Raw genomic sequence first — 54,656 nt, forward strand, 5'->3', positions numbered from 1 at the left:
TGACCGCGCTGCTCGTCGTCCAGGTCACCCTGTACTCCACGCTCACCACCGGTGTGCGCCGGGTGAACTCGGTGGTGGCCGGCGTCGTCGTCGCCATCGCCTTCAGTCTGCTGGTCGGCCTGACCTGGTGGAGCCTGGGGCTGCTGATCCTGGCGTCACTGGTGGTCGGGCATGTCGTCCGGGTGCACGAGTTCGTGCCGGAGGTGGCGATCAGCGCCATGCTGGTGCTCGGGGTGACCACCGTCGGGGACACGGCCTGGGCGCGGATCCTGGAGACGCTGATCGGCGCGGTCGTCGGGCTCGGCTTCAACCTGCTGCTGGCACCGCCTGTGTGGGTGGAGGAGGCCGGGGAGTCGATCGAGGGAATGGCACGCCGGGTCCGGCAGTTGATGCTGCGCGTCGGTGAACAGGCCGCGGTCCGGACGCCCGTGCACCACGCGGCGGCCCGGCTGCACGAGGCCCGCCGCCTGGACCACGACATCGTCGAGGTGGACGCGGCCCTGCGGCAGGCGGAGGACAGCCTGCGGCTCAACCCGAGGGTGCGGGAGGGCCTGCTGCACCGGGTGGTGCTGCGCACGGGCCTGGACACCCTGGAGATCTGCACGGTCGTCCTGCGGGTGCTGGCGCGCACGCTGACCGACCTCGCCAAGGAGCGCAAGTCGGAGCCGCTGTTCGAGCCGGAGACGGGCGCCACGCTGGAACAGCTGCTGTCCGAGATCGCCGACGCGGTGGTGAGCTTCGCGGTACTGGTCACCACGAGTGTCAGTACGAGCGCCGAGTCGGCGGAGGAACGTCTCTCCTCCCAGCTGCGGCAGGCCGCCACCACCCGCGACAAGCTGGCGCAGCTGCTGCTGGAGGGCGTGCAGCGGGACGCCCGCGAGTGGCAGTTGCAGGGCGCGGTGCTGACCGAGGTCAACCGCATCCTGGACGAGATGGACACCGAGCACCGCTCGCGGCGGCTGCTGGAGGAACTGGACCTGCACACCCGGGAGCAGCGCGAACGGATGCCGCGGATCGGCCGGCTGTGGGAGCGGCTGCGCCGGAAGCGTCGTGCCGCCGCCGGACGTTCCCGGTGAGACGGCCCGCCGGAGGGGCGGACGAGCGGCACCGGCGTACGCGGCGCCGGGCACCCGGTGCGGCTGCCGGGCGGCGCGGCGACGCGGTACCGCTTGCACGCCGTGGGTGAGCGACGCCGAGGTGGCTGCGGCGACGGGGACGAGCGACGACCTGGGGTGCGTGGATGAGCAGGGCCGACCGGAGCGGGCGCCGTTTCGTCGGGGCCGTCACGGGGCCGGCCGCCGGGGCCGCGCTCCCGGCGTGCGACGGCACTCCGTCACCGGGCGGCCCGCCGTCCCCGATGGCCGCCGGGACGAGCACGGGCCCGCACCGCGAGAGCGGCCGGGCCTCCGGTCCGCGCCCGCTCTTCCTGGAGGCGTACACCTCGGTCGACGGCGGCGGCAAGGGCATGGGACCGGCCGAGTACGACCCCGTGACGGGGCGGATCACCGGGACCGGCACGCTCACCGGCGTCGGCGATCCGTCGTATCCGGCGGTGCATCCGGAAGTGAACTGCGGCAGGCGGGCGAGCCGTTCGCCTCACCGGTCGCCGTCCGCGCGCTGCCGCTGCAGTGCCCGCGGGCAGGACGCGGCGGCCGCCTGGGAGAGCAGCACGTGCACGCGTTCGGTGAGCTGGCCGACGCTGTCGGCGGGCGCGTGGAACGGCAGCCGTACGTCGCCGCCGGCGCGGACGCGTTCGATGCGCAGGGTCAGCCCGTGGCGGTCGACGGCGAGCGGCTGGACGCGGACCGCGCCGTGCAGGCTGCCGGTGTCGACCAGGCGGGTCAGCCGTTCGATCGCGTCGGCGTGGCAGTCGGCGAGGTGGGTCAGCAGCCGGGCCTCGGCTCCCGCGAGCGGGTCGGGCTCGGCGGCGGCGAAGTCGTCGACGTCGACGACCACGGCGCCGGACGGCTGCCGCAGCACCACGCGCGTCGGCTGGAAAAGAAGGTGTCCGTCCTGGACGGAGAACCAGCCGGCGAGCCACAGCCGGGCACGGATCCGGTTGCGCACCGGCACGGGGGCGACGTCGGCGAACTCCAGCACGGCGGACGGCTCACCTCGGGGCGCGCAGATCGCGGCGGCGAGCAGGGCGCTGTCCTCGGGCACGTGCAGCAGCACCCGTCCGTCGTCGGTCACCGCGTGCGCGCCGACGAGCTCCTCGCGGGTGCCCTCCGCGGTCACCGCGCAGGACCACGCGGTGGCGAGCACCGAGCGGGCCCGCTCGGCCGCGCCGGGCGTGGCCGTCCAGCCGTGCGTGTCGTCACCCATCCCGAACCTCCTCTTAGGTAAGCCTTGCCTAACCTATCGAAGATCGGGGTGTGCGCCAACCTGATGACGTGATCTTTACGAGACCTTTCAGGGCGTGAGCACGCCCAGCAGGGCGCGGGCGCACAGGTCGCGCACCTGCTCGCGCGTCAGCTCCGCGCCGCGCAGCCACTCCAGACAGACCGCGGTGGTGAACGCCAGCCAGCCGCGCACGGCGAGGCGGGTGTCCGGCCGGGTCCCGGAGACCGGACCGAACTCGGGATCCGCGGCGAGCGCCGCCAAAATCTGCCGTTCCTGCGCGGCCAGGGCCCGCCGGTAGACCCGGCGCACCGCCTGGTCCCCCGCCGCGTCGGCCCGGTGGAAGGCCCGGTACCCGTGCGCGTGGGCCTCCACGTACTCCAGGTACGCGTCGAGACCCGCCGTGAGCTGTTCGCGCGCCGGGACCCCGGGGACCGCCGCCGTCATGCGCAGCATCCGCCCGCTCTCGCGCTCCACGACGGCCGCGAAGAAGTCCCGCTTGGTCGGGAAGTAGTGGTACAGCAGCCCGCGCGACACCCCGGCGATCTCCGCGACCTGCTCGATCCACACCTCGTCGTAGGGGCTCTCCGAGAACAGCCGCGCGCCCACCGACAGAAGCTGCTCCCGGCGCTCCTCGGTGCTGAGCCGGCGGCGCGTGCGCCCGCCCTGGTTCACGGCCATCCCCGCACTGTACTTGACGTCGGTTCAACAGCCGGACCAGACTGAGCCGCGTTATTGAACTCGCGTACAACACGTCGCACTCGCTCGCCGGGTCGAAGGAGATCGCGTCATGGCGGAGACGACGGCAAGGGCCGCACTGCCGAAGGGATTTCGCAGCGCGGAGCTGGGCTGGCCCGCGCTGCACCGCATCCCGCACCCGCCGTACCGCCTGCCGCTGCTCGGCGACGTGCTCGGGGCGAGCAGGCGCACGCCGCTGCAGGACTCGCTGAAGTACGCCCGCACGCTGGGGCCGATCTTCCGGCGCAACGCGTTCGGCAAGGAGTTCGTGTTCACCTGGGGCTCCCGGCTGGTCGCGGACCTGGCCGACGAGTCGCGGTTCGCCAAGCACGTGGGGCTGGGCGTGGCCAATCTGCGGCCGGTCGCCGGGGACGGGCTGTTCACCGCCTACAACCACGAGCCGAACTGGCAGCTGGCGCACGACGTGCTGGCGCCCGGGTTCAGCCGGGAGGCGATGGCCGGCTACCACGCGATGATGCTGGCCGTGGCGGAGCGGCTGACGGAGCACTGGGACCGCGCGGCGGCCGGGGGCCGCCCGGTGGACGTGCCCGGGGACATGACCAAGCTGACGCTGGAGACGATCGCGCGCACCGGGTTCGGGCACGACTTCGGGTCCTTCGAACGGCCGCGTCCGCACCCGTTCGTCACGGCGATGGTCGGCACCCTCACCTACGCCCAGCGGCTGAACAGCGTGCCCGCGCCCCTGACCCCGCTGCTGCTGCGCCGTGCGAGCCGCCGCAACGCGGCCGACATCGCCCGCCTCGACCACATCGTCGACGAGGTGGTGCGGATCCGGCGCGCCGACGGCGGCGGGGACGGGGACCTGCTGGACCGGATGCTGGAGACCGCCCACCCGGAGACCGGCGAGCGGCTGTCGCCCGAGAACGTGCGGCGCCAGGTCATCACCTTCCTGGTGGCGGGACACGAGACCACCTCGGGCGCGCTCTCCTTCGCGCTGCACTACCTCGCCCGGTACCCCGAGGTCGCCGCCCGGGCCCGCGCCGAGGTGGACCGCGTGTGGGGCGACGCGGCGGCGCCCGGTTACGAGCAGGTCGCCCGGCTCCGTTACGTCCGCCGGGTCCTCGACGAGTCGCTGCGGCTGTGGCCGACCGCGCCCGCCTTCGCCCGGGAGGCCCGCGAGGACACGGTGCTGGCCGGGGAGCATCCCATGCGGCGCGGTGCCTGGACGCTGGTACTGACGCCGATGCTGCACCGGGACCCCGAGGTGTGGGGCCCGGACGCCGAGCGGTTCGACCCGGACCGCTTCGACGCGCGGGCGGTCCGGTCCCGTCCGGCGCACACCTTCAAGCCCTTCGGGACGGGGGCCCGGGCCTGCATCGGGCGGCAGTTCGCGCTGCACGAGGCGACCCTGGTGCTCGGGCTGCTGCTGCGCCGCTACGAGCTGCGGCCCGACGCCGACTACCGGCTGCGGGTGACCGAGCGGCTGACGCTGATGCCACAGGCCCTGCGGCTGTGGCCGGAGCGCCGGACCGCCGCGCGGGTCCGGGCGGAACCGGGTCCCGTCTGAACCCGCGCGGCGGCGCCGGGTGCGATCAGTTCTCCGGTGCCTCCAGACGGGCGAGGCGCTCGGGGTCGGCCAGGATGTACATGCCGGTGATGCGGCCGTCGGTGACGGTGACGGACATGACCGACCGGATGGTGCCGTCCACCACGCTGAGCAGGCCCGGCTCGCCGTTGACCAGGACCACCCGGGCCACCGCGGTGTAGTGGGCGAACATGAGCGCCGACTCGGCCACCGCCCGCGCACCCCGCAGCGTCTTGGACACCGCCGCGCCGCGGACCAGGGCGCCCGCGTCGGCCCGCAGCACCACGTCGGGATGGAGCACGGCGACCAGCGCCTCGAAGTCACCGCCGCGCGCGGCGGCCATGAAGGCGTCGAGGGCCTGCCTCTGCCGTCCGGGGTCGGGCTCGGTCGGCGGGGTCGCGTCCCGCACCCGGCGACGGGCCCGGCTGGCGAGCTGCCGGGTCGCGGCCGCGCTGCGCTCCACGACCGGGGCTATGTCGTCGAACGGCACGGCGAACATGTCGTGCAGGACGAACGCCAGCCGCTCGTCCGGTTCCAGCCGCTCCATGACCACCAGCAGGGCCACGCCCACCGAGTCGGTGCGCAGCGCCTCCTGCTCGGGGTCGGCCTGGGTCAGGGGGCGGATCACCGGGTCCGGTACGAAGGTCTCGTCCATCGGCTGCTCCCGGCGCGCGGTGCGCGAGCGCAGCAGGTCGAGACAGATCCGGCCGGTCACCGTGGTCAGCCAGCCGCCGAGGTTGTCGACGGCGCCGGTGTCGGTGCGGCCCAGTCTCAGCCAGGTCTCCTGGACGGCGTCCTCCGCCTCGGCCAGTGAGCCGAGCATGCGGTAGGCGACCGCCCTGAGGTGGCCGCGGTGCTCCTCGAAGCGTCGCGCCAGCAGTTCCCCGCTGTCGTCCGCGGGCATCACCGGGGGAACACCTCGAAGGCGACCGCGGGCCGGCCGCCGAACCGTCGTCCCGTCTCCTCGGCGGTCCGGGTCAGGAAGCCGCGGGCGTAGGTCTCCGGGTCCTCGTCGGTCAACGCCTCGATGTACGCGCGGTGTTCGAGCAGGGAACGCACCGCGCGCTCCAGCCCGTCCGTCGCGTCCACGGCGTGGGTGGGGGTGCTGGAGCCGGCGACGGCCACCCAGCGGACCCCGTCCCACGGTTCGAGGCCCTGCTCGGCCAGTTCCGGGAAGATCCACCGGTTGCCGGCGTCACCGGCCGCGTCGAGCGTGGCCCGCCCCACCGCCACGTGGTCCGGGGTGTTCCAGTAGGTGCCGCCCCAGCTGTCCCGGTGGTTGAGGGTGATCACCAGTTCTGGCCGGTACCGGCGGACGGCGGCGGCGATGTCCCGGCGCAGCGCGGGGCCGTACTCGACGACTCCGTCCCGGTGGTCGAGGAAGTCGACCCGCGACACGCCGACCACGGCCGCGCTCGCCCGCTGCTCCCGCTCCCGCAGCGGGCCGCACCGCGCCGGCTCCAGGGTGTCGATGCCCGCCTCGCCACGGGTGGCGAGGACGTAGACGACCTCGCGTCCGGCGTCGGTCCAGGACGCGACGGCCGCGGAGCATCCGTACTCGAGGTCGTCCGGATGGGCGACCACGGCCAGGGCGCGCTGCCAGTCGCCGGGCATGGGGTCGAGTTGACGGGTCGTCGGCTCGGTCATGCCCGCAGACTAACCCCCGGCACCGACATCCCACCGGGCGGTGCGCGCGCCCGCGCTCACGCCTCGTCGCGGGCCAGGGCGAGCAGCCGGTCCAGGACACGGGGGCCGCCGGCCCGCACCCCGTCGTGCTCGAACTCGTCGGTGACCCAGGTGCGCAGGCCGCGGATCGCGCGGGCCGTCTCCAGGGAGTGGGCCGTGTCGACGTACATGTCGTCGTGGTAGACGGCGGCCGCGACCGGGACCTCGTTGGCGGCGAGGCGTGCCGGGTCGTACAGGGGCGTCCAGTCGGTGCGGGCGGCGAGCAGTGCGGCCGTCTCGCGCAGCGGGCGCAGCGCGGGGTCGCAGTCGAACATCCACGGGTGGACGCTCTCGCCGGTGAACAGCAGCGGCTCGTCGCCGGCGAGCGTCTTGGCCGCGTCGAACCGCGGGAACTCGGCGCGCACGCGTTCGGCGGACCAGTCGGTGGGCCGGGCGTCCTGGCCGTAGATCGCCTCGTGGACGAGCGCGTACAGGGGGTGGCCGGCGTACGACAGCAGGCCCTGCGCCTCCTCCTGGAAGGCGTCGGAGAGCGCTGGGCCCGCCGGGGTGCGGACGAAGGCGTCCTCCAGGAGGTAGTGCAGCCGGTGGCTGCCCTCGCTGCCGCCGAGCAGGATGCCGAGGGACTGGAACGCCTCGACGGTGAACCGGTAGCCGTTGGGGAGGACGACGTCGTGGGTGAGGAGGTGGTCGGCGATGCGGCGGGCGCGTTCGACGTCCTGCGGGTAGCGGGCGTAGTGCGCGGCGACCTTGCGTTCGATGCGCGGGTAGGCGGCGCGGTAGACGTCGTCGGCGTGGGCGTGCAGGGAGGGCAGTCCGCCGGTGACGAGCGCGGTGTCCAGGCCCTCGGGGGCGAGGGACAGGTAGGCGACGGTGCAGAAGCCGCCGAAGCTCTGGCCGAGCACGGTCCAGGGGGCGCCGCCGGTCACCTCGGGGCGGATGGCCTCGCAGTCCCGCACGATCGCGTCGGCGCGGAAGCGGGTCAGGTAGTCGGCCTGTTCGGCCGGGCCGCCGCGCAGCGGGAGGGTCTGCCGGTTCGCCGGGGTGGAGGCGCCGGTGCCGCGCTGGTCGAGCAGGAGGACCCGGTACTCCTCGACCGCCCGGCCGAGCCAGGCCTGCTTGCCGAGGAAACGGTTCGCCCCGAAGCCGGGGCCGCCCTGGAGGTAGAGCAGCCAGGGCAGGTCCTGGCCGGCCTTGTCACGGGCGACGACCTCGCGCGCGTACAGCTCGATCGTCTCCCCCGAGGGGTCGTCGTGGTCGAGGGGCACGGTGAACCGGCGGTCGGTGAGGACCAGTCCGGGCTGACGGTAGCTGACGGTCAACGGGGCTCCTGGGACGAACGGATTGTCGGACCGTGACCCAGTTCAGCACATGTTCGTCCGGCCAACGAGGCCGGGATCATGAAAATCTTGCTGAACGCCGGTCAGCGGGCCGCGAGGCTGGACCGCCGTACCACCAGTTCCGGGCGCAGGACGACCCGCCGGTGCTCGTGCGGCTTGGCGGCGCTCTCGCTCTCGGTCTCCTCCAGCAGCAGTTCCGCCGCCAGGGCTCCCATGGTGACGGCGGGCTGCCGCACCGAGGTGAGGGGGACCGCCGCGGCGGCGGCGAACTCGATGTCGTCGTAGCCGACGATCGCCAGGTCGTCGGGGACGCCGACGCCGGCCGCGTACATCGCCTGGAGCACGCCGAGGGCGAGCAGGTCGTTGGCGCAGAACACGGCGGTGGGGCGGTCGGCGAGGCCGAGCAGGCGGGCCCCCGCGTCGCGGCCGGCGGCCACGTCGAGCCGTTCGGTGGGCAGCTCGCGCAGGCGGTCCGGTCCCAGCCCGGCCTCGGCGAGGGCGTTGAGGGCGCCGGTGCGGCGGTCCCGGACCTGGTTCAGTCCGGGCGGGCCGCAGACGTAGGCGATGGAGCGGTGCCCGGCATCGACGAGGTGGCGCACCGCCAGCGCGCCGCCGGCCACGTCGTCCACGGAGACCGAGCACTCGGTGGTGCCCTCGGCGACCCGGTCGACCAGGACGAAGGGGATGCCGTGCCGGCGGAACGCCTCGATGTTGCGGCCGGTGGCGTCCGCCGGGGTGAGCAGCACGCCCCGCACCCGCTGTTCGGCGAAGAGGGACAGGTACTCGGCCTCCTCGCCCGGGTTCTGGGCGCTGTTGCAGACCATCACGCCGAGCCCGGCCTCGCGGGCGGCGCGCTCGGCGCCGCGCGCGACGTCGACGAAGAAGGGGTTGCCCATGTCCAGCACGAGCAGCCCCATGATGCGGCTGCGGCCCGCGCGCAGTTGCCGCGCCGACTCGCTGCGGACGTAGCCGAGCCGGTCTATGGCGGACAGCACCCGTGCCCGGGTCTCGGCGGCGACCGTGTCCGGGCGGTTGATCACGTTGGAGACCGTGCCGACGGAGACTCCGGCGACGCGGGCGACGTCCTTGATACCCACCGACTGGGCCATCGGGCAGGGACCTCCTGATAGACGGGTGGGGCGGCGCGGCGGGCCATCACATTACCGGTACGGCCGCCCCCGGAGCGGTCACGGTCGGGCAGGCGGACGGAAGTCGACCACGTGCAGGGGTGAGGGTGTCGTACCGGTGGGCGATCGCCCGGCTGTCGAGGGTGGTGCGGCCGGTGCGGGTGACCGACGGGCCGGGGGCGGCGGCCCGCGCGGTGCCGGTGGCGAGGGCGGGTGCCGCGAGGGTGCCGAGGAGTGCTCCGGTCAGCAGAGTGCGTCGTCTCATCTCGGGCTCCGGGTCAGGCGAGGTGGAAGACCTCGGTCAGCGGTTTCATCGCCTCGTCGGGCCGGGAGCCGTCGAGGGCCTCGAAGAAGGGCGCCATCTCGGCCTGCCAGCGGGCGTTGACGTCGGTGGCCTCCATGCCGGCCTTGGCGGCCTCGAAGTCCTCGGTCTCCAGGTAGCCGACGAGCAGGCCGTCGTCGCGCAGGAAGAGGGAGTAGTTGTGCCAGCCGGTGGCCGAGAGCGCCTCGCGCATCTCGGGCCACACGGCGGCATGGCGTGCGCGGTACTCGGCGATCCGGTCCTGTCGGACCTTGAGCAGGAAACAGACGCGTTGCATGAGGTACCGCTCCTCGTGGGGGGAGGTGGGATCAGAAGTCGAACTGGTCGATGTTCTCGGCGTTGAAGACGGTGGGCTTGCCGAGGTTGATCACGCCGTCCTTGCCGATGGTGTACTCGCCCATCGGGCCGGCCGTGAAGGTCTCGCCCTCCTTGCCGGTGATCTGGCCGGAGGACAGGGCGATCGCGGTGCGGGCGGCCAGCTCGCCGAGCTTGGCCGGGTCCCACAGCTCGAACGCCTCGACGGTGCCGTTCTTGACGTACTTGCGCATGTCGTTGGGGGTGCCGAGGCCGGTCAGCTTGACCTTGCCCTTGTACTTGGAGCCGGACAGGTACTGGGCGGCGGCCTTGATGCCGACGGTGGTCGGGGAGATGATCCCCTTCAGGTTCGGGTACTCCTGGAGCAGGCCCTGGGTCTGCTGGAAGGACTGCTGGGCGTCGTCGTTGCCGTAGGCGACCTTGACCAGCTTCATGTCCTTGTACTCGGGCTTCTCGAGTTCGTCCTTCATGAACTCGATCCAGGCGTTCTGGTTGGTCGCGGTCTGCGCGGCGGACAGGATCGCGATCTCGCCCTTGTAGTCGATCTGCTCGGCGAGCAGCTGCACCTCGGTGCGGCCCAGGTCCTCACCGCTGGCCTGCGAGACGAAGGCGTTGCGGCAGTCGGGGGTGGTGTCGGAGTCGTAGGTGACGACCTTGATGTCGTTCTTCATGGCCTGCTTGAGCGCCGTGCACAGGGCGCCGGGGTCCTGCGCGGACACGGCCATGGCGTCGACCTGCTGCTGGGTCAGGGTGTTGACGTAGGAGACCTGTCCGGCGGTGTCGGTGGCGCTGGACGGGCCGACCTCCTTGTAGGTGGAGCCCAGTTCCTTCACGGCCTTCTCGCCGCCCTTGTCGGCGCTGGTGAAGTAGGGGTTGTTGACCTGCTTCGGCAGGAAGCCGACGGTCAGGCCCTTCTTGGTGGCCGCGTTCGGGTCGGCCTTGCCGGCCGAGGCCGCCGCGCCGCCGCCCTCGTTCTTCACGTCCTCCTTGGTGGTGCCACCGCAGGCGGTGGCGGCCAGGGCGAGCGAGGTGACGGTGGCGAGGGCCGCGCAGGTGCGGCGGATGGATGCCTTGCGCATGGTGGGTTCCTTAGGGACGAGAGGGGGTTCAGGGGGTGGGAGTGGGGGCCTTGGTGCCCGGTGGGGCCGCGGCTGCCCGCCGTCCGGCCCGGGCGACGGCGATCTGCCGGACGACGCGGGGCCCCAGCACGGACAGCACCAGCAGCACACCGGTGACGACGATCTGCGACTGCGCGGAGACGTCCTGGAGGCTCATCACGTTCTGCAGCGCGCCGAGCAGGAAGACACCGGCGACGGCGCCGCCGAGGGTGCCCTTGCCGCCGTCGAAGTCGATGCCGCCGAGCAGGACGGCCGCGACGACGGACAGTTCCAGGCCGGTGGCGTTGTCGTAGCGGGCGCTGGCGTAGTGCAGGGCCCAGAAGACACCGGTGAGGGAGGCCATCAGGCCGGTCACGGTGAACAGGATCAGCTTCTGCCGCTTGACGCGGATGCCGGCGAACCGGGCGGCCTCCTCGCTGGCGCCGATCGCGAACAGCGACCGCCCGAACGGGGTGGCGTGCAGGGCGACGACGGCGATGGCGAGCAGCACCAGGAAGGGCAGGAGCGCGTACGGGACGAACGTGTCGCCGATGCGTCCGGCCGCGAAGTCCAGGTACTGGACGGGGAAGTCGGTCACCGCGTCGGAGCCGAGCACGATCTGCGCGATGCCCCGGTAGGCGGCGAGGGTGCCGATGGTGACGGCGAGGGACGGCAGTCCGAGCCGGGTCACCAGCAGGCCGTTGATCAGGCCGCAGACCACGCCGAGCAGCAGGCAGATCGGGATGATCGCCTCGATGGTCATGCCCTGGTTCCACAGGGCGCCCATCACCGCGCCGGACAGGCCGGCCGTGGAGGCCACGGACAGGTCGATCTCGCCGGAGACCACCAGCAGCGTCATGGGCAGCGCGATCAGCGCGATCGGCAGGGTGTTGCCGATGAGGAACGACAGGTTGAGCGCGTTGCCGAAGCCGTCGACGGTGGTGAAGGACAGCAGCAGGACCACGACGAGCAGGGCGCCGACGGCTGTGTCCCACCTCAACGAGGCGGACCAGCGGCTCGCGCGCGTGAGGGACTCAGGCATGGCGGGCGTTCCTCTTCTTCAGGGCGGAGGCCACCCGCAGCGCGACGATCCGGTCGACCGCGATGGCGAGGATGAGCAGGATGCCGTTGATCGCGAGCACCCACACGGAGCTGACGCCGAGGGCGGGCAGCACGCTGTTGATGGAGGTCAGCAGCAGCGCGCCGAGGGCCGCGCCGTAGACGCTGCCGGAGCCGCCGGTGAAGACCACGCCGCCGACCACGACCGCGCTGACGACGGTGAGTTCGTAGCCGTTGCCGGTGCCGGAGTCGACGTTGCCGAACCGGGCCAGGTACAGGGCGCCGGCGAGACCGGCGAGGGCGCCGCAGAAGGTGTACGCGGCGAGGATCCGCTTGCGCACGGGGATGCCGGCGAGGCGGGCCGCCTCCGGGTTGGAGCCGAGCGCGTACAGCTCGCGGCCGCTGCCGAAGTGCTTGAGGTAGTACGCCGTGGCCACGAGCACCGCGAGGGCGATGAGCGCCAGGTACGGCACCGCGGAGATGCCGCCGGAGCCGAAGTCTACGAATCCGCCGGGCAGGTCGGCCGCGGTGATCTGGCGGGAGCCGACCCAGATGGAGTCGATGCCGCGGATGATGTAGAGCGTGCCGAGGGTGACCACGAGGGCGGGCACCTGGCCGGGGCTGACGAGCAGGCCGTTGAGCAGTCCGAAGGCGATGCCGAGCAGGACGGCCAGGGCGATGGCGACGACCGCGTTGCCGCCGCCCTGGAGGTAGGTGCCGGCGGCGAAGGCGCTGATGCCGAGGGTCGAGCCGACGGACAGGTCGACGTTGCGGGTGATGACGACAAGGGACTGGCCGGTGGCGACCAGGACCAGGATGGTCGCGTTCAGCAGCAGGTCCTTGATGCCCTGCTCGGACAGGAACTCGCTGTTGCCCGCCTGGGTGACGGCGATCATCACCAGGAAGACGACCAGGATGGCGAGTTCGCGCATCTTGAAGACGCGGTCGACCAGCCGGGTGGCGCCGGCCTTCGGCGCCTCGGCGACGGGAGCTTCTTCGGGAGCGGCGACCGTCATGCGGCGGCCCTCCCCGTTGCTGCGGCCATCACGGTTTCCTCGGTGGCGTCGGTACGGGAGATCTCGGCGGTGAGCCGGCCCTCGTGCATCACCAGCACGCGGTCGGCCATGCCGAGGATCTCGGGCAGGTCGGAGGAGATCATCAGGACGGCCACGCCGTCGGCGGCCAGCTGGGACAGCAGCCGGTGCACCTCGGCCTTGGTGCCGACGTCGATGCCGCGCGTGGGTTCGTCCACGATCAGCACCTTCGGCCCGGTGGCGAGCCACTTGGCGAGGACGACCTTCTGCTGGTTGCCGCCGGACAGGGTGTTCACGGTGTCGGCGATCCGGGCGTACTTCACCTGGAGCTTGACCGCCCAGTCGAGGGAGCGGCTGCGCTCGGCGCCGCGGTCCATCAGACCGGCCCTGACGGTGGTACGGAGTCCGGTGAGGCCGATGTTGCGCTCGATGGACATGTCCATCACCAGGCCCTGGGCGCGCCGGTCCTCGGGGACCAGGGCGAGGCCCGCCGCCATGGCGGTGGACGGGGCGCCGTTGGTGAGGCCGCGTCCGTCGACCTCGACCTCGCCCGCGTCCCAGCGGTCGATGCCGAACACGGCGCGGGCCACCTCGGTGCGGCCGGCGCCGACCAGTCCGGCCAGTCCGACGATCTCGCCGCGCCGCACGTCGAAGGAGACGTCGGTGAAGACGCCCTCGCGGGTCAGCCGGCGCACGCTCAGGGCGACCTCGCCCGGGGTCACGTCCTGCTTGGGGTAGAGCTCTTCCAGGTCGCGGCCGACCATGCGGCGCACCAGGTCGTCCTCGGTCATGCCGGCGAGCGGCTCGCTGGCGATCCAGGCGCCGTCGCGCAGGGTGGTGACCTTCTGGCAGATCTCGAAGATCTCCTCCAGCCGGTGGGAGATGAACAGCACGGCGGCGCCCTGCTCGCGCAGGGTGCGCACGACGCCGAAGAGGCGGGCGACCTCGCTGCCGGTGAGCGCGGCGGTCGGCTCGTCCATGATCAGGACGCGGGCGTCGAAGGAGAGCGCCTTGGCGATCTCCACGATCTGCTGGTCGGCGATGGACAGGCCGCGGGCCGGACGGTCCGGGTCGAGTTCGACGCCGAGCCGCCGCATCAGGGCCGCGGTCGCGGCGTGCACCGCCTTGTGGTCGATGCGGCCGAGGCCGCGCCGGGGCTGCCGGCCCATGAAGATGTTCTCGGCGATCGACAGGTCGGGGAAGAGCGTGGGCTCCTGGTAGATCACGGCGATGCCGGCGTCGCGGGCGTCGCCGGGGCCGTGGAAGACCACGGGCGCGCCGTCGAGCAGCACCTGGCCGGCGTCCGGCCGGTGCACTCCGGCCAGCGTCTTGATGAGGGTCGACTTGCCGGCTCCGTTCTCGCCGGCGAGGGCGTGCACCTCCCCGGGGAACAGCTCCAGGGAGACGTCCCGCAGTGCGCGGACCGCGCCGAAGGACTTGGAGATGTCCCTCAGCGCGAGGACCGGGGACGGACCCGTGTCGGACGGGTGGGTCATGAGGGCTCCTCGACGACGTCGGGGGGCTGCCCTCGCGACGTCGTGAAAGGTTTCAACTGGGTTGCCGGGACGTTAGGCGCGGGACGCATGTCACGTCAATGGGTGCCGGTCGAAAAACTTTCGACAGCTTCAGGTCACACGCTGGTCACGGAGGACGGTCTTGGCTCAAGGGGTTGACACCCCTTCGGGGGCGCCATAGCTTCCCGTCCTGAATCGTTTCACTCTGTGGTCGATACGACCCGATGTCACAGGAGCCCCCACGTGACCGAGCTCGCCGCGGCGAAGGCCGCTCTCAAGACCCAGGCCGTCGAGACGCCGTCGTGGGCGTACGGGAACTCCGGGACCCGGTTCAAGGTGTTCGCGCAGCAGGGCGTCCCCCGCACTCCGCAGGAGAAGCTGGACGACGCGGCCCAGGTGCACGCGTTCACGGGGGTCGCGCCGACCGTGGCGCTGCACATCCCGTGGGACAAGGTCACCGACTACGCGGCCCTGGCCCAGCACGCCGAGGACCGGGGCGTGCGGCTCGGCGCGATCAACTCCAACACCTTCCAGGACGACGACTACCGGCTGGGCAGCATCTGCCACCCGGACGCCGCCGTGCGCCGGAAAGCCGTCGACCACCTGCTGGAGTGCGTCGACATCATGGACGCCACCGGTTCCAAGGACCTCAAGCTGTGGTTCGCCGACGGGACGAACTACCCCGGGCAGGACGACATCCGGGCGCGGCAGGACCGGCTCGCCGAAGGGCTCGCCGAGGTGTACGAGCGGCTCGGGGACGACCAGCGGATGCTGCTGGAGTACAAGTTCTTCGAGCCGGCGTTCTACACGACGGACGTGCCGGACTGGGGCACCGCCTACGCGCACTGCCTGAAGCTGGGCGAGAAGGCGCAGGTGGTCGTCGACACCGGTCACCACGCCCCGGGGACCAACATCGAGTTCATCGTGGCGACGCTGCTGCGCGAGGGGAAGCTCGGTGGGTTCGACTTCAACTCGCGGTTCTACGCGGACGACGACCTGATGGTCGGTGCCGCCGACCCGTTCCAGCTGTTCCGGATCATGTACGAGGTGATCCGCGGCGGCGGGTTCACTCCCGGCGTGGCGTTCATGCTCGACCAGTGCCACAACATCGAGGCGAAGATCCCGGCGATCATCCGTTCTGTCATGAACGTCCAGGAGGCCACGGCGAAGGCGCTGCTGGTCGACGGGGCGGCGCTGGCCGCGGCGCAGGCCGCCGGGGACGTCCTCGAGGCGAACGCCGTGCTGATGGACGCGTACAACACGGACGTGCGTCCGCTGCTGCGCGAGGTGCGGGAGGAGATGGGGCTGGACCCCGAGCCGCTTGTCGCCTACCGGCGGTCCGGGTGGGCGGAGAAGATCGTCGCCGAGCGGGTCGGTGGGGAGCAGGCGGGGTGGGGCGCGTAGGCGTCTGCCGGGTTTCCGTTCGTCACGGGCCGCGGGCCGGTTGTGGCTGGTCGCGCCCGCGCGGCGGTAGCCGCACATTCGACATGGCCCCGCGCCCCCAGGGATATGCACTCACTCTCTCTCACGTAAGGACTGGACGTTCATGGCCACCCATCCCGAAGCCGCCGCTCTGCTCGCTCGATCGCACCGGCTCGGCGCCGACCCCCGCAACACCAACTACGCCGGCGGCAACACCTCCGCCAAGGGCACCGGGACCGACCCCGTCACCGGGGGTGACGTGGAACTGATGTGGGTCAAGGGCTCCGGTGGCGACCTCGGGACGCTGACCGGGGCGGGGCTGGCCGCGCTGCGGCTGGACCGGCTGCGGGCGCTGACCGGCGTGTACCCGGGCGTCGAGCGCGAGGACGAGATGGTCGCCGCGTTCGACTACTGCCTGCACGGCAAGGGCGGCGCCGCCCCCTCGATCGACACCGCGATGCACGGCCTGGTCGACGCCGCGCACGTCGACCACCTCCACCCCGACTCCGGGATCGCGCTCGCCTGCGCGGCCGACGGGGAGAAGCTCACCGCCGAGTGCTTCGGCGACACCGTGGTGTGGGTGCCGTGGCGGCGGCCCGGCTTCCAGCTGGGCCTGGACATCGCCGCCGTGAAGGAGGCCAACCCGCAGGCCATCGGCTGTGTGCTCGGCGGGCACGGCATCACCGCGTGGGGCGACACCTCCGAGGAGTGCGAGCGCAACTCGCTGCACATCATCCGCACCGCCGAGCGGTTCCTCGCCGAGCGCGGCCGGCCGGAGCCCTTCGGGCCGGTGATCGACGGCTACCAGGCGCTGTCCGAGGACGAGCGCCGGGAGCGGGCCGCCGCCCTGGCGCCGTACGTGCGGGCCGTCGCCTCGCTGGACCGGCCGCAGGTCGGGCACTTCGACGACTCCGACGCCGTACTGGACTTCCTGGCCCGGGCCGAGCACCCGCGGCTGGCCGCGCTCGGCACCTCCTGCCCGGACCACTTCCTGCGCACCAAGGTCCGCCCGCTGGTCCTCGACCTGCCGCCGGCCGCCCCGCTGGACGAGGCGGTCGCCCGGCTGAAGGAGCTGCACGCGGCCTACCGCGAGGAGTACGCCGCCTACTACGCGCGGCACGCGGAGCCGGACTCCCCCGCGATGCGCGGTGCCGACCCGGCGATCGTGCTGGTGCCGGGCGTGGGCATGTTCAGCTTCGGCAAGGACAAGCAGACCGCGCGGGTGGCCGGCGAGTTCTACCTCAACGCGATCAACGTGATGCGCGGGGCGGAGGCGGTGTCCACGTACGCGCCGATCGAGGAGTCGGAGAAGTTCCGCATCGAGTACTGGGCGCTGGAGGAGGCCAAGCTCCAGCGGATGCCGAAGCCCAAGCCGCTCGCCACCCGGGTGGCGCTGGTGACCGGCGCGGGCAGCGGGATCGGCAGGGCGATCGCCCAGCGGCTGGTGGCCGAGGGCGCCTGTGTCGTGGTGGCCGACCTGAACGGGGAGAACGCCGCGCAGGTCGCCGAGGAGCTGGGCGGGCCCGACAAGGCCGTCGCGGTGACCGTCGACGTGACGTCGGAGGAGCAGATCGCGGACGCCTTCAAGGCCGCCGTGCTCGCCTTCGGCGGCGTGGACCTGGTGGTGAACAACGCCGGCATCTCGATCTCCAAGCCGCTCCTGGAGACGTCCGCGAAGGACTGGGACCTCCAGCACGACATCATGGCCCGCGGTTCCTTCCTCGTCTCGCGGGAGGCGGCCCGGGTGATGACCGCGCAGGAGCTGGGCGGGGACATCGTCTACATCGCGTCGAAGAACGCGGTGTTCGCCGGCCCGAACAACATCGCCTACTCGGCCACCAAGGCCGACCAGGCGCACCAGGTGCGCCTCCTCGCCGCCGAGCTGGGCGAGCACGGCATCCGCGTCAACGGCGTCAACCCGGACGGCGTGGTGCGCGGCTCCGGGATCTTCGCGGGCGGCTGGGGCGCCAAGCGCGCGGCCGTGTACGGGGTGCCGGAGGAGAAGCTGGGCGAGTTCTACGCCCAGCGGACGCTGCTCAAGCGCGAGGTGCTGCCCGAGCACGTGGCGAACGCCGTGTTCGCGCTGACCGGCGGCGACCTCACCCACACCACCGGACTGCACGTCCCGGTCGACGCCGGCGTCGCCGCCGCGTTCCTGCGATGAGCGCCGTGCAGTCCTACGCCGCGGTCGACCTCGGCGCGTCCAGCGGGCGCGTCATGGTCGGCCGCGTCGGCCCCGACAGCCTGGAGCTGACCGAGGCCCACCGCTTCCCCAACCGGCCGGTGCGCGTGCCCGAAGGGCTGCGCTGGGACGTGCTGGGGCTGTACGCCGGTGTGCTGGACGGGCTGAGGCGGGCAGGGCAGGTCGACTCGGTCGGCATCGACAGCTGGGCCGTGGACTACGGGCTGCTGGACGCGGACGGGGCGCTGCTCGGCAACCCCGTGCACTACCGCGACGGCCGTACCGAGGGGATCGCGGAGAAGGTGTGGGCGACCGTCCCCGCCGAGGAGCTGTACGCCGCCACGGGGCTGCAGTACGCCCCGTTCAACACCCTGTACCAGCTGGCTGCGGCCCAGGGCACGGCCCAGCTGGCGCGGGCGGAGCGGCTGTTGCTGATCCCGGACCTGCTGACGTACTGGCTCACCGGTGAGCAGGGCACGGAGCTGACCAACGCCTCGACCACCCAGCTCGTCGACCCGCGCACGCGGGACTGGGCGCACGGGGTGGCGCGGCGGCTGGGCATCGACCTCGCTCTGTTCGCGCCGCTGCGTCGGCCCGGGGACCCGGCCGGGGTGCTGCGGCCCGAGGTGCTGGAGGAGACCGGGCTGTCCGGGCCGGTGCCGGTGACGGCGGTCGGGTCGCACGACACCGCCTCCGCGGTCGCCGCGGTGCCCGCCGACGGTGAGCGGTTCGCCTACATCTGCACCGGCACCTGGTCGCTGGCCGGGCTGGAGCTGGACGCACCGGTGCTCTCCGAGGAGAGCCGGGCCGCCAACTTCACCAACGAGCTGGGGCTGGACGGCACGGTCCGCTACCTGCGCAACATCATGGGCCTGTGGCTGCTCCAGGAGTGCCTGCGGGCGTGGGGCGGACCGGATCTGGGCGCCCTGCTCCGCGAGGCGGCCGAGGTGCCGGCGCTGCGGTCGGTGGTGGACGCCGGGGACGCGTCGTTCCTCGCGCCGGGGCGGATGCCGGAGCGGATCGCCGACGCCTGCCGGGCCTCGGGGCAGCCGGTGCCGGTCTCCCCCGCCGAGGTCACGCGCTGCATCCTCGACTCGCTCGCCCTGGCCCACCGCAGGGCCGTCGAGGAGGCGCAGCGGCTCGCCGGGCAGCCGGCCGACGTCGTGCACATCGTGGGCGGCGGCACCCGCAACGCCCTGCTGTGCCAGCTGACCGCGGACGCCTGCGGGCTGCCGGTGGTGGCCGGCCCGACGGAGGCGGCGGCGCTGGGCAACGTGCTGGTGCAGGCCCGGGCGCACGGACGGCTCGGTGACCTCGCCGGAATGCGGCGGCTGCTGGTCCGTACGCAGCCGCTGACCAGGTACGAACCGCGCGGCGGGACGCGGCGGTGGCAGGCGGCCCAGGCCCGCCTCGCCCGGGACTGACGGGGTCTCCCCGGGCCCCACTCCCCGGACTACTGTTCATACGACCGATGATCGATGTGCAAGGAGCCGCGATGCGTGTCGCTCTGTTCCTCACCTGTGTCAACGACACGCTCTATCCGGACACCGGCCGCGCGGTGGTGAAACTGCTGACCAGGCTGGGCGTCGAGGTCGACTTCCCGATGGCGCAGACCTGTTGCGGTCAGGCGCACTACAACACGGGCTACCGGCACGAGGCCGAGCCGCTCGCCCGGCACTTCTCCGAAGTCTTCGGGGAGTACGAGGCGATCGTGACCCCGTCCGGTTCGTGCGGGGCGATGGTGCGGGAGCTGTACCCGCGGATGGGTGAGCGGGCCCGGGCGGAGGGCCGCGGGGACACCCTGGCGGCGACGCTGGCGCCGGTGGTGCCCAAGACGTACGAACTCACGGAGTTCCTGGTGGACGTGCTGGGGGTGACGGACGTCGGGGCGTACTACCCGCACAAGGTGACCTATCACCCGACCTGTCACGGGCTGCGCGGACTGGGCCTGGGCGAGCGGCCGCTGCGGCTGCTGCGGGCGGTGAAGGGGCTGGAGCTGGCCGAGCTGCCGGGCGCCGAGGAGTGCTGCGGCTTCGGCGGCACCTTCGCCCTGAAGAACGCCGACGTCTCGGCGGCGATGGGCACCGACAAGGTGCGCAACGCCGAGTCGACCGGCGCCGAGGTGCTGTGCGCGGCGGACAACTCGTGCCTGATGCACATCGGCGGGACGATGACCAGGCTGCGGACCGGCATGCGGCCGGTGCACATCGCGGAGATCCTGGCGAGCACGGAGGAGGAACCGGCCGTATGAGCGGAACGTTCGTGGGCATGCCGGCGTTCCCGGCGGCCGCCCGGGACGCCGTGCGCGACACCACCCTGCGCGGCAACCTGCGGCACGCCACGCACACCATCCGGGCCAAGCGGGCGAACGCCGTCGCGGAGCTGGCCGACTGGGCGGAGCTGCGGGAGGCCGGCAAGCGGATCAAGGACCACACGCTGCGTCATCTCGACCACTACCTCGTGCGGTTGGAGGAGTCGGTGACGGCGGCGGGCGGCACCGTGCACTGGGCCGCCGACGCCGACGAGGCCAACCGGATCGTGACCCGGCTGGTCAAGGAGACCGGCGAGTCGGAGGTCGTCAAGGTCAAGTCGATGGCCACGCAGGAGATCGGGCTCAACGAGGCGCTGGAGGAGGAGGGCATCCGCGCCTACGAGACCGATCTGGCCGAACTGATCGTGCAGTTGGGCAAGGACCGGCCCTCGCACATCCTCGTCCCGGCGATCCACCGCAACCGCGGGGAGATCCGGGAGATCTTCGCCCGGGAGATGGGCGAGTGGGGCCGCCCCGCCCCGGACGGGCTGACGGACACCCCCGCCGAACTCGCCGAGGCGGCGCGGCTGCACCTGCGGGAGAAGTTCCTGCGCGCCAAGGTCGGCATCTCCGGCGCCAACTTCATGGTGGCCGAGACCGGCACCCTGGTGGTGGTCGAGTCGGAGGGCAACGGGCGGATGTGCCTGACCCTGCCCGAGACGCTGATCTCCGTCGTCGGCATCGAGAAGATCGTGCCGACCTGGCAGGACCTGGAGGTGTTCCTGCAGACCCTGCCCCGCTCCTCGACCGCCGAGCGGATGAACCCGTACACCTCCACGTGGACCGGCACCACCGACGGGGACGGCCCTCGGACCTTCCACCTGGTCCTGCTGGACAACGGCCGCACCGACACCCTCGCCGACGAGGTGGGCCGGCAGGCGCTGCGCTGCATCCGCTGCTCGGCCTGCCTCAACGTGTGCCCGGTGTACGAGCGGGCCGGCGGCCACGCCTACGGCTCGGTCTACCCGGGCCCGATCGGCGCCATCCTCAGCCCCCAACTGCGGGGCATCGGCAGCGAGATCGACGCCTCCCTGCCGTACGCCTCCTCGCTGTGCGGCGCCTGCTACGAGGTCTGCCCGGTCGCCATCGACATTCCCGAGGTGCTGGTGCACCTGCGGGAGCGGGTGGTGGAGGGCGGTCAGGTGACGCGGGCGGGCAACAAGGTGGTGCTGCAACCCGCCAAGGGCCACGCCGCGGAGCGGGCCGCGATGCGCGCCGCGCGCTGGGCGTTCACCCGCCCGGGCGTGCTGCGGGCCGGCCAGCGCCTCGCCTCGCGCACCCGGCGCGTCCATCCGCGCACCCTGCCGGGCCCCGGCCGGGCGTGGAGCGGGACCCGGGACCTGCCGCCGGTGCCGGCGGAGCCGTTCCGGGACTGGTGGCAGCGGACACGGAACGGAAAGGGCGGTGCCCGGTGAGCAGCAGGGAACGGATCCTGGGCCGGGTGCGGCGCGCCCTCGCCGACGTCCCGGAGGACGACACCCCGTACGAGCGGGCGGTCGTCCGTGACTACCTGCGCGAGCACGGTGGGCGCACCGTCGAGCAGACGGTGGACCTCCTCGCGGAGAACCTGGCCGACTACCGGGCGGTGGTGCACCGCACCGACGCCGACGGGCTGCCGGGACTGCTCGCCGGGCTGCTCGCGGCGCGCGGCGCGTCGACAGTGCTGGTGCCGCCCGGCCTGGACGAGGGCTGGCTCGCGGCGGCCGGGGTGACCCGGGTGGCGGACCGGGCGGAGAGCACCCCGGCCGAACTGGACCGGCTCGACAGCGTGGTGACCGCGTGCGCGGTCGCCGTCGCGGAGACGGGCACGATCGTGCTGGACGGCTCCCCCGACCAGGGCCGGCGCCGCATCACCCTGGTCCCCGACCACCACATCTGTGTGGTCCGGGTCCCGGACCAGGTCGTCTCCTCCGTCCCCCAGGCGCTCGAACGCCTCGACGCGGCCCGTCCGCTGACCTGGATCTCCGGCCCGTCGGCGACCAGCGACATCGAGCTGGACCGGGTGGAGGGCGTGCACGGACCGCGCACGCTGGAGGTCGTCCTGGTCGGCTGAGTCCCCCTCCGGGGGTGTCGGTGGGTACACCCCCGGAAACGGGTTCTGCGCCCCGTGTGGCGGCGCCGCCCGCTCCGTAGCGTCTTCCCCGTGGCACAGGGGGTGCCGGACGGAGGACATGACCATGGTGCGCAACGGGGCACGACGCGGCCACGACCCGGGGCCCGCCCCCGAGGCCCTGCGGCTGGTGAAGGTCACCAAGTCGTACGGCACCGGGGACGGCGCCGTGACCGCCCTGGACGGGGTGACGCTGGGGCTGGCGCGGGGGACGTTCACCGCGGTGATGGGACCGTCGGGCTCGGGCAAGTCGACGCTGCTGCAGTGCGCGGCGGGTCTGGACCGGCCGGACAGCGGGATCGTGCGGGTCGACGGGACCGAGCTGACCGGCGGCGGTGAGGCGGAGCTGACGAGGTTCCGGCGGGGGCGGATCGGGTTCGTGTTCCAGCAGTACAACCTGCTGGAGACGCTGACCGTCGAGCAGAACACGGTGCTGCCGCTGAAGCTGGCGGGCCGGCGCGTGGACCGCGGGCGGGTCCGGGAGGTCCTGGCCGCCGTCGGTCTGGGCGACCGGCTCGGGCACCGGCCCGGCCGGCTGTCGGGTGGTCAGCGGCAGCGGGTGGCGATCGCGCGGGCGCTGGTCACCGAGCCCCGGGTGGTCTTCGCGGACGAGCCGACCGGTGCCCTGGACCTCCGCAGCGCGCGGGAGGTGCTGGCGCTGCTGCAGCGGTCGGTGCGGGTGCACGGGCGGACCGTGGTAATGGTGACGCACGATCCGGTCGCCGCCTCCTACGCCGACAGTGTGCTATTCCTCGCGGACGGCCGGCTCGCGGGCCGGCTGGACGCGCCGACGGCGGACGCGGTGGCCGAGCGGCTGGCGCACCTGGGCGACGACATGACGGCGGGGGTGTGAGCCGTGCTGGTACTGGCTCTGCGGTCGGTCCGGCAGCGGCCCGGACGGTTCCTCGCGACGCTGCTGTCCGCCTTCCTGGGCGCGGCGATCATCATGGCCTTCCACTCGATGCACGACACCGCCGGCCGGCCGGGCGTGGACCCGGTCAGCTCCGAGACGCTCCACACGGCGGCCGGTGTGGTCGGCGGGTACGGCACGCTGCTGGTGTTCTTCGCCGTCGCCTCCACGCTGACGGTGAACGTGCGGCAGCGGGCGGCCGAACTGGAGTTGCTGCGCTGCTCGGGGGCGACCCCGGCGCAGCTGAAGCGGATGGTCGTGGGTGAGGCGGCGGTGGTGGCCCTGGCGGGCGCGGCGCTGGCGGTCCTCCCGGCGGTGCTCGGCGGGCGGCTGCTGCTGGAGGTGTTCCAGGACAGCGGGCAGGTCGCCCGGTCGGTCGGCCACTCCTTCGGGATCATCGCGCTGACGTCCGGGGTCGGCATCACCCTGCTCGCGGCGGCGGGCGCGGCGTTCCTCGCGCTGCGCCGGGCGGCGCGGGGGGAGCAACGGCGGGGCAGGGCGCGGGCGTTCCTCGCGTACGCGGCGCTGCTGGCCGGTGCCGCCGCCGTGTGCTCCACCTTCGCGTTCTCGGCGACGGACGCCGCGCTGATGGCGCCGCCCGCGTACGGGGCGATCCTGCTGTCGGTGGGGCTGGCGCTGAGGGCGCCGCGGCTGCTGAAGGGCGTGCTCGGCCGGCTGGCGCCGGGCGGGGCGAGCGGCTGGCTGGCGGTGCGGAACCTGCGGCAGCGCTCCGGGCGGCTCGCCGGGATCCTGATGTCGCTGATCCTGTTCACGGCGGTGTCGACGGCGACGCTGACCATGCAGGCGGTGGAGAGCGAGGCCGTCGCGGCCTCGGGCCTGGTGAAGTCGGTCGACGCGAAGAACCTGGAGACGCTGAACTTCACGGTGGTCGGCATCATCGTGGTGTTCGTGTGCGTGATGCTGGTCAACTCGCTGTACGCGGCGACGGCCTACCGTGAGCGGGAGTTCGGGCAGCAGCGCCTCGCCGGGGCGACGCCCGGGCAGGTGCTGGGCGTGGTGGGCGCCGAGAGTCTGGTCCTCACCGTCACCGGGCTGCTGTTCGGCACTCTGGCGGCGCTGGCGGGGATCGTGCCGTTCACCGTGGTCCGCGGTGACGCGGTGCTGCCGCAGCAGACGGCCGGGGTATGGGCGGTGGTGGCCTCGATCGGCGCGGTGGCCACGCTCGGGACGAGCCTGGCCACCGCCCGGCGTGTCCTGCGCACACCGGCGGTGAGGGCGGTGTCCGCGACCGCGTGACGGATGCGGTGGGCGGTGCGCCGGCCGGGCCGAGCCGTACCGCCGCCGCTCGTCGGGCGGGTCGGCGGTACGACTCCGGGCGGCCGTCGCCCCTCCCCCGCGCTCCGCTAGTCCGCCTTCGCGTACTTCTGCGCCATGGCGCCCGCGAAGTCGTACACCACGACCTGTTCGTCGCCGGCGACCCACGCGTCATGGCCGGGCGAGCACACGAAGACGTCGCCGGGGCCGACCTCGCTCTCCCCTCCGTCGTCCATGCGGATGTGCAGACGGCCCTGGACGACATAGCCGTTGTGGTGGATCTGGCAGCTCTCCGTTCCCGCGATGGGGCCGACGGACTCGGTCCAGCGCCACCCGGGTTCGAAGGTGGCCACGGCGAAGTCCAGCCCTGACATGTGGACGGCTTCCAGGTGTCCCCTGGGGAAGTCGCGCCTCTCGTCCGGCTTGTCCAGCGTCTTGATCTCGAGCATGACCCTTTCCCTTCCGACCGCGCTCCCCACGGTCGGGGCCGGCCTCCGTCTGCCGTGAACGGCACCGGCGGGGGCCGGGCCCCATCACTTCATCGTCCGCCTGTCCACTCGGGGGCGCCATTCGGGTGACGGTGCCGGGATCCGGGGGCCGGGCGCCGTCGTCCGGCGGCCCCGCCGACCTGCTCGGCCTCGGTGATGAGGGCGACGAGCGCCGTGCGCGCGCGGGCCACGCGGGAGCGGACCGTGCCGACCGGGCAGTCGCCGAGGGCGGCCGCCTCCGTGTACGGCAGTCCGAGGAGCTGTGTGAGGACGAACGCCTCGCGCCGCTCGTCCGGCAGCTGGTCCAGCAGTTCGAGGAGGGCGATCCCGTCGTCGAAGCCGGGCAGCCCGCGCGGCTGCGCCCGCTCCACGGTCAGCTGCCAGTCGGGCACGTCGGCCGTCCGGGGCCGTACGGCCGTGCGCCGGTGGCTGTCGGCCACCGCGCGGCGGGCGATGGCGAGCAGCCAGGTGCGGGCCGAGGAACGGCCTTCGAACCGGTGGAGGCTGCCGAGCGCCCGCAGGAAGGTGTCCTGGGTCAGGTCGTCCACGGCCTGGGGGTCGGCGCCCAGGTGGGCGACATAGCGGATGACGTCGCGGTGCAGGGCCCGGACGAAGTGGTCGACGGCGTCGGCGTCACCGCCGCGCGCGGCCAGCGCCCAGGCGGTCGCGGCGTCGTCGGCGGGTCTTGCGGGGGAAGCGGGCAGGGCAGGGCTGATCACCTGGTGTCCTTCACGGAGGAAGCCGGAGGCCGCGGACGTGCGCGGTCCGGTGAGCGGGGGACGGCCGGGTGCGGTACGGGACGGAAGGCAGGGTGTCCCGGCACACGGCCGGAACCCGGGGCGCACTGGGGCGGCCCGGGTGCACCGGCTGCCGTCAGACGGCAGCGGCCCCCGCGGGCGGACCGCGGGAGGTGATCGCGTATACGAGGCAGAGCAGCCGCGGCGCCCGGTCGGAGCGGTGGCGCCGGCGGACGCGGAGGACCGGGCGGTGCGGCGGCACCGGAGTGAGGAACAGCAGCCGGACCGGAGCGGCCAGCCGGCCGCCGACGGCCCGCAGCAGACGGAAGACGGCCCGCTCCCCGTGCCCGAGCCACAGACCGCACAGCAGCGCGGCCAGCAGATGGGCGGCGAGCATGCCGACCGAGGAGTCACCGGAGGGGTGTTGCGGGTGCCCCACCGTGCCGGCGCCCGTCACGGGCGCCATGGGCATGGTGTGCGGGCCGTGCTGCATCGCGCCCGGGTCCATGGGGTGGTGGACGGCGGGGCTCGCCAGGGAGAAGACCGAGTGCAGGACCGTCTGGGCGGCGACGGCGACGGCGGTGACCGGCACCGGTCCGCGCTCACGCCCCGCGAGTCCCCAGCCCACGACGCCGGTCACGGCCCAGCCGGCCGCGAGCGTCCAGAGGGGGACGTCGTCGCCGGACATCATGACGTGTCCCAGGGCGGCGAGCACGACGCAGACGGCCGCGAACACCGCGGCCCGTCCCGTGCGAGCACCCCGTCCAGCAGTCATGGCCCCTCATCGTCGCATCCGGGCCCCAGCCGTGCGCCCGTATATACGGTTCCTCCCACGCCCGCGACTCATTCCCCGGCGTGTGATCCAGAACACCCTTCCGGGTGGCCGGAGTTGCGGGACGACAGGGGGGAGCTCACTTGAGAAAGGCATCCATTCCAGGTGCCCGACAGCCCCCCACCCTCCCCGCCCTCGTCCCGCGAGGTAGTGGAATATTGAACTACCCGGGTGGGTTGACGGCGTCGAAGGAGGTCACGAGTGGACATCACGTACTACGACCACGGAACGCCGGCCGAGCGCTGGGAGCGCGCCGGGATGTTCTTCGACGCCAAGGACTACGCCGCCGCCGCGCGCGTCCTGGGCCCACTGGTCGAGGAGGTGCCGGAGCAGACCGGACCGCGGCTGCTGCTGGCGCGCGCCTACTACCACTCGGCCCAACTGCGCCGCGCGGAATCCGAGTTGCGGGTCATCGTGGAGCGCGACCCGGTGGAGCACTACGCCCGGCTGATGCTCGGGCGCACCCTCCAGCGGCAGGGGCGGGACGACGAGGCCCGGCCGCACCTGCGGCTCGCCGCCGCGCTCGGCGGCACCTTCGACGAGGAGTAGGCCGTCGAGCGGCGATGAGCAGGCCGTCGGCGTGCTCGACCGGTGCCCGGTTCCCCCCTCGGGAACCGGGCACCGCGCGTGAGGGCGCGCGTCAGCGGCCCGGTGTGCCGCTGGCGTACGTCCGCCGGCCCCGGCGATGGGCGATCTCCCCCAGCACGATGTCGACGGCGAGGAACGCCGCCAGCGGAATGCCGAGCAGCGGGACGAAGTAGCCCAGTACGGCGATCAGCGCCAGCAGCGGCACCAGTACCTGGGGCGGTACGTGCTGCCAGGCCCCCCGGGGGATCGGTTTGCCGAAGGCGCTGCCGCGGCCCCGCTGCCACCACATGCGGTAGCCCCACAGGATCAGCAGGATCAGGGCGAGGGCGAGGGCCATCAGCGCGATCTGGTTCACCAGGCCGAACAGATTGCCGGTGTGCAGGTCGATGCCCCACCGGGTGAGCTTGGCGAGCACCGGATAGTCGGCGAACCGCAGGACGTCGGTGACCTCGCCGGTGGCGGGGTCGACGGCGACGGAGTCCTGCTTCTCGGGCCAGCTGCGCTGGATCTGCCGCACCACGTAGGCGGACGTCGCGTCGGCCGGCGGCACGATCTCCACCGGGTCGCCCAGGCCCTCGGCCCGCGCCGCCGTGAGGACCTTGTCCAGGCCCACCCCGTGCGCGGCGTCACCGGCCGCCGCGCCGGCCGCGTCGTGGCCGGCGTGCTCACCGGCCGCCGCGGCCGACACCGAGGGGGTCTCCTGGCCGAGGGCGGTGCGCAGTTCGCCGATGTTCGCACCGGCGTAGGTGGACCAGGTCAGACCGGTCGCCGACAGGAAGATGAAACCGGCGGCGGCCCAGGCGCCCACCCCGCCGTGCAGGGCCAAGATGCGGCGCCGTCCGCCGGTGCCGCGCAGCTTGCGCAGGGCACGGCGCCGGGAAAACCACAGCACCAGTCCCCCGCCGGCGACGGCCCACAGCCAGCTCGCCGCGAACTCGCTGTAGAGACGGCCCGGTTCGCCCAGGTGGAGATCGCGGTGGAACTCGTCGATCCAGGTGCGCAGGGGCAACGCGCCCGTGGAACCGTACTGTTCCAGCGCGCCGCGCACCGTCCCGGTGTACGGGTCGACGAACACGGCCAGGGTGTGGTCCGGGTCCACGCCCGGTATGCCGGACAGCAACACCCTGGTGGTGGCGTCCGGTTCGGGGGACGGGCGTACGGCGGCGACCGTGCCCTCGGGGTGGGCCTCGCGGGCGGCGGCCACCTGCGCGGAGACGGGCAGCTCGCGCTCGCCCACGGGGACGGTCAGCTCATGGTCGTAGACGATCTTCTCGGCCTGGAAGGAGGCCGCGTACAGCAGGCCGGTGAGGGCGGCGACGAGGAGGAACGGCGCCACCAGCACGCCCGCGTAGAAGTGCAGGCGCAGGACGAGGGGGCGCAGGGCGGCCCAGGCGCTCTTCGCCGGTGCGGGGGCGGGTGGTCGGGGTGCCTCGTCCGTGGTGGTCGAGGGAGCGGTGGTCATCGGTGGGGTTCTCCCGGGGACGTCTCGGCGGGCGGGGTGGTGGTGCAGTAGTCGGGGTGGCGGGGCGCCGGGTTCCCATGACTTGTGTGTGAGCTGTGACACATGTGAGGGGCGTGCGATCCTGACGGGATGGGAACTCCGAACGATCGCGCGCCCTTGGCCGAGCGGGTCGGGCAACTGCTCGCCGTGGACGGCCCGTTGCCCCTCGTGGCGGCCGGTGATCCGGTGCTGCGCCGCGGCACCGAGCCGTACGACGGTCAGCTGGAGCCCGCTCTGCTGGCCCGGTTCGTGGAGGCGCTGCGGGTCACCATGCGCGCGGCGCCGGGTGTCGGGCTGGCCGCGCCGCAGGTCGGGGTGGGCCTGCGGATCGCGGTGATCGAGGATCCCGCGCCCGTTCCCGAGGAGGTGCGGCTGGCACGCGGGCGGGTGCCGCAGCCGTTCCGGGTGCTGGTCAATCCGGTGTACGAGCCGGTCGGGGCCCGGCGTGCGGCGTTCTTCGAGGGGTGTCTGAGCGTGCCGGGGTATCAGGCGGTGGTGGCCCGGCCCGCCGAGGTACGGCTGACCGGGCAGGACGAGCACGGGCGGGCGCTGGACGAGGTGTTCACCGGGTGGCCCGCGCGGATCGTGCAGCACGAGACGGACCACCTCGACGGCACGCTGTACCTCGACCGCGCGGAACCGCGCTCGCTGTCCACCCACCAGGCGGTGGCGGAGCGCTGGTCGCAGCCGACACCGGAGCGGGCGGCCCGGGAGCTGGGCTTCGACCTGCCGTAGCCGCATCGCCGCGGCAGCCCGTCCGCACCGCCGCGGCCGCCCGTCCGCACCGCCGCGGCAGCCCGTCCGCGCGGGCTGCGGTCCGTACCCGCCGCCGCCGACTGTCCGCTCGGCCGCCGGCCGTATCACCGTGGCCGCCGTTCCCCGCCGCCGGCGGCCGATCCGCGCGCACCGGCTTCCGATCCGCGCGCACCGGCGGCTGATCCACGCGCACCGGCGGCCGTCCGGGCCACCCGCGGTCGCCCCCGCCGTCGATCTCCGGAGCGGGGGCCGGGAGCGCCCGCCGGGGGCGCGTCGGCTCAGGCGTCCCGGTACGCCTCCAGCAGGCGCAGCCACACCTCGCTGATCGTCGGGTAGGACGGGACCGCGTGCCACAGGCGGGCGACCGGCACCCGGGCGGCCACGGCGATGGTCGCCGAGTGGATGAGTTCTCCGACGCCGGGGCCGACGAGGGTGAGGCCGCGCAGGATCTCGTCCTCGAGGTCGACGACCATGCGGGCGCGGCCCTTGTAGCCGTCGCCGTACAGGCCGGCGCCCGCGACGGAGGACAGGTCGACGTCGACGGCACGGACCCGGTGGCCCTCCTGTTCCGCCTCGGCCAGCGACAGGCCGACGGCGGCCACCTCGGGGTCGGTGAAGACGACCTGCGGGACGGCGGAGTGGTCGGCGCTGGCGGCGTGGGCGCCCCAGTCCTCCGCGCGCACCGGCTCGCCCGCGGCCCGGGCGGCGATGGCGGCGCCCGCGATGCGGGCCTGGTACTTGCCCTGGTGGGTGAGCAGGGCACGGTGGTTGACGTCGCCGACGGCGTACAGCCAGTCGTGGCCGGTGACGCGGAGGCTGTCGTCCACGCCGAGCCACGCGCCGGGCTCGATGCCGATGGTCTCCAGCCCGATGTCGTCGGTGCGCGGGGCGCGGCCGGTGGCGAAGAGGATCTCGTCGGCCTCGATCCGGTCACCGCCGTCGGTGACGACGAGGACGGTGCCGTTCTCCCGGGTCACCGACTTCACGGAGGTGCCGGTGCGGATGTCCGCGCCGGCCTCGGTGAGGGCCTCGGCGACCAGTTCGCCGGCGAACGGCTCCATGCGGTTCAGCAGGCCCTTGCCGCGCACCAGGACGGTCACCCGGGAGCCGAGCGCCTGCCAGGCGCAGGCCATCTCGGTGGCGACGACACCGCCGCCGACCACGACGAGCCGGCCGGGCACCGACCGGGCGCTGGTGGCCTCCCGGCTGGTCCACGGCTCGACCTCGGCGAGTCCGGGCAGGTCGGGCAACTGGGCGCGGCTGCCGGTGCAGACGGCGACCGCGTGCCGGGCGGTCAGCACCCGGCGGCCGCCGTCGGAGCCGGTGACGGTGACGGTGCGCGGGCCGGTGAGCCGTCCGTGGCCGCGGTACAGGTCGGCGCCGATGCCCTCCAGCCATCCGACCTGGCCGTCGTCCTTCCAGTGGGAGGTGTACTCGTCCCGGTGGGCCAGGACCGCGGCGGCGTCCAGCGGGCCCTGGACCGACTGCCTCAGTCCGGGGACGCGGCGGGCGTCGGCCCGGGCGATGACCGGGCGCAGCAGGGCCTTGCTGGGCATGCAGGCCCAGTACGAGCACTCGCCGCCCACCAGTTCGCCCTCCACGACGGCGGTGGTGAGTCCGGCGGCGCGGGTGCGGTCGGCGACGTTCTCGCCCACGGGCCCGGCGCCGAGCACCACGACGTCGTAGGCGGTGGATTCCATGTGCGTCGATTGCGTTTCCGTCATGGCGTCAGTCTGGTGGGTGGTGTGCGCTGTGGCCACATGGGTAGGGGCGCGGAATACGTGACCGGCCGGCCGTGTTGTGCCGACGGCTCGACCCCCACACCAGGAAGAGGGACACACGTCATGAGCAGCACTGTGGAGCTCACCAAGGAGAACTTCGACCAGACGGTCACGGACAACGAGTTCGTCCTGATCGACTTCTGGGCGGCCTGGTGCGGTCCGTGCCGTCAGTTCGCGCCCGTCTACGAGAAGGCGGCGGAGGAGAACCCCGACCTGGTGTTCGGCAAGGTGGACACCGAGGCGCAGCCGGAGCTGGCCGCGGCCTTCGGTATCCAGTCGATCCCCACCCTGATGATCGTGCGCGACCAGGTCGCCGTGTTCGCGCAGCCGGGCGCGCTGCCCGAGGCGGCGCTGACGGACGTGATCGGGCAGGCCCGGAAGCTGGACATGGACGAGGTCCGCAAGCAGATCGCCGAGCAGCAGGCGCAGCAGGGCGAGGCGCCGAGCGCCTAGGCTCCGCCGACCGACCCCCGGGACCGGGCTCGGAACGGGCTCGGGGAGGGGGCAGCGGATGGAACGGGCAGCGGTTAGAACGGGTGGCGCGCGACGTCCGCGCGCACCGTCGTCCAGCGCAGGTCGGTGAAGGCCTCCAGGTTGGCGTCGCCACCGAAGCGGGAGCCGGTGCCGGACGCGGCGACCCCGCCGAAGGGGGCGACGGCCTCGTCGTTCACGGTCTGGTCGTTGATGTGCACGATCCCCGTGGGGACGCGTTCGGCGAGGTCCAGGCCGCGGGCCGGGTCCCGGGTGACGACGCCGAGCGCCAGTCCGTAGGAGCTCGCGGAGGCCAGGGCGACGGCCTCGTCGACGGTCGTGAAGGAGCGGACGGGGGCCACCGGGCCGAAGACCTCCTCGGTGTAGGCCGGAGTGAGGTCGTCCACGTCGGCGAGGACCGTGGGCCGGTAGAAGAGCCGGTCGTGGGTGCCGCCCGCGGCGAGCCTGGCGCCGTGCGCGGTGCTCGCCCCGACCAGGCCGTGCACCTTGGCGAGCTGGCCGTGGTCGATGAGCGGGCCCAGGTGGACCTTCTCGCGGTGCGGGTCGCCGACGGCGAGCGAGTCCGCCTTCGCGGCCAGCCGGTCGACGTACTCCCCGTACAGCGAGGCGTGGACCAGGTGCCGTCCCGCCGTCATGCAGATCTGCCCCTGGTGGAAGAACGAACCCCAGGCGGCCGTGGAGATCACCGCGTCGAGGTCGGCGTCCTCCAGCACGATCAGGGCCGAGTTGCCGCCCAGTTCCAGGTGCGCCCGCTTCAGGTGGCGGCCCGCGTTCTCCCCGACGGCGCGGCCCGCGGCGGTGGAACCGGTGAAGGAGATCACCGGGACGCGCGGGTCGGCGACCAGGGCCTGACCGGCCTCCGCCCCGCCCGGCAGCACGTGCAGCAGCCCCTCGGGCAGTCCCGCGTCCTCGAAGACGGCGGCGAGCCCCAGCCCGCCGCAGACGGCGGTGCGCGGGTCGGGTTTGAGGACGACGGCGTTGCCGAGCGCCAGGGCCGGGGCGACGGAGCGGACGGACAGGACCAGCGGGGCGTTGAACGGGGCGATCACGCCCACCACGCCGACCGGTACGCGCCGGGTGTACGACAGCCGGGGTTGCTCGGTGGGCAGCACCTGTCCGCCCGGGCGGGAGGCGAGGGCCGCGGCCTCGTAGCACTCCTGGGCGGCGACGTGCAGTTCGAAGTCGGCCTTGCCGGGGATGCTGCCGGCCTCGCGGATCAGCCATTCGCGCAGCTCGGTGTGGCCGGCGAACAGGTCGCCGGCCCTGCGGAGCGTCGCGGCCCTGACGTGGTGCGGCGCCGCCGCCCAGGCAGTCCGGGCGGCGCTGCCGGCCTCCGCGGCGGCGGCGACGTCCTCCGCGGTGGCCAGGGTGACGGTGCCGAGTCCGTCGCCGGTGGCGGGTTCGGTGACGGTGTACTCGGGTCCCGCGAGCCGGCGGGTCGTGCGGTCGAGCAACGTCATGACGGCTCTCCGATCGGTCCCGGCCCACCGTGGGGTGGGCGGCGGCCCGGCTGTCCCCGCGCCCGCCCGGACGGCCGGGCGGGCACCCTCCTGGTCGTGGACCAGCCACCGTCTCCCACGATGTCAGGCGGACTCGCGTCGCACCACCGATGCCCCCAGCACCTTGTGCGCCTCGGGTGCGGCGGCCGGGTCGCGCACCGCGCGGTCGACCAGTTCGGCCAGCTCGCGGCCGGAGGGCAGTTCCAGGTGGACGGTGGTGAGCCGGGGCCGCAGCAGCCGGCCCAGCATCAGGTTGTCGGCGCCGATCAGGGCGGTCTCGTCGGGGATGCGGACGCCCTCGTCCTGCAGCGCCCGCATCAGCAGCATGGCGTACTCGTCGTTGTACGTGAACACGGCGTCGAGGCCGAGGTCGCGCCAGCGGGCGGCGAGCCGTGCGGCGGCCCCCTCGTCGTACGCGAGGGGCAGTTCGGTGACCGTGGCGTCCGTGCCGCGCAGGGCGGCGCGCACACCGGCCAGGCGGGGCGCGGAGAACGCCGCGAGGCCCGGTTCCTTCGGGACGATCACGCCGATCCGGCGGTGGCCCCGGTCGAAGAGGTGGGCGCCGGCGCTGTGGCCGACGACGTCGTGGTCCATGAGCAGCGCGTGCGCGCCCTCGACGGACTCGGGCCCGAGGGTGACGACGGCCCGGGCACCGGAGCGTTTGAGCACCTCGACCCCCTGGGGGCCGAGTCCGGAGCCGGGGACCAGGACGGCCACGGGCCGCAGTTCGGCCCAGGCGCGGGCGGCCTCGTCGTCGTGCACGCCGACGGTGCCGTACTGCACGACCGTGTAGTCGAGGCGGCCGAGGGAGCCCTGAAGGTCGTTGATGAACTGGCTGTAGAGCGGGCCCACCGGGAAGGACGGCGCGGGCATCAGGACCATGCGGCTGTGCCCGGCGCGCAGGCTGCGGGCCGCCGCGTGCGGCACGTACCCGAGTTCCCGCGCGGCCTCGCGGACGCGGCGCCGGGTGGGTTCGCTGATCCGGACGGAGCCGGCGTTGTTCAGGACGTAGGAGACGGTCGCGCGCGAGACGCCGGCCAGGCGGGCCACGTCGGCGCTCGTGGGGACGGAGCGCGTCGGTGCGGTGGGCGCGGACGCGGGCGGGTTCGTTATCTGCACCATGACGTACGGCATCCTTGCAGAAGCCGCAACGGGGCCGTCCGCCGGGTGAGTTGAGCCCGCCGGCGGGTGGGCGAGGGGCCCGTCACCGGGTGGACGTCACCCGGTCGACCAGGTCCGTCCAGGCGGCTTCCAGGCGCTGCGGCGGCATGCCGCACTGCCGGATCAGGTGGTGGATCAGGGCGGGGTCGAGCTGGGCCATCAGCGTGTGGGCGAGGAGTTCGCAGTCCGCGTCCGGGACCGCCTCGCGCAGCAGCAGGGTGACGTGGTGGCGCAGCACGCGGCGCGGCGGGCTGGTGAAGCGGCGGCCGGCCTGCGGTTCGGCGGCCAGCTGCAGCTCCAGTTCGTCGACGGTCCTGCGGAGCATGGCGAGGCCGAAGGCGCGCAGCCGCTCGGCGGGGGCAGCGCCGGGACCGAGCGGTGGGGGGCCGGTGAGGAAGGCGGCCTGGAACTTCTTCTCGGAGTGGTCCAGGAGCGCCGTGAGCAGTCCGGTGCGGTCGCCGAAGCGGCGGAAGACCGTCCCCTTGCCCACGCGGGCCGCTGCCGCCACCTCCTCCATGGTGATGCCGTCCGCTCCGCGCTCGGCGACGAGCCGCGCGGCCGCCTCCAGCAGCCGGGCACGGTTGCGGGCGGCGTCGGCGCGCAGGCAGGGCTCGTCGGCGTCGATGCCCAGTTGCAGCAACTCCTGGGGCTCGACGGGCTCCTGGGGTGTCGGGGCGGGTGGCGGAACTGCGGACATGAAGCCAGCGTAAAGCATCGGGAAGAAACTGGACCGCGGTCCGGTTGAAGTGCTACAACAGAAAACGGACCTCGGTCCGGATTATTCAGATCATGTTTCAGCCCCCCTGGAGTCCCGTCATGTCTGTTCGTATCCTCGCCCTCGTCGGAAGCCTCCGCGCGGGCTCGCACAACCGCCAGCTCGCCGAGGCCGCGGTGAAGCTCGCTCCCGCGGGCGCCGAGGTGGCGCTGTACGAGGGCCTGGCGGAGATCCCCTTCTACAACGAGGACATCGACGTCGAGGGCGGCGTCCCGGCCGCCGCCGCCGCGCTGCGCGAGGCCGCCGCCGGCGCCGACGCCCTGCTGCTCTTCACGCCCGAGTACAACGGCACGATGCCGGCCGTCCTGAAGAACGCCATCGACTGGCTGTCCCGCCCCTACGGCGCGGGCGCCCTCACCGGCAAGCCGGTCGTCGTGATCGGTACGGCCTTCGGCCAGTACGGCGGTGTCTGGGCGCACGACGACGCCCGCAAGTCCGTGGGCATCGCCGGCGGCAAGGTGATCGAGGACATCAAGCTGTCCATCGCCGGCTCCGTGACCCGCTTCGCCGAGACCCACCCGGCCGACGACAGCGAGGTCGCCGAGCAGCTGACCGAGGTCCTCGCCCGGCTGCACGGCCACGCGTCGGAGCCGACGGCGGCCTGACCGCACGACCGCGGGGCCGGAGCCACCAGGCTCCGGCCCCTTCGTCGTGCCGGGGGCCGGGGACCCGCGGGCGGGCCCGCTCCCACGGGCGCTTCGCCCGCGAGACCCAGCAGGAACCGTTGCGCACACACGTCAAGAAGGGGTCACTGCGCATCGAGTGGCGCAACTTCCCCATCTTCGGCAGGGAGTCCGAAGACGCCGCACGCGCCGCCTGGGCCGCCGGCCGGCAGGGAGCGTTCTGGAAGTTCCACGACCGCCTGTATGCCGCACCACGTGAGCGCGACACCGGCGAGTTCTCCCGGAGCGAGCTCATCGCCCACGCGGAAGCGGCCGGCGTCGCGGACCTCGACCGCTTCCGCGAGGACATGGAATCGGACCAGGCGCGCCAGGCCGTGGAACGTGACCGTGAAGAGGGGTATGTCCTGGGCGTCACCAGCACCCCGGCCTTCCTCGTGAACGGCATCCCCATTCTCGGCGCGCAGCCCACCGAAGTCTTCGACCGGGCCGTACGTGACGCCCTGACCCGGAGCGGGAAGGAGGCGAAGTGACCGACGCCGGCTTTCTTCTCGCCTTCCTCGGCGGGCTGCTTGCCCTGCTCAGTCCCTGCAGTGCCCTCCTCCTGCCCGCCTTCTTCGCCTGCTCTTTCACCAGCAGGACGCGGCTGCTGCGGCACACCGCCGCCTTCTACGCGGGGCTGTGCCTGCCCCCCGTCCCCCTCGGGGCGGCGGAGGCCTTCGCGAGCCGCCTGTTCATCGGCCACCGGGACACACTCGTCCTCGTCGGCGGATGGACCATGATCTGCCTGGGCGTGCTGCACCTTCTCGGGCTCGGCTTCGGCTCCCGCCGCCTCCAGCAGCGAGCCGGCGCCCCCAGCGGCTCGACCTCCTCCACCGTCGCCCTGGGAGCGGTGTACGGGCTCGCGGGATTCTGCGCGGGCCCCATCCTGGGCAGCATCCTCACCGTCGCCGCGCTCGGCGGCAGTCCACTGCGCGGCGGCTCCCTCCTGGTGGTCTACGCCCTGGGCATGGCCGCTCCCCTGTTCGTCCTCGCCCTTGCGGGGGACCGCTGGCGACTGGGCCGACGCGCTTGGCTGCGAGGACGAGGGTTCCGGCTCGGCCCCCTGCACCTCCACAGCACCTCCGTGATCGGCGGCCTGCTCTTCATGACGCTCGGCGCGGTCTTCCTGGCCTTCGACGGGACGTCCGCGCTCCCGTCGCCACTGGACGTGGACACCGAGTACGCATGGGAGCAGCGGGTCACCGCTCTCGCCGCCGCCGTCCCCGGGCACCTCGTCTGGGCCGCTCTGGCCGCCGCGGTGGCGGTGGGAGCCAGCGTCGTAATGATCAGGAGCAGCCGGGAGGACAGCCGCGACCGACGCTGACTCGCTCGCGGCGGCCCTTCTTGCCGGGCAGGCCCGGCTTCAGGCCGACATGTTCGCGTACCGGCGGCCGGGCCTGCTCAGCAGCCGGCACTCCTGAACAGCGAAGAGCGCAGGGGCGGGCCCTCGCGGCGTGAGCCGGCACGTACTCAGGGCCCGTCGAGGTGCGGAGGCGCGATGTGCGGGGCGCGGTGAGGCGTACGGAATCCGTACGCCGAGCCGCAGCCGCAGTGAACGTCTGACGGGTGGCTCACCTGTTGGGGGCGGTAACGCCCGGAGCAGTGTCGCTCGCTTCGGCGGGCGCCGCGAGGACGGTCCGCGCCGCGCGTTCGCCGGCGGCGAGGGCGCCTTCGATGTGTCCGGCGTACTCGGTGGCCGTCTCGGTCGACGCCCAGTGCAGGCGCCCGCCGAAGGCGGGCCGCTGGAAAAGACGGTCGCCGAAGAGCGAGTAGTCGGCAAGGCGCTGCACGGTGGACGGAGCGGTCCACCGTTCGGTGCTCCAGTTCTGCACGTGCAGGGCGACCGGGGAGCCGGCGGTCGGTCCGAAGAGCCGGGTGAGCTGGGCGGTGGCGGCCTGCTCGAAGCCGGGGCGGACGGTGCGGGCGTGCGCGAAGCCGAAGAGCGCGGCGGGTTCGCCACCGGGCCCGGACATGTCGTGGATCTCCTGGAGCGGTCCGGTCCTGCTGAACGCGGCACCCGCCAGCCCGTCCTGGCGCCAGAAGGCGCTCGGGTAGTGGGCGACGACCTTGACGGCGGCGCCCATCCACACCGGGGTGGCCCGGGCCAGGCGTGCGAGGTCGGCGGGGAGGGCGTCGTGGAAGTCGATGCGCTCCAGGGCCAGGGCCGGAGGAACGGCCAGGACGACGTGCCCGGCATGGAGGGTGCCGGGCGGAGTGAGCACATCGAGGCCGCCCTGGTCGGTCGGGTGGACGGCGGTGACGGGCGTGTCCAGCCGAAGAGAGCCGGTGGGCAGCGCGGCGGCGAGGGCGGCGGCGAGGCTCTGCGCCCCGGCGGCGAAGCGGTGGGCGGGGGCGTCGATCAGGTTGCCGGTGAGGCGGCGGATGCCGGTGGTCTCCTGGAGCATCGTGTCGCCGGCGAGGTGCTGCTCGAAGGTGGCGATGCCGCTGCGGACGGCCAGGGTCCGTACGCGTTCCTCGCCGTCCCAGAACCAGGTGGCTCCCAGATCGAGCGCCCGCCCCGAGTGCTCGACAGGGGTGGAGAGCAGGCGCCCGCCGACGCGGTCGCGGGCCTCCAGGACGACGACGTCGCGGCCGGCGGCGTGCAGAGCGGTGGCCGCGGTGAGTCCGGAGGCGCCGGCGCCGATCACGATGACGTCGTGGGTTTCCTGGTGGGGCATGTGTGGCTCCGTTCTGAGCAGGCTGTACCCCCGCGGTCGTCCGTGGTCGCGGCATCGGGTGGAGGGCAGGGTGGAGTGCCGCCCGCTGCGTGGCTGAGGAGCGCGGCGGGGCGAGGGGGGCGGGCTACGCGCTGCCGGCGTCGAGGACGATGCGCAAGCGGGGAGCCGCTGCGCGCAGCCGGGTGACGGCGTCGTCGGCCTTCTCCAGCGGCATCCGCTCGATCATCGGCCGGACACCCGTGGTGACGGCGAAGGCCATGGCCTCTTCCGTCTCGCGCGGGCTGCCGGTCAGGTGCCCGGTGAGGGTGTGGCCGTTCATGACCAGCCGGGCCGCCGGGACGGTCACGGATCCTGCGTCGACGCCGACGAGGGTGAGCTGCCCGTGTACGGCCAGGCCGGTGAGCAGCTCGTCCACGGGGGCGGTGGAGGAGGCGGTGCAGACGATGAGGTCGGCACCGCCGAGCTCGTCGAGGGCGGCTCCGGGCGGTTGGGCGTCGCTGTCGATGTAGTGGTGGGCGCCCAGGCCGCGTGCCTGCTGCTCGCGGTCACCGCCGCGGGCAACGGCGACGGTCTCGTACCCGAGCGCGGCCGCGAACTGGAGGGCGAGGTGTCCCAGGCCGCCGATCCCGAAGACGGCGACCCGTCCCCCGGCGCGGATGCCGGCCTTGCTGATCGCGTTGAAGGTCGTCACCCCGGCGCAGCCGAAGGGGGCGGCATCGAAGAGGTCGAGGCCGTCGGGGATGCGGGCGAGCGCGTCGGCGGGCACGGTCATGCTCTGCGCCCAGCCGCCCGGGTAGGACAGGCCGGGGATCTTCCGCTCGGCGCAGTGGACGACATCGCCGGTGCGACAGTGCGCGCAGTGTCCGCAACTTCCGCCGAACCAGCCGACGGCCACCCGGTCACCGGCCATCCAGCCCTCGACCCCGTCGCCGGTCCCGGCGATGACACCGGCGACCTCGTGGCCGGGGGTGACGGGGAAGACGGTGTCCTCGCCGGTGGCGACGGCCGTACCGATATCGGCGTTGCACACGCCGCTCGCCACCACCGACACGCGGACCCACCCGGCGGGAGGCGGGACCGTCTCGGCCACCACGGGGTGCAGAGGCCCGCGGGGCTCGGTCACGACCATGGTCACGGCGCTGTCCGACATGCTGCCTTCCGTTCCGGCGACGCTACTCATAGCTGCTGTTTATGCTGCATCAGTGGGACTCTCACCGTAGGCAGAGGAAATCCAGCCGGGTAGAGGACATCAGTGAATGGAGCGATAAGCCGTGGCTATGACAACAGACCGCCTGAATCTCGAAGGGCTCCGCTATGCGCAGGCGGTGGCGGAGACCAAGTCGTTCAGCGCCGCCGCACGCGCGTACGGGGTGACGCAGCCCGCGCTGTCGAACGGGATCGCCAAGCTGGAGGAGCGCCTGGGCGGCAAGCTGTTCGAGCGGTCGCCGCGCGGTGTGACGCAGACCGCGTTCGGCATCCGGATCCTGCCGCTGATCGAGCGGGCCCTGACCGCGCTCGACGCCGTCGGGGCGGAGGCCCGGCGCCTGACCGAATCCGGTGAGCAGAAGATCCGCATGGGCCTGTCACCGCTGATCGGCTCGCACCTGGTCGCCCGGGCGTTCAGCATGGTCCAGGACCTTCCCGCGCCGCGGGACCTCGTGCTGCGCGAGGCGAACATGCAGGAGCTGCGGGAATGCCTGCTGGCCGGCCGGCTCGACATCATCCTGATTCCGGCCGTGGCCGCGATGCCCCGATTCGAGCACCGGGTCATCGACGTCGAGCCGATCGTCGTCGTCACTCCCGACGCGGCGGAGGCGACCCCCGTCGAACTTACGGAGGCCGGCAAGGAGCAGTTCATCCTCGTCCCCGACACCTGCGGCCTGACCACCTTCACCACGCAACTGTTCCAGGCGCACGAGATGCCTCTGCACACCTATCCGGGCGAGGCCGCCAGCTACCGGGTCCTGGAGGACTGGACGAAGCTCGGCCTGGGCTCGGCCATCGTTCCCCGCTCCAAGCTCACCTCGCCCGACGTCTGCCACCGGCCCCTGCACGACCAGGGCCGCGAAGTGCAGATCTCCTTCGAAGCCGTCTGGAGCGCCGACTCCCCGCTCGCCGCGGACCTGCTCCGCCTCGCCGACAGCCTCGCGGCCGCCCGCCACTAGCGTCTGTCGTCACATGATCCTCGTCTGGTGGCAGTCCCTGGGGCCATATGCACTGCTTATAGCCTGATTCAATGTGGTCCCCTACCGGACCTTGCCGGACATGCCTAACGTGGCAGGCACGTCGCGGAACTCACCACTCCGCACCCTTCCTGCCTATCGAGAGAGGCATAACCATGGCGTATCTCCAGATCACACTGCCAGTGGACCCGGCCTACCGCGCCGCAGCCGCGGGCGTGTACGAGCAGTACAAGCAGCCGTTCCTCGACACCGTCCTCGGCGCCCTCAGTAAGGAACTCCTCGTCCGCGACGAGGACGTCCAGGTCCTCCACGGCTTCGGGACCACCGCCGACGCCGAGGCGTACCTGACCAGCGAGTTGTTCACCCGTGACGTCGTCGGCGGCCTGTCCCCGCTGCTGAAGGCCGACCAGGACGTACGCGTCTACGACACCGTCTGAGCCCCGGTGGTGCACGAACTCACCGCGCTGCTGCGCGAATACGACCGCGCCCGCGCCTACACCGACGATCTGTGGCGGGACCTCAGCCCGGACGAGGTGACCTGGCGCCCGCACGAGGACTCCAGCGCCGTCGGCTGGCACCTCGGCCACCAGGCCCACGTCGCCCACTTCATGATCCGCAACCTCACCGCGGCCGAGCCCAGCCCCGACCCGGACCTCGACGGACTCATGGACTCGGCGAACCCGGAGAAGTTCCGCGGCGCGCTGCCCACCGTCGAACGGCTCACAGCGTTCCGCGACACCGTCGCCGAACGCGTCCACGCCCGCATCGGCGACATCGCCGCCGGCAAGGTCGGCGCCCCCACCCAGCTGACCATCGTCGCCAACCACCTGCTGCTCGCGCTCATCAACCACGAGTACCAGCACGACCAGTGGATCAGCGAGGTCCGCGCCGACAACCTCGGCCACGCGCTGCCGCCCGACCCGGAGTCGGACTGGCTCAGCCGTGTCGACGGCTACCTGGTCTGCAACCCCTGCGCCTGACCGCCTGCACCTTCGCCCAGGCGAGGCCAGCGGCGATTCACCACCGGCAACGACCCGGTCTCAACGCGGGCCGGTGCCAAGTCAAGGAGCACCACGTGAGTGATGTGCGCGTGACCCCCTGGCAGGACGGCAGCTTCCCCGCGCCCTCGCCCGAACTCCTCGCGGGAATGAAGGCCCGCAGGCCGGGCGGTGAGCTGATCGGCATCGACCGTGTCCTGCTGAAGAGCTTCCCGCTCGCAACAGGATGGAACGGGCTGGGCAGGGGCCGCGCCGATTTCGACCTGCCGCTGACATGGTCTCGCGCTTCCTCGTGGCGCCGGCCATCCGACACTCCCGTGCGCGGGAGACCGTGAGCCGACCGAACACCGCGGCTACCGAGTCTGCCCCTGCCCCCTGACCACCCTCCCCCCTGCACGACACCACCTGAAACAGGAGCACCACATGTCCAGCACCACCCTCGACTTCACCGGCCAGAAGGTCATCGTCATCGGCGGCACCAGCGGCATGGGCCAGGCCGTCGCCCGCCACGTCCTCGACGCCGGCGGCACCGCCGTCGTCACCGGCCGCACCCAGTCCGGCGCCGACCAGGCGGCCACCGCCCTGTCCTCCCACGGCCAGGTCGTCGGCCTGGCCGCCGACCTCACCGACCCCGCGGCCGTCGACCGCCTGCGCACCACCCTCACCGAGGAGCACGCCGACGCCACCCTGCTGGTCAACGCCGCCGGCGTCTTCGCCCCCAAGCCGTTCCTGGAGCACACGGCCGCGGACTACGACCGCTACCAGGAGCTCAACCGCGCCTTCTTCTTCCTCACCCAGACTGTCGCCGCCAACATGATCGAGCGCGGCGCGAAGGGCGCCGTCGTCAACATCGGCTCGATGTGGGCCCACCAGGCCATCGCCGCCACCCCCTCCTCGGCGTACTCGATGGCCAAGGCCGCACTGCACTCCCTGACCCAGCACCTCGCGATGGAGCTCGCCCCGCACGGCATCCGCGCCAACGCCGTCGCCCCCGCCGTCGTGCGCACCCCGATCTACGAGGAGTTCATCCCCAAGGCGGAGATGGACTCCACGATGGACGGCTTCGACTCCTTCCACCCGATCGGCCGCACCGGCACCGCCGACGACGTCGCCGCCACCGTCGCCTTCCTTCTGTCGGACCGGACCGACTGGGTCACCGGCGCGATCTGGGACGTCGACGGCGGCGTCATGGCCGGACGCAACTGACCCACACAGACGGGGCGGCACTGGCTCCCGTGTCAGACACGGCGAAACGGTGCACCCTCTACGTTCACAAGGAACCCCACCCATGTCCGTCATCAACGACATCGACGTCCAGGCTTTCAAGGACACCACCGCCGCTGTCCGGGCCAACCCCCAGCTCGGCCAGGCCACGTTCTCCGTCAACGGCTCCTGGCAGGGCGGCTGCCGGCTTACCGCACGGACCGGCGCGCTGACCCAGGGCGGCGAGCGGGACGAAACACGCACCGCGCGATACGTGATGAGCAGCGACGAACCCACCGCACTGCTGGGCACCGACTCCGCCGTCTCACCCGCGGAGTACCTGCTGCAGGCACTCGCCGGCTGCTACACCGTCACCCTTGCCGCCCTCGCCTCAGCGCAGGGCGTCGAGCTCGAGGCGTACCGCCTGGAGCTGGAGGGCGACATCGACCTCCAGGGCTTCCTCGGCATCGACCCCACGGTCCGTCCCGGCCTTCAGCAGGTGCGCGTCCGCCTTGACGTCGACGCCCCGGGCACCTCCCGCGAGCGGCTCCAGGAACTCGTCTCTCTCGTCGAAAGCCGCTCACCCATCCGGGACACCCTGGTCAGCCCGGTCGACGTCGTCACCACACTCGCCTGAGCACAGGCCGGACCGCGCCACGACCCGCCCCTACGCCGCCTCGAAGAAGCGGGGGCGGGTCGCCGCCGTACACCCTTAGACGCCGCTTCCTTTGGAGTGATCGTTCGTTGAGCTGCGCCTGACGGACCTGGTTGAGCGGCTGGTACCGGATGAGTGGTGGGTGCTGTTCCGGCGGGTGGTGCCGCCGATATCGGTGAAGCGTCCAATGGCTCCCGGCAAGGGGATCCGCCGCCTCATTGCCCGTAAGGGCATCGAGTAGACCCAGCAGCTTGGGCGTCATCGCTGAGTGGTTGAGAGGACCGTGTCCTGGCCCGCCGGCTGTCGACGCCCGCACCGCCCGCTACGAGCGGAAGTCGGAACACGATCAACTGCCCGGGGGCCTCGCTCGTTGCGCTTGGTGGGCGTCACCTGATCGGGGCCCGGCCCGAAGAAGTTGGCGGCCGTTCTCCAGGTGACTGATCTCGGGCTGGGAGACCATGAGCCGCTCGACCACTTCGCTGCTCTTCAGCCCACTGGCCAGGCGCAGCCGAACCGGCGGAAAGCCGCACCCTGACATGTGTCAGGAGCGCCCGCCTTCGCACCACTCATACGATTCCGGCAGCTGATCGAAGGGTTGCATTTCGGAGAGGTGAGAACGCTGCAAAGCCTGGACGGGAATGGACAAGTACTCTGCCGGAACGGCATCTTCACAGACCTGACGTGCCGATGAACAGGTCTGCGAACCGCTCCCTCCGGACAGCGGTGCTCACAAGTCTTCTGCTGCTCCTGTCCACGGCCTGCGGCGAGGCCGCGAAAGGGGTACAGGAAGGCCCGGCTTACCCGACCAAGAAACAGCATGCACTCCTGTGGCAGGCACAGTCGATCCTGGTCGGGAAGTGCATGCGTGAGCGCGGGTATTTCTACGAGGTCGACAACGGCAAAAGCCTGCCCGCCCGAGACGGATTCCCTTTCGGTATCGAGAGCGTCGCCTGGGCCGAGAAGTACGGCTTCACGGACCCCGGCACCGTGCAGGAGGGGCGTGCCCGGACGGGAAATCCGAATCAGCGGTACTACGAGACACTGACCAAGGAGAAGCAGGCGCGCTACATGGCGGCGCTTTACGGTGGTCGCCGCGACCTCGTCTCGGTAGAACTCGACAACGGAGCAGTCGTGAGTGCGAGCCGACGAGGGTGTAGCGCCGCTGCGGAGCGGGAGTTGTACGGCGACTTCTCCCGGTGGTTCACGCACAGCACGGTGGCGAGCCAACTCAAGTCGTCGGCGCTGTCCGCTGCCATGAAGGATTCCGCCTATGTCAGGGCGACGCACGCCTGGGCCAGATGCGTGGCCGGCCTGGGTCATGAAGCCGACAGCCCTCAACAGCTCCGACAGTCGTTCGAAGAACGCAGGTCCGCCATGACGAAAGAGGACAGCGTCCGAATGGAGCGGACGCTCGCCGTCGCCGAGGCGACATGTGTTCGCCAGACAGAACTGGCACGCACAGGAAAGAAGCTGCACGAAGTCCACCTGAAGAGGGTGGAGAAAAAGAAGCAGGCCCTGTTCCACACCTACCGCAGCATGTGGAACGGGGCCTTGAAGAAGTCACAGAAGATCATTCCTGGAGAATGATCACTGGAAGGGATGCATTGTGCGATCACTCCGTAGGGCCGCGACCGCGGTGGCGATGGCCACTCTGGCGTTGACCGGTACGTCCGTGGCGGGTGCCGGCAGCGCGTCTGCGGACACCCCTCACTGCCCGTCCGGCTATTTCTGCGCCTTCGAGCACGTGAACTTCACGGGCACCGGTTACATGGCCGCAGGTTCCGACGCTTCCTGGCCCGAGTACATCAACCGCAAGGACTCTTCCTGGGCGAACGCCGGAATCACCGGTCCGGGCATTCCCGCCTGGGTCAAGGTCTACCCGCTCAACTTCCAGCTGGGCGCGTCCACCATCTGTCTCTCCCCCGGCCGGGAGGTCAGTCACCTGTCCTACGCCAACGACGGCGGCAGGTCGCACGGCTGGTACCACGGCTGCTGACTTTCCCGCCCCATGAAGTGGGTGTCCCCACTCCGAGCGACATACTCAACGGCCCCGGCCGACTGCGCTGAGCGGGGGCGCGCACGTGCCTGACCCGGCCGAGGCGGCCGGGTCAGGCACTGCACGAGCTTCAACGCGGCGTCCGCGAGGGCGTCGCGCGCCACCTGACCGGACATGGGCCGCGGAGCAGACCGGCCGCCGATGTGTCCCGGATCGGGCGAACGCGGTTCGCAGCTGCGCCTGTTCAGGTGGCCGCGCCCGTCAGCCCTACATCGGGACCGACAACCACGTAGCGGATGCTGCGGGCGGAACACGCTGTGACAGCCGCACCTCCCGCCGGAACCGAGTACGGAACTCGTCGTCCGCGGCCTGCGCCGGATGCACGACCTTGCCCGTAAGGGCATCGCGCAGACCCAGCAGCTCGGGCGTCATCGCTGGGTGGTCGAGAGGACCGTGTCCTGGCCCGCCGGCTGTCGACGCCCAGCACCGCCGCTACGAGCGGAAGTCGGGACACTTCCTGGCCCGAACGGCGTCTCAAGACGGTCGCCCTCCAGGTGAGGGTCGCCCGCTTTCCGCGGGACTCATGGCCCTCCGGAAGGGCCGGGAGCCGGCACTCGGCCCGGCCCCCGGCCCCTCCTCCCCCGCAGCCGCTCAGGCGACCGCCGCCGTGTCCCGCGTGTCGTGGTGGATCGGTGTTCCCGTGTCCGTCAGCGGGACGCCCGTGCCGCCCCGGCGGGCCGCGACGATCTCCGCGGCGATGGACAGGGCCGTCTCCTCCGGTGTGCGCGCGCCGAGGTCGAGGCCGATCGGCGACCTGAGGCGGGCCAGGTCCCGTTCGCTCACGCCCGCCTCACGCAGCCGCCGCTCGCGGTCGGCATGGGTGCGGCGCGAGCCCATCGCGCCCACGAACGCCACCGGCAGCCCCAGGGCCACCTCCAGCAGCGGCACGTCGAACTTCGCGTCGTGAGTGAGCACGCACAGCACCGTGCGGGCGTCGGTCGCGGTGCTCCGCAGATAGCGGTGCGGCCAGTCGACCACGATCTCGTCGGCCTCCGGGAAGCGGGCCCGGGTGGCGAAGACCGGCCGGGCGTCGCAGACCGTGACGTGGTGGCCGAGGAACTTGCCCACCCGCACCAGCGCCGCCGCGAAGTCGATCGCGCCGAAGACGATCATGCGGGGCGGCGGCACCGACGACTCCACCAGCAGGGTCAGCCCGCCCGGGCAGTACGACCCGTCCGCCGCGAGGGCGACCGTGCCGGTGCGTCCGGCGTCCAGCAGGGCCCCGGCCTCCCCTGCCGCCGCCCGGTCCAGCTCCGGGAGCCCGCCGAGGCCGCCCTCGTACGTCCCGTCCGGGCGGACGAGGAGCGCGCCGCCGAGGAGATCCGCCGGGCCCTCGACGACCCGGGCGAGTGCGGTCGGACCGCCCTGGACGACCGAGGACAGCGCCGTCCGCAGCACCTGCCGGACGGGGGCCTGCGCGCCGACCGGGGTCACCATGATGTCGATGACCCCGCCGCAGGTCAGGCCCACCGCGAAGGCGTCCTCGTCGCTGTAGCCGAACCGCTCGACGCGGGTCAGGCCGTCTTCGAGGGCCCGGCCGCACAGCTCGTACACCGCGCCCTCCACGCAGCCGCCGGAGACCGAGCCGATCGCCGTGCCCTCACTGTCGACGGCGAGGGCGGCGCCGGGGCCGCGCGGTGCGCTGCCGCCCACGGACACCACCGTGGCCACCGCGAAGGCGCGGCCCTCGGTCAGCCAGCGGTGCAGCTCACCGGCGATGTCAAACACCGGGGCCTCCCGCCTCCAGGACCCGGTCCGGGCGGATGGGCAGGTGGCGGTGGCGCACCCCGGTCGCGTGCCAGACCGCGTTGGCGACGGCCGCCGCGGCGCCCACGATGCCGACCTCGCCGATGCCCTTGATGCCGACCGGGTCGTCGGGGTCCGGGTCGTCCACCCAGTCCGCCTCGACCAGCGGCACGTCGGCGTGTGTCGCGACGTGGTATCCGGCCAGGTCGGGGCCGTAGAGGCCGCCCGAGGCACGGTCGCGGACCGCCTCCTCGTGCAGGGCCATGGAGATGCCCCAGACCATGCCGCCGGTGAGCTGGCCGCGTGCGGTGAGCGGGTTGACGATCCGGCCCGCCGCGAAGATGCCCAGCATCCGGCGCACCCGCACCTCGCCGGTGGTGACGTCCACGGCGACCTCGGCGAACTGCGCCCCGTAGGAGTGCCGTTCCTTCTGCGCGAGGGCGCCGATGGCGGCGGTGGTGTCGGAGCGCACCGTGATGCCCTCCGGCGGCACGGTGCCCGACGGGACGAGCCGGTCCCGCAGTTCCTCGGCGGCGGCCGTGACCGCCCAGGACCAGGAGCGTGTGCCCATGGAGCCGCCCGCGATCCCCGCCGGGCCGAAGTCGCTGTCGCCGATCCGCACCCGGACCCGGCCGGGGGCCACACCGAGGGCGTCGGCGGCGACCAGGGTGAGCGCGGTACGGGCCCCGGTGCCGATGTCGGCCGCCGCGATGCGCACCGTGAAGGTGCCGTCCGCCTCGGCGGTCACCGCGGCCGTCGACGGGAGGGCGCCCGCCGGGAAGGACGCCGCGGCCGTGCCGGTGCCGAGCAGCCAGCGCCCCTCGCGGCGCACCCCGGGGCGCGGGTCGCGGTCGGCCCAGCCGAAGCGCCGGGCGCCCTCGCGGAAGCAGGCGGCGAGGTTGCGGCCGGCGAACGGCAGCCCGGAGACGGGGCCCACCTCGGGCTCGTTGCGCAGCCGCAGTTCGATCGGGTCGAGTCCGCACCGCTCGGCCAGTTCGTCGAGCGCCGCCTCCAGCGCGAACGACCCGGGCGCCTCGCCCGGACCGCGCATCCACGTCGGGGACGGCACGTCGAGCCGTACGACCTCGTTCGCGGTGCGGTGGGCGTCGGCGTCGTACATCACGCGTGCCACGCCGGCGCTCGGCTCGACGAACTCCCAGATCGTCGAGGTCCGGCTCAGCGAGCGGTGGTCCAGGGCGCGCAGCCGGCCGTCGGGGCCGGCGCCGAGCCGGACGCGCTGGGTGGTGGGGCTGCGGTAGCCGGTGAGCGAGAACATCTGACGGCGGGTCAGGACGACGCGGACCGGGCGTCGCAGGACGGTCGCGGCCATCACGGCGGACACCTGGTGGGCCCGGATGCCCTTGCTGCCGAAGCCGCCGCCGACGTGCTCGGAGCGCACCCGCACCGCGGAGGCGTCCAGGGAGAACATCCGGGCGAGTTCGTCGGCGACCCAGGTCGTGCCCTGGTTGGAGTCGACGACCTCGAGCCGGCCGCCGTCCCACCGGGCGGTCGCCGCGTGCGGCTCCATCATGGCGTGGTGTTCCTCGGGCGTGGTGTACTCCACGTCCACCACGTGGGCGGAGGCGGCGAGTTCGGCCTCCAGGTCGCCCTTCTGCGTCACCCCGGGCATGTGCCCGTCCACCGGGTAGGCGTCCGGGCGGTCGGCGGCGAGTTCGATGTCGTGCGGCTCCCGCTCGTAGGTGACGACGAGCGCCTCGGCGGCCTCCCGGGCCTGCTCGGGCGTCTCGGCGACGACGAGCGCGACGGGCCATCCGGCGTGCGGGACGCGGTCGTTCTGGAAGACCGCGCACGTCGGGTCCGGCGGTACGCCCATACTGCCTATGTAGTCGGTGTGCAGGCGCGGGGCGTTGCCGTGGTGCAGGACGGTCAGCACGCCCGGCATGTCGAGCACGGGGGCGGTCTCGACGGAGAGGATCCTGCCGCGGGCGACCCCGGACAGCACCAGCCAGCCGTGGGCGAGGCCGGCGAAGGGGATCTCGCCGGCGTAGCGGGCGGCGCCGGTGACCTTGTCGCGGCCCTCGACGCGGGTGTGGGCGGTGCCGACGGCGCCCGTCGCCGTGGCCCGGCCGGTGGTGGCGGTGGTCATCGGGCGGCCTCCTCGGCGAGTTCGGAGAGCACGGCCACCACGAGGTTGCGCATGAGTGTCACCTTGTATCCGTTGTGGGGCAGCGGCCTGGCGGCCGCGAGTTCGGCGTCCGCCGCCGCGGCGAAGTTCTCGGCGGTGGCCGGGGCGCCGGTCAGCACGCGTTCGGCGGCGCGGGCCCGCCAGGGCCGGGACGCGACCGCTCCGAAGGCGAGGCGGGCGTCGCGCACGACTCCGCCGGAGACGTCGAGGGCGGCGGCGACCGAGCCGATCGCGAAGGCGTAGGAGGCGCGTTCGCGGACCTTGCGGTAGCGCGAGCGCGCGGCGACCGGGGCCGGCGGCAGGGTGACGCCGGTGATCAGCGCGCCGGGCGGCAGGGCGGTCTCCCGGTGCGGGGTGTCCCGCACGGGGAGGTAGAAGTCGGCCAGCGGCACCTCCCCCGGCCCGTCGGCGGTCTCGTAGGAGACGACGGCGTCGAAGGCGGTCAGCGCCACCCCCATGTCGGAGGGGTGGACGGCCACGCAGTGGTCGGAGGCGCCCAGGACGGCGTGGTTGTGGTGCTCCCCGGTGACGGCGGAACAGCCGCTGCCGGGCTCCCGCTTGTTGCAGGGCCGGGTGAGGTCGGTGAAGTAACCGCAGCGGGTGCGCTGGAGCAGGTTGCCGCCGACGGTGGCCATGTTGCGCAACTGTCCGGAGGCGCCGGCGAGCACGGCCTGGGTGAGGGCCGGGTAGCGGCGGCGGACCTCGGGGTGCGCGGCGAGGTCGCTGTTGGTGACGGTGGCGCCGATGCGCAGTCCGCCGTCGTCGGCCGGCTCGATCCGGTCGAGCGGGAGGGAGCGGACGTCGACGAGCCGGGCCGGGCGCTCCACGCCGGTCTTCATCAGGTCGACGAGGTTGGTGCCGCCGCCGAGGTAGCGGGCGTCGGGGTCGGCGCCGAGCAGGGCCACCGCGCCGGCGACGTCGTCGGCGCGCCGGTAGTCGAACTCCCTCATGCGGCGGCTCCCTCGGTCTCGGTGCGGGTCTCGGCGGCGGCGCGGGCGACCGCCTGGGCGATCTGCGCGTAGGCGCCGCAGCGGCACAGGTTGCCGCTCATGCGTTCCTTGATCTCCTCGGGTGTCAGGGGCGGGGGCCCCGCCTCGGGGCGTACGTCCTCGGTGACGGCGCTGGGCCAGCCCGCGGCGTGCTCCTCGATGACGCCGATGGCCGAACAGATCTGGCCGGGGGTGCAGTAGCCGCACTGGAAGCCGTCCAGGTCGAGGAAGGCCTGCTGCACCGGGTGCAGCCGGTCCCCCTCGGCCATGCCCTCCACGGTGGTGATCTCGCGTTCGTCGGACGCGACGGCCAGTTGCAGGCAGGACACGGTGCGGCGGCCGTCGACCAGGACCGTGCAGGCGCCGCACTGTCCCTGGTCGCAGCCCTTCTTGGTGCCGGTGAGGTCGAGCCGCTCGCGCAGGGCGTCGAGCAGGGTGGTGCGGTGGTCGACGGACAGCGTGTGCTTCTCGCCGTTGATGTTCAGGGTGACGCTGCTGGACGTCGAGGGGGCCATGAGCAGCCTTCTTTCACGGATCTGGAAGGCGGACGAATCGGTTGATGTGGGGGGTGAGCTGTACGGAACGGGGAGCGTTCGGGAACATGTGGGGTGCGGGAGGGTGGGGGACCGGCCGGGCACGGCGTGCCGAAGGGCCGCCCCACGCCGTCCGTGTCCGCCGATACGATCGGAACGAACGAAGCGGACAGCTGTCCGTTACCCGCACGAACGTAGTGGACAGCTGTCCGGTTAGCAAGGACGGGTTTCGGCCAAGACCCGTGTGAGGAGGACGAGTGGGGCACCAGAAGGAAGCACCCCAGCGCGCCGACGCGCAGCGCAACCGCGAGCGCATCCTGGAGGTGGCCCTGGCCGAACTCACGCGCTCGGCGGACACCCCGCTGAGCGTGATCGCGAAGAAGGCGTGCGTCGGACAGGGCACGTTCTACCGGAACTTCCCCAACCGCGAGGCGCTGGTCCTGGAGATCTACCGGTACGAGATGCGCCAGGTCGCCGACAGCGCGGCGCACCTGCTGCGCACCCGGGAGCCCGACCGCGCGCTGCGCGAGTGGATGGACCGGCTGGCCCGGTTCGCCATGGCCAAGGCCGGGCTCGCCGACGCCATCCGGCAGGTGACCAGCGGGCCGGGGAGCCCCGACAAACCGGGACACAGCCCCGTGACCGACGCGGCCGACATGCTGCTGCGCGCCTGCGAGGAGGCCGGACTCATCCGCCCGGGGGTGACCGGGGAGGACTTCTTCCTCGCCATCGGCGGCCTCTGGCAGATCGACCCGTCCGGCGACTGGCAGCCGCGCGCCACCCGGCTGCTGGACCTGATCATGGACGGTCTGCGCGCGGGGGCACCCGGACCCTAGGGGCGCGGCGGGTGTCCACCGGCCCCACGCGCGGCCGGCGCCGCCGGGGCAAAGGGCCCCCGGGGCCTCACGCGACCGCCGTCGGGGCCAGTTCCCGCAGTTCGCGCAGGGCGGCCGCCACCGCCGGGCGGGCGTGGCCGCCGCCCCGGGTGCAGGTCAGCAGTCTGCGGTGCGGGTCGCCCGTGCAGCGGACCCGGGTGATCGGCAGGTCCGGGGTCAGATGGGCCAGGCGCGGGATCAGGGCGACCCCGAGTCCGTGGGCGACGAGATGGGCGGTGACGTTCCAGTCGAGGGCGTGGTGGACGATGTCCGGGGCGAAGCCGGAGGCGCCGCACGCGGCCATCACATGCGGCCGGCAGGGGCTCTCCGGTACCGGCGCGATCCACGGCTCGCGGGCCGCCTCGGCGAGGTCGACGCGCACGCGCCCTGCCAGCGGATGCCCCGTCGGGACCACCAGGTCGAACGGGTCGTCCAGCAGGGGCTGCTGGTCGAAGCGCTCGTCGCTCAGCGGCGGGTTGAGCGGGGTGGACTCCACCACGGCCAGATCGGTGGACCCCTCGAAGAGCAGGTCGAAGCTCCGCGGCACCCCGGCCTCCGCGATCCGCACCGACAGCCGCGGATGACGCTCGCCCAGCCGGGCGGCCATCGGCGCCAGCAGCACCGAGATCGCCACCGGGAACCCTGTGACGTGCAGCACCCCCGCCGGGGCGTCACGGTCGGCGCGCAGGTCCAACTCCGCCTGCTCCCAACGCGCCTGGATCGCGTCCGCATGGGCCAGCAGGCTCTCCGCGGCCGGGGTCAGCCGGACCCCGCGCCCCTGCGGCTCCAGCAGGTCGACGTCCAGGTCACGGGCGAGCTGGCGGATCTGCTGGGAGGCGGCGGACGGAGTGAAGTGCAGGGCGCGGGCGGCCGCGGTGACCGTGCCGTAGTGGGCGACCGCCCTGAGGACGTGCAGCCGGCGCAGGTCAATCATGAAGTCCACGCTTCACGGTGGTGTGCACAAAGTCAACCTGGACGTGTACGGAGCGGACGACGCACCCTTGCTGGTGTCGCGACGTTCGACAACCCGACGTACCAGCAAGCGAGGAGTCATCATGACCAGCACGACCGGCGCCGCGGGCACCACCGGCACCTTCTGCCCGTACTGCGGGTGGCCGGACGACGCCGAGCCGTTCCAGGTGGTCTCCCGGCACGGCACCGCGGCGGGCAGCACGGTGTGGACCCGCTGCGGCTGCGGCTCGTTGCAGGTCCGTGCCGTCGACGAGCGCGGCGCCCGTATCGTCTCCCGCAGCCGGCCCGCCGACCTCCCGTACAGCCGGGCCGGCCAGTGAGCGCGGACGGGGCCGTCGACCGGCGGCCGGCCCCGCCGTTCTGATCGAGGCCGGCAGACAGGAGGCAGGGACGTGCGCGAACTCCCTTTGTCCGGGGTGACGGTGGTCAGCGTGGAGCAGGCGGTGGCCGCGCCCTACGCCACCCGGCAGCTGGCCGATCTCGGCGCCCGCGTGATCAAGGTGGAGCGGCCGGGCGAGGGGGACTTCGCCCGGCGCTACGACACGACCGTCCACGGGCACTCCAGCTACTTCGTGTGGATCAACCGCTCCAAGGAGTCCCTCACGCTCGACCTGAAGGACCCCAGGGGCCTCGCCATCCTGCACCGGCTCCTCCGGGACGCCGACGTGTTCGTGCAGAACCTCGCGCCGGGCGCCGCCCGCCGTCTCGGTCTGGACAACGACGCGCTCACCCGCCGCCACCCCCGGCTCATCCCGTGCACGATCTCCGGCTACGGCACGAGCGGCCCGTGGGCGGACCGCAAGGCCTACGACCTGCTGATGCAGTGCCAGACGGGTCTGGTGTCGCTGACCGGGACCGCCGAGGCGACCGCGCGCACCGGGATCTCCGTCGCCGACATCGCGGCCGGGATGTACGCGTACAGCGGGGTGCTCACCGCCCTCTACACCCGCGCGACCAGGGGCACGGCCCACGCCGTGGAGGTGTCCCTGTTCGAGGCGCTGGCCGAGTGGATGGGCCAGCCCGCCTACTACACCCGGCACGGCGGCGAACAGCCCCCGCGCCTGGGCACCCGGCACGCCACGATCGCCCCCTACGGGACCTACGGCACGGCCGACGGCCGCGAGGTGCTGTTCTCCGTCCAGAACGAGCGCGAGTGGGCGGTGCTGTGCGCGGAGTTCCTGGGCCGGCCCGAGCTGACGGACGATCCACGCTTCGCCACGGGTTCCGACCGCGTGACCCACCGGGAGGAGCTGGACGCGATCATCGCCGCCCGCTGCGCCCGCGACAGCGCCGAGGAGCTGCTCGGGGACCTGGAGGCGATCGGCATCGCGTGCGCCGGCGTCAACGACGTCGCCGCCTTCCTCGACCATCCGGTGCTCGCCGCCCGCGGCCGCTGGCGCGAGGTGGCGGTGCCCGGCGCGACCGTGGAGGCGCTGCTGCCGCCCGCCGACCTGGCGGGCCTGACCGCGCGCATGGACCCGGTGCCGGCGGTGGGCGAGCACACCGAGGCGATCCTGACGGAACTGGGCCACTCCCCCGAGGACATCGGGACCCTGCGCGCGGACCGCGTCGTCTGAGACCTCGCCCCCACGCCCGCCCCCGCGCCCACGCCCGCCCCCGCGCCCACGCCTGCCGCCGCGCCTACGCCTGCCGCTGGTGCAGCGCCTCCAGGACGTCCTCGTCGGTGAGCTGGTCGAACTCCTCGTACCACTGGCCCACGGCCATGAACGCGGCCGGCTCGTAGAGGCACACCACCTCGTCGGCCTCGCCCCGCATCAGCGCGGCGGCCTCCGGCGAGGCGACCGGGGCGGCCAGCACGAGCCGGCCGGGGGCCCGCGCGCGCAGGGCGCGCAGGGCGGCGCGGGCGGTGGAGCCGGTCGCCAGTCCGTCGTCGACGACGACCACGGTCCGTCCGCGCACTTCGGGAGCGGGCCGGCCCCGGCGGTAGAGCTCCTCGCGGCGGCGCAGTTCGGCGCGTTCGCGCTCGACGACGGGCGCGAGGTCGGCCTCGTCCAGGCCCAGCCG

Annotated in this window: 54 protein-coding genes and 3 pseudogenes (2 of these 57 running past the window's edge); 29 read left to right on the forward strand and 28 right to left on the reverse strand. The window is 73.0% G+C overall.

Annotation, left to right across the window (positions count from 1 at the left end; translation table 11 throughout):
- Positions 1 to 1,076, forward strand: the 3' portion of a protein-coding gene (locus FHX78_RS01925; protein WP_145865723.1) for an FUSC family protein. Its footprint begins 160 nt before the window's first position; the window shows 1,076 of its 1,236 coding nt (coding positions 161–1,236); its start codon lies off the left edge, out of view; its stop codon occupies positions 1,074 to 1,076.
- 520 nt (positions 1,077 to 1,596) lie between these two features.
- Here FHX78_RS01925 and FHX78_RS01935 read toward each other — a convergent pair.
- Positions 1,597 to 2,325, reverse strand: coding sequence for a DUF2470 domain-containing protein (locus FHX78_RS01935; protein WP_145865724.1), 729 nt, complete (start codon positions 2,323 to 2,325; stop codon positions 1,597 to 1,599).
- An 87-nt stretch (positions 2,326 to 2,412) separates the two neighbouring features.
- Positions 2,413 to 3,021 (reverse strand): TetR/AcrR family transcriptional regulator, encoded by a 609-nt coding sequence (locus FHX78_RS01940; protein ID WP_145865725.1) that lies wholly within the window; start codon positions 3,019 to 3,021, stop codon positions 2,413 to 2,415.
- A gap of 109 nt (positions 3,022 to 3,130) precedes the next feature.
- Here FHX78_RS01940 and FHX78_RS01945 point away from each other — a divergent pair, with 109 nt between their 5' ends.
- Complete coding sequence (locus FHX78_RS01945; protein WP_145865726.1) at positions 3,131 to 4,606, forward strand: cytochrome P450; 1,476 nt, start codon at positions 3,131 to 3,133, stop codon at positions 4,604 to 4,606.
- A gap of 25 nt (positions 4,607 to 4,631) precedes the next feature.
- On the opposite strand, the gene sigJ is transcribed toward FHX78_RS01945, so the two are convergent.
- From sigJ to FHX78_RS01995, 10 genes are all read right to left on the reverse strand, one after another.
- Positions 4,632 to 5,528 carry an RNA polymerase sigma factor SigJ gene (sigJ, locus tag FHX78_RS01950; RefSeq protein WP_145865727.1) on the reverse strand — a complete coding sequence of 299 codons (897 nt, stop codon included), beginning with the start codon at positions 5,526 to 5,528 and terminating at the stop codon, positions 4,632 to 4,634.
- A complete protein-coding gene (locus tag FHX78_RS01955; RefSeq protein ID WP_145865728.1) occupies positions 5,528 to 6,271 on the reverse strand; it encodes a PIG-L deacetylase family protein in 744 nt (247 codons plus the stop codon). Before FHX78_RS01955 ends, sigJ begins: the two co-directional genes overlap by 1 nt.
- 56 nt (positions 6,272 to 6,327) lie before the next feature.
- Positions 6,328 to 7,629, reverse strand: coding sequence for an alpha/beta fold hydrolase (locus FHX78_RS01960; RefSeq protein ID WP_145865729.1), 1,302 nt, complete (start codon positions 7,627 to 7,629; stop codon positions 6,328 to 6,330).
- 101 nt (positions 7,630 to 7,730) lie between these two features.
- Positions 7,731 to 8,756 carry a LacI family DNA-binding transcriptional regulator gene (locus tag FHX78_RS01965; protein WP_145865730.1) on the reverse strand — a complete coding sequence of 342 codons (1,026 nt, stop codon included), beginning with the start codon at positions 8,754 to 8,756 and terminating at the stop codon, positions 7,731 to 7,733.
- 46 nt (positions 8,757 to 8,802) lie between these two features.
- Positions 8,803 to 9,039: a hypothetical protein gene (locus FHX78_RS01970; protein ID WP_145865731.1), complete on the reverse strand. Its 237-nt coding sequence runs from the start codon at positions 9,037 to 9,039 to the stop codon at positions 8,803 to 8,805.
- A 13-nt stretch (positions 9,040 to 9,052) separates the two neighbouring features.
- The gene (locus FHX78_RS01975; protein ID WP_145865732.1) at positions 9,053 to 9,373 is read right to left on the reverse strand and encodes an L-rhamnose mutarotase; all 321 of its coding nucleotides are present in this window, start codon (positions 9,371 to 9,373) and stop codon (positions 9,053 to 9,055) included.
- Positions 9,374 to 9,404: 31 nt separating this feature from the next.
- Positions 9,405 to 10,490 carry a rhamnose ABC transporter substrate-binding protein gene (rhaS, locus tag FHX78_RS01980; protein ID WP_145865733.1) on the reverse strand — a complete coding sequence of 362 codons (1,086 nt, stop codon included), beginning with the start codon at positions 10,488 to 10,490 and terminating at the stop codon, positions 9,405 to 9,407.
- Positions 10,491 to 10,518: 28 nt separating this feature from the next.
- Positions 10,519 to 11,550 (reverse strand): ABC transporter permease, encoded by a 1,032-nt coding sequence (locus FHX78_RS01985; RefSeq protein WP_145865734.1) that lies wholly within the window; start codon positions 11,548 to 11,550, stop codon positions 10,519 to 10,521.
- A complete protein-coding gene (locus FHX78_RS01990; RefSeq protein WP_145865735.1) occupies positions 11,543 to 12,583 on the reverse strand; it encodes an ABC transporter permease in 1,041 nt (346 codons plus the stop codon). The genes FHX78_RS01985 and FHX78_RS01990 overlap by 8 nt, the downstream gene beginning before the upstream one ends.
- Positions 12,580 to 14,097 (reverse strand): sugar ABC transporter ATP-binding protein, encoded by a 1,518-nt coding sequence (locus FHX78_RS01995; protein ID WP_145865736.1) that lies wholly within the window; start codon positions 14,095 to 14,097, stop codon positions 12,580 to 12,582. Before FHX78_RS01995 ends, FHX78_RS01990 begins: the two co-directional genes overlap by 4 nt.
- A 261-nt stretch (positions 14,098 to 14,358) precedes the next feature.
- Here FHX78_RS01995 and rhaI point away from each other — a divergent pair, with 261 nt between their 5' ends.
- The 8 genes from rhaI (at position 14,359) to FHX78_RS02040 (ending at position 24,307) form a co-directional block, all read left to right on the forward strand.
- Positions 14,359 to 15,519: an L-rhamnose isomerase gene (gene rhaI / locus FHX78_RS02000; protein WP_145865737.1), complete on the forward strand. Its 1,161-nt coding sequence runs from the start codon at positions 14,359 to 14,361 to the stop codon at positions 15,517 to 15,519.
- Between the two features lie 142 nt (positions 15,520 to 15,661).
- Positions 15,662 to 17,701 (forward strand): bifunctional aldolase/short-chain dehydrogenase, encoded by a 2,040-nt coding sequence (locus FHX78_RS02010; RefSeq protein ID WP_145865739.1) that lies wholly within the window; start codon positions 15,662 to 15,664, stop codon positions 17,699 to 17,701.
- Complete coding sequence (locus FHX78_RS02015; protein WP_145865740.1) at positions 17,698 to 19,143, forward strand: rhamnulokinase; 1,446 nt, start codon at positions 17,698 to 17,700, stop codon at positions 19,141 to 19,143. Before FHX78_RS02010 ends, FHX78_RS02015 begins: the two co-directional genes overlap by 4 nt.
- 71 nt (positions 19,144 to 19,214) lie before the next feature.
- On the forward strand, positions 19,215 to 19,970 hold the full coding sequence (locus FHX78_RS02020; protein WP_145865741.1) for a (Fe-S)-binding protein: 756 nt from the start codon (positions 19,215 to 19,217) through the stop codon (positions 19,968 to 19,970).
- Positions 19,967 to 21,445, forward strand: coding sequence for a LutB/LldF family L-lactate oxidation iron-sulfur protein (locus FHX78_RS02025; RefSeq protein WP_145865742.1), 1,479 nt, complete (start codon positions 19,967 to 19,969; stop codon positions 21,443 to 21,445). The genes FHX78_RS02020 and FHX78_RS02025 overlap by 4 nt, the downstream gene beginning before the upstream one ends.
- Entirely contained in the window at positions 21,442 to 22,083 is a 642-nt protein-coding gene (locus FHX78_RS02030) for a LutC/YkgG family protein (protein WP_145865743.1), read from the forward strand. Before FHX78_RS02025 ends, FHX78_RS02030 begins: the two co-directional genes overlap by 4 nt.
- Positions 22,084 to 22,207: 124 nt before the next feature.
- On the forward strand, positions 22,208 to 22,993 hold the full coding sequence (locus tag FHX78_RS02035) for an ABC transporter ATP-binding protein (protein WP_189908585.1): 786 nt from the start codon (positions 22,208 to 22,210) through the stop codon (positions 22,991 to 22,993).
- A 3-nt stretch (positions 22,994 to 22,996) separates the two neighbouring features.
- On the forward strand, positions 22,997 to 24,307 hold the full coding sequence (locus FHX78_RS02040; protein ID WP_145865745.1) for an FtsX-like permease family protein: 1,311 nt from the start codon (positions 22,997 to 22,999) through the stop codon (positions 24,305 to 24,307).
- 107 nt (positions 24,308 to 24,414) lie between these two features.
- Here FHX78_RS02040 and FHX78_RS02045 read toward each other — a convergent pair whose 3' ends face one another.
- The 3 genes from FHX78_RS02045 to FHX78_RS02055 all read right to left on the reverse strand — a co-directional run bounded on the left by FHX78_RS02045 (position 24,415) and on the right by FHX78_RS02055 (position 26,325).
- A complete protein-coding gene (locus FHX78_RS02045) occupies positions 24,415 to 24,774 on the reverse strand; it encodes a cupin domain-containing protein (protein ID WP_145865746.1) in 360 nt (119 codons plus the stop codon).
- Between the two features lie 89 nt (positions 24,775 to 24,863).
- On the reverse strand, positions 24,864 to 25,532 hold the full coding sequence (locus FHX78_RS02050; protein WP_145865747.1) for a sigma-70 family RNA polymerase sigma factor: 669 nt from the start codon (positions 25,530 to 25,532) through the stop codon (positions 24,864 to 24,866).
- Between the two features lie 154 nt (positions 25,533 to 25,686).
- A complete protein-coding gene (locus FHX78_RS02055; RefSeq protein ID WP_145865748.1) occupies positions 25,687 to 26,325 on the reverse strand; it encodes a hypothetical protein in 639 nt (212 codons plus the stop codon).
- Positions 26,326 to 26,583: 258 nt separating this feature from the next.
- Between FHX78_RS02055 and FHX78_RS02060 the strand changes: the two genes are divergently transcribed.
- Positions 26,584 to 26,931 carry a tetratricopeptide repeat protein gene (locus tag FHX78_RS02060; RefSeq protein WP_145865749.1) on the forward strand — a complete coding sequence of 116 codons (348 nt, stop codon included), beginning with the start codon at positions 26,584 to 26,586 and terminating at the stop codon, positions 26,929 to 26,931.
- Between the two features lie 91 nt (positions 26,932 to 27,022).
- Here FHX78_RS02060 and FHX78_RS02065 read toward each other — a convergent pair whose 3' ends face one another.
- The gene (locus FHX78_RS02065; RefSeq protein ID WP_145865750.1) at positions 27,023 to 28,432 is read right to left on the reverse strand and encodes a PepSY-associated TM helix domain-containing protein; all 1,410 of its coding nucleotides are present in this window, start codon (positions 28,430 to 28,432) and stop codon (positions 27,023 to 27,025) included.
- A gap of 129 nt (positions 28,433 to 28,561) precedes the next feature.
- On the opposite strand from FHX78_RS02065, the gene FHX78_RS02070 reads away from it, so the two are divergent.
- Positions 28,562 to 29,206: a peptide deformylase gene (locus FHX78_RS02070; RefSeq protein WP_145865751.1), complete on the forward strand. Its 645-nt coding sequence runs from the start codon at positions 28,562 to 28,564 to the stop codon at positions 29,204 to 29,206.
- 299 nt (positions 29,207 to 29,505) lie between these two features.
- Here FHX78_RS02070 and FHX78_RS02075 read toward each other — a convergent pair whose 3' ends face one another.
- Positions 29,506 to 30,951: a dihydrolipoyl dehydrogenase family protein gene (locus tag FHX78_RS02075; protein WP_145865752.1), complete on the reverse strand. Its 1,446-nt coding sequence runs from the start codon at positions 30,949 to 30,951 to the stop codon at positions 29,506 to 29,508.
- 120 nt (positions 30,952 to 31,071) lie between these two features.
- On the opposite strand from FHX78_RS02075, the gene trxA reads away from it, so the two are divergent.
- Positions 31,072 to 31,461 (forward strand): thioredoxin, encoded by a 390-nt coding sequence (trxA, locus tag FHX78_RS02080; protein WP_145865753.1) that lies wholly within the window; start codon positions 31,072 to 31,074, stop codon positions 31,459 to 31,461.
- Between the two features lie 74 nt (positions 31,462 to 31,535).
- Here trxA and FHX78_RS02085 read toward each other — a convergent pair whose 3' ends face one another.
- The 3 genes from FHX78_RS02085 to FHX78_RS02095 form a co-directional block, all read right to left on the reverse strand.
- Positions 31,536 to 32,960 (reverse strand): aldehyde dehydrogenase family protein, encoded by a 1,425-nt coding sequence (locus FHX78_RS02085; RefSeq protein ID WP_145865754.1) that lies wholly within the window; start codon positions 32,958 to 32,960, stop codon positions 31,536 to 31,538.
- 123 nt (positions 32,961 to 33,083) lie between these two features.
- Entirely contained in the window at positions 33,084 to 34,121 is a 1,038-nt protein-coding gene (locus FHX78_RS02090; protein WP_145865755.1) for a LacI family DNA-binding transcriptional regulator, read from the reverse strand.
- 82 nt (positions 34,122 to 34,203) lie between these two features.
- Positions 34,204 to 34,857 (reverse strand): TetR/AcrR family transcriptional regulator, encoded by a 654-nt coding sequence (locus FHX78_RS02095; protein ID WP_145865756.1) that lies wholly within the window; start codon positions 34,855 to 34,857, stop codon positions 34,204 to 34,206.
- Between the two features lie 119 nt (positions 34,858 to 34,976).
- Here FHX78_RS02095 and FHX78_RS02100 point away from each other — a divergent pair, with 119 nt between their 5' ends.
- From FHX78_RS02100 to FHX78_RS02110, 3 genes and pseudogenes are all read left to right on the forward strand, one after another.
- A complete protein-coding gene (locus FHX78_RS02100; protein WP_145865757.1) occupies positions 34,977 to 35,540 on the forward strand; it encodes an NAD(P)H-dependent oxidoreductase in 564 nt (187 codons plus the stop codon).
- 86 nt (positions 35,541 to 35,626) lie between these two features.
- Positions 35,627 to 36,088 (forward strand): annotated as a pseudogene (locus FHX78_RS02105) (DsbA family protein); the annotation flags it as partial.
- Positions 36,085 to 36,921 carry a cytochrome c biogenesis CcdA family protein gene (locus FHX78_RS02110; RefSeq protein WP_145865758.1) on the forward strand — a complete coding sequence of 279 codons (837 nt, stop codon included), beginning with the start codon at positions 36,085 to 36,087 and terminating at the stop codon, positions 36,919 to 36,921. The pseudogene FHX78_RS02105 and the gene FHX78_RS02110, both read left to right, overlap by 4 nt.
- 247 nt (positions 36,922 to 37,168) lie before the next feature.
- On the opposite strand, the gene FHX78_RS02115 is transcribed toward FHX78_RS02110, so the two are convergent.
- Together FHX78_RS02115 and FHX78_RS02120 are read right to left on the reverse strand one after the other, a co-directional pair.
- Positions 37,169 to 38,275, reverse strand: a complete 1,107-nt coding sequence (locus FHX78_RS02115) for a flavin monoamine oxidase family protein (protein ID WP_145865759.1) — start codon at positions 38,273 to 38,275, stop codon at positions 37,169 to 37,171.
- Positions 38,276 to 38,399: 124 nt separating this feature from the next.
- Positions 38,400 to 39,425, reverse strand: coding sequence for an alcohol dehydrogenase catalytic domain-containing protein (locus FHX78_RS02120; protein ID WP_229923934.1), 1,026 nt, complete (start codon positions 39,423 to 39,425; stop codon positions 38,400 to 38,402).
- 127 nt (positions 39,426 to 39,552) lie between these two features.
- Between FHX78_RS02120 and FHX78_RS02125 the strand changes: the two genes are divergently transcribed.
- From FHX78_RS02125 to FHX78_RS38130, 10 genes and pseudogenes are all read left to right on the forward strand, one after another.
- Positions 39,553 to 40,440 carry a LysR family transcriptional regulator gene (locus FHX78_RS02125; protein ID WP_145871570.1) on the forward strand — a complete coding sequence of 296 codons (888 nt, stop codon included), beginning with the start codon at positions 39,553 to 39,555 and terminating at the stop codon, positions 40,438 to 40,440.
- A gap of 173 nt (positions 40,441 to 40,613) precedes the next feature.
- Complete coding sequence (locus FHX78_RS02130; RefSeq protein ID WP_145865760.1) at positions 40,614 to 40,895, forward strand: hypothetical protein; 282 nt, start codon at positions 40,614 to 40,616, stop codon at positions 40,893 to 40,895.
- 9 nt (positions 40,896 to 40,904) lie between these two features.
- Positions 40,905 to 41,438: a DinB family protein gene (locus tag FHX78_RS02135; protein WP_145865761.1), complete on the forward strand. Its 534-nt coding sequence runs from the start codon at positions 40,905 to 40,907 to the stop codon at positions 41,436 to 41,438.
- A 95-nt stretch (positions 41,439 to 41,533) separates the two neighbouring features.
- A complete protein-coding gene (locus tag FHX78_RS02140) occupies positions 41,534 to 41,791 on the forward strand; it encodes a hypothetical protein (protein ID WP_229923933.1) in 258 nt (85 codons plus the stop codon).
- Positions 41,792 to 41,879: 88 nt separating this feature from the next.
- Complete coding sequence (locus FHX78_RS02145; RefSeq protein WP_145865762.1) at positions 41,880 to 42,662, forward strand: SDR family NAD(P)-dependent oxidoreductase; 783 nt, start codon at positions 41,880 to 41,882, stop codon at positions 42,660 to 42,662.
- Positions 42,663 to 42,744: 82 nt separating this feature from the next.
- On the forward strand, positions 42,745 to 43,296 hold the full coding sequence (locus tag FHX78_RS02150) for an OsmC family protein (RefSeq protein ID WP_145865763.1): 552 nt from the start codon (positions 42,745 to 42,747) through the stop codon (positions 43,294 to 43,296).
- A 229-nt stretch (positions 43,297 to 43,525) separates the two neighbouring features.
- Positions 43,526 to 43,751, forward strand: a pseudogene (locus tag FHX78_RS37295) (hypothetical protein); the annotation flags it as partial.
- A gap of 244 nt (positions 43,752 to 43,995) precedes the next feature.
- Positions 43,996 to 44,901, forward strand: coding sequence for a hypothetical protein (locus FHX78_RS02165; protein WP_145865764.1), 906 nt, complete (start codon positions 43,996 to 43,998; stop codon positions 44,899 to 44,901).
- A gap of 55 nt (positions 44,902 to 44,956) precedes the next feature.
- The gene (locus FHX78_RS02170) at positions 44,957 to 45,310 is read left to right on the forward strand and encodes a peptidase inhibitor family I36 protein (protein WP_145865765.1); all 354 of its coding nucleotides are present in this window, start codon (positions 44,957 to 44,959) and stop codon (positions 45,308 to 45,310) included.
- A gap of 372 nt (positions 45,311 to 45,682) precedes the next feature.
- Positions 45,683 to 45,796 (forward strand): annotated as a pseudogene (locus FHX78_RS38130) (IS5/IS1182 family transposase); the annotation flags it as partial.
- A 165-nt stretch (positions 45,797 to 45,961) separates the two neighbouring features.
- On the opposite strand, the gene FHX78_RS02175 reads toward FHX78_RS38130, so the two are convergent.
- From FHX78_RS02175 to FHX78_RS02190, 4 genes are read right to left on the reverse strand one after another with little or no spacing between them, the layout of a single operon-like run.
- Entirely contained in the window at positions 45,962 to 47,098 is a 1,137-nt protein-coding gene (locus tag FHX78_RS02175; protein ID WP_145865766.1) for an XdhC family protein, read from the reverse strand.
- Complete coding sequence (locus tag FHX78_RS02180) at positions 47,091 to 49,223, reverse strand: xanthine dehydrogenase family protein molybdopterin-binding subunit (protein WP_145865767.1); 2,133 nt, start codon at positions 49,221 to 49,223, stop codon at positions 47,091 to 47,093. Before FHX78_RS02180 ends, FHX78_RS02175 begins: the two co-directional genes overlap by 8 nt.
- Positions 49,220 to 50,212, reverse strand: coding sequence for an FAD binding domain-containing protein (locus tag FHX78_RS02185; protein ID WP_145865768.1), 993 nt, complete (start codon positions 50,210 to 50,212; stop codon positions 49,220 to 49,222). Before FHX78_RS02185 ends, FHX78_RS02180 begins: the two co-directional genes overlap by 4 nt.
- The gene (locus tag FHX78_RS02190; protein ID WP_145865769.1) at positions 50,209 to 50,766 is read right to left on the reverse strand and encodes a 2Fe-2S iron-sulfur cluster-binding protein; all 558 of its coding nucleotides are present in this window, start codon (positions 50,764 to 50,766) and stop codon (positions 50,209 to 50,211) included. The genes FHX78_RS02185 and FHX78_RS02190 overlap by 4 nt, the downstream gene beginning before the upstream one ends.
- A 275-nt stretch (positions 50,767 to 51,041) precedes the next feature.
- Here FHX78_RS02190 and FHX78_RS02195 point away from each other — a divergent pair, with 275 nt between their 5' ends.
- Positions 51,042 to 51,620 (forward strand): TetR/AcrR family transcriptional regulator, encoded by a 579-nt coding sequence (locus FHX78_RS02195; RefSeq protein WP_145865770.1) that lies wholly within the window; start codon positions 51,042 to 51,044, stop codon positions 51,618 to 51,620.
- A gap of 67 nt (positions 51,621 to 51,687) precedes the next feature.
- Here FHX78_RS02195 and FHX78_RS02200 read toward each other — a convergent pair whose 3' ends face one another.
- The gene (locus tag FHX78_RS02200; RefSeq protein ID WP_145865771.1) at positions 51,688 to 52,593 is read right to left on the reverse strand and encodes a LysR family transcriptional regulator; all 906 of its coding nucleotides are present in this window, start codon (positions 52,591 to 52,593) and stop codon (positions 51,688 to 51,690) included.
- A 121-nt stretch (positions 52,594 to 52,714) separates the two neighbouring features.
- On the opposite strand from FHX78_RS02200, the gene FHX78_RS02205 reads away from it, so the two are divergent.
- Both FHX78_RS02205 and FHX78_RS02210 read left to right on the forward strand, forming a co-directional pair.
- Positions 52,715 to 52,951: a hypothetical protein gene (locus FHX78_RS02205; protein WP_145865772.1), complete on the forward strand. Its 237-nt coding sequence runs from the start codon at positions 52,715 to 52,717 to the stop codon at positions 52,949 to 52,951.
- A 72-nt stretch (positions 52,952 to 53,023) separates the two neighbouring features.
- A complete protein-coding gene (locus tag FHX78_RS02210; protein ID WP_145865773.1) occupies positions 53,024 to 54,208 on the forward strand; it encodes a CaiB/BaiF CoA transferase family protein in 1,185 nt (394 codons plus the stop codon).
- Positions 54,209 to 54,272: 64 nt separating this feature from the next.
- Here the strand turns inward: FHX78_RS02210 and FHX78_RS02220 are convergent, their stop codons facing one another.
- Positions 54,273 to 54,656, reverse strand: partial view of a phosphoribosyltransferase gene (locus tag FHX78_RS02220; RefSeq protein ID WP_145865774.1) — the 3' portion only. It continues 264 nt past the right edge of the window; 384 of the gene's 648 nt are visible here — the last part of the coding sequence; the start codon falls outside the window, past its right edge — the gene reads right to left on this strand; it ends in the stop codon at positions 54,273 to 54,275.

Origin of the sequence: Streptomyces capillispiralis, assembly GCF_007829875.1 — a bacterium.
Lineage (GTDB): Bacteria > Actinomycetota > Actinomycetes > Streptomycetales > Streptomycetaceae > Streptomyces > Streptomyces capillispiralis.

Excerpts from the sequence above, each read along its gene's own strand:
- FHX78_RS02115 (WP_145865759.1), bottom strand. The coding sequence starts at position 38,275 with ATGCCCCACCAGGAAACCCACGACGTCATCGTGATCGGCGCCGGCGCC.
- FHX78_RS02090 (WP_145865755.1), bottom strand. The coding sequence starts at position 34,121 with ATGGTGCAGATAACGAACCCGCCCGCGTCCGCGCCCACCGCACCGACG.
- trxA (WP_145865753.1), top strand. The coding sequence starts at position 31,072 with ATGAGCAGCACTGTGGAGCTCACCAAGGAGAACTTCGACCAGACGGTC.
- FHX78_RS01995 (WP_145865736.1), bottom strand. The coding sequence starts at position 14,097 with ATGACCCACCCGTCCGACACGGGTCCGTCCCCGGTCCTCGCGCTGAGG.
- FHX78_RS02125 (WP_145871570.1), top strand. The coding sequence starts at position 39,553 with ATGACAACAGACCGCCTGAATCTCGAAGGGCTCCGCTATGCGCAGGCG.
- FHX78_RS01975 (WP_145865732.1), bottom strand. The coding sequence starts at position 9,373 with ATGCAACGCGTCTGTTTCCTGCTCAAGGTCCGACAGGACCGGATCGCC.
- FHX78_RS01955 (WP_145865728.1), bottom strand. The coding sequence starts at position 6,271 with ATGACCGAGCCGACGACCCGTCAACTCGACCCCATGCCCGGCGACTGG.
- FHX78_RS02200 (WP_145865771.1), bottom strand. The coding sequence starts at position 52,593 with ATGATTGACCTGCGCCGGCTGCACGTCCTCAGGGCGGTCGCCCACTAC.
- FHX78_RS02180 (WP_145865767.1), bottom strand. The coding sequence starts at position 49,223 with ATGACCACCGCCACCACCGGCCGGGCCACGGCGACGGGCGCCGTCGGC.
- FHX78_RS02045 (WP_145865746.1), bottom strand. The coding sequence starts at position 24,774 with ATGCTCGAGATCAAGACGCTGGACAAGCCGGACGAGAGGCGCGACTTC.
- sigJ (WP_145865727.1), bottom strand. The coding sequence starts at position 5,528 with ATGCCCGCGGACGACAGCGGGGAACTGCTGGCGCGACGCTTCGAGGAG.
- FHX78_RS02170 (WP_145865765.1), top strand. The coding sequence starts at position 44,957 with ATGGCCACTCTGGCGTTGACCGGTACGTCCGTGGCGGGTGCCGGCAGC.
- FHX78_RS02185 (WP_145865768.1), bottom strand. The coding sequence starts at position 50,212 with ATGAGGGAGTTCGACTACCGGCGCGCCGACGACGTCGCCGGCGCGGTG.
- FHX78_RS02130 (WP_145865760.1), top strand. The coding sequence starts at position 40,614 with ATGGCGTATCTCCAGATCACACTGCCAGTGGACCCGGCCTACCGCGCC.
- FHX78_RS02145 (WP_145865762.1), top strand. The coding sequence starts at position 41,880 with ATGTCCAGCACCACCCTCGACTTCACCGGCCAGAAGGTCATCGTCATC.
- rhaS (WP_145865733.1), bottom strand. The coding sequence starts at position 10,490 with ATGCGCAAGGCATCCATCCGCCGCACCTGCGCGGCCCTCGCCACCGTC.
- FHX78_RS01990 (WP_145865735.1), bottom strand. The coding sequence starts at position 12,583 with ATGACGGTCGCCGCTCCCGAAGAAGCTCCCGTCGCCGAGGCGCCGAAG.
- FHX78_RS02205 (WP_145865772.1), top strand. The coding sequence starts at position 52,715 with ATGACCAGCACGACCGGCGCCGCGGGCACCACCGGCACCTTCTGCCCG.
- FHX78_RS02010 (WP_145865739.1), top strand. The coding sequence starts at position 15,662 with ATGGCCACCCATCCCGAAGCCGCCGCTCTGCTCGCTCGATCGCACCGG.
- FHX78_RS02150 (WP_145865763.1), top strand. The coding sequence starts at position 42,745 with ATGTCCGTCATCAACGACATCGACGTCCAGGCTTTCAAGGACACCACC.
- FHX78_RS01940 (WP_145865725.1), bottom strand. The coding sequence starts at position 3,021 with ATGGCCGTGAACCAGGGCGGGCGCACGCGCCGCCGGCTCAGCACCGAG.
- FHX78_RS01985 (WP_145865734.1), bottom strand. The coding sequence starts at position 11,550 with ATGCCTGAGTCCCTCACGCGCGCGAGCCGCTGGTCCGCCTCGTTGAGG.
- FHX78_RS01945 (WP_145865726.1), top strand. The coding sequence starts at position 3,131 with ATGGCGGAGACGACGGCAAGGGCCGCACTGCCGAAGGGATTTCGCAGC.
- FHX78_RS02070 (WP_145865751.1), top strand. The coding sequence starts at position 28,562 with ATGGGAACTCCGAACGATCGCGCGCCCTTGGCCGAGCGGGTCGGGCAA.
- FHX78_RS02025 (WP_145865742.1), top strand. The coding sequence starts at position 19,967 with ATGAGCGGAACGTTCGTGGGCATGCCGGCGTTCCCGGCGGCCGCCCGG.
- FHX78_RS02075 (WP_145865752.1), bottom strand. The coding sequence starts at position 30,951 with ATGACGGAAACGCAATCGACGCACATGGAATCCACCGCCTACGACGTC.
- FHX78_RS02190 (WP_145865769.1), bottom strand. The coding sequence starts at position 50,766 with ATGGCCCCCTCGACGTCCAGCAGCGTCACCCTGAACATCAACGGCGAG.
- FHX78_RS01935 (WP_145865724.1), bottom strand. The coding sequence starts at position 2,325 with ATGGGTGACGACACGCACGGCTGGACGGCCACGCCCGGCGCGGCCGAG.
- FHX78_RS02120 (WP_229923934.1), bottom strand. The coding sequence starts at position 39,425 with ATGTCGGACAGCGCCGTGACCATGGTCGTGACCGAGCCCCGCGGGCCT.
- FHX78_RS02020 (WP_145865741.1), top strand. The coding sequence starts at position 19,215 with ATGCGTGTCGCTCTGTTCCTCACCTGTGTCAACGACACGCTCTATCCG.
- FHX78_RS02035 (WP_189908585.1), top strand. The coding sequence starts at position 22,208 with ATGGTGCGCAACGGGGCACGACGCGGCCACGACCCGGGGCCCGCCCCC.
- FHX78_RS02095 (WP_145865756.1), bottom strand. The coding sequence starts at position 34,857 with ATGTCCGCAGTTCCGCCACCCGCCCCGACACCCCAGGAGCCCGTCGAG.
- FHX78_RS01965 (WP_145865730.1), bottom strand. The coding sequence starts at position 8,756 with ATGGCCCAGTCGGTGGGTATCAAGGACGTCGCCCGCGTCGCCGGAGTC.
- FHX78_RS02065 (WP_145865750.1), bottom strand. The coding sequence starts at position 28,432 with ATGACCACCGCTCCCTCGACCACCACGGACGAGGCACCCCGACCACCC.
- FHX78_RS01970 (WP_145865731.1), bottom strand. The coding sequence starts at position 9,039 with ATGAGACGACGCACTCTGCTGACCGGAGCACTCCTCGGCACCCTCGCG.
- FHX78_RS02085 (WP_145865754.1), bottom strand. The coding sequence starts at position 32,960 with ATGACGTTGCTCGACCGCACGACCCGCCGGCTCGCGGGACCCGAGTAC.
- FHX78_RS02100 (WP_145865757.1), top strand. The coding sequence starts at position 34,977 with ATGTCTGTTCGTATCCTCGCCCTCGTCGGAAGCCTCCGCGCGGGCTCG.
- FHX78_RS02015 (WP_145865740.1), top strand. The coding sequence starts at position 17,698 with ATGAGCGCCGTGCAGTCCTACGCCGCGGTCGACCTCGGCGCGTCCAGC.
- FHX78_RS02055 (WP_145865748.1), bottom strand. The coding sequence starts at position 26,325 with ATGACTGCTGGACGGGGTGCTCGCACGGGACGGGCCGCGGTGTTCGCG.